51 protein-coding genes (1 of these 51 running past the window's edge) are annotated in these 57,671 nt (G+C 44.4%); 11 read left to right on the forward strand and 40 right to left on the reverse strand.

What is annotated here, in order from left to right; all coding sequences use genetic code 11:
• Nucleotides 1-773: 773 nt before the first annotated feature.
• The 15 genes from FFM70_RS06815 to FFM70_RS06885 form a co-directional block, all read right to left on the reverse strand.
• Entirely contained in the window at nucleotides 774-2,084 is a 1,311-nt protein-coding gene (locus tag FFM70_RS06815; RefSeq protein ID WP_137616101.1) for a Sapep family Mn(2+)-dependent dipeptidase, read from the reverse strand.
• Nucleotides 2,085-2,096: 12 nt separating this feature from the next.
• The gene (locus tag FFM70_RS06820) at nucleotides 2,097-3,410 is read right to left on the reverse strand and encodes a PTS sugar transporter subunit IIC (protein WP_137616102.1); all 1,314 of its coding nucleotides are present in this window, start codon (nucleotides 3,408-3,410) and stop codon (nucleotides 2,097-2,099) included.
• Between the two features lie 81 nt (nucleotides 3,411-3,491).
• Nucleotides 3,492-4,016 carry a GrdB-related putative oxidoreductase gene (locus FFM70_RS06825; RefSeq protein ID WP_137616103.1) on the reverse strand — a complete coding sequence of 175 codons (525 nt, stop codon included), beginning with the start codon at nucleotides 4,014-4,016 and terminating at the stop codon, nucleotides 3,492-3,494.
• A 15-nt stretch (nucleotides 4,017-4,031) separates the two neighbouring features.
• The gene (locus tag FFM70_RS06830) at nucleotides 4,032-4,748 is read right to left on the reverse strand and encodes a GntR family transcriptional regulator, LSA1692 subfamily (protein ID WP_137616104.1); all 717 of its coding nucleotides are present in this window, start codon (nucleotides 4,746-4,748) and stop codon (nucleotides 4,032-4,034) included.
• Nucleotides 4,749-4,776: 28 nt separating this feature from the next.
• A complete protein-coding gene (locus FFM70_RS06835; protein ID WP_137616105.1) occupies nucleotides 4,777-5,730 on the reverse strand; it encodes a glycosylasparaginase in 954 nt (317 codons plus the stop codon).
• A 160-nt stretch (nucleotides 5,731-5,890) separates the two neighbouring features.
• Nucleotides 5,891-6,325 carry a type II TA system antitoxin MqsA family protein gene (locus FFM70_RS06840; protein ID WP_137616106.1) on the reverse strand — a complete coding sequence of 145 codons (435 nt, stop codon included), beginning with the start codon at nucleotides 6,323-6,325 and terminating at the stop codon, nucleotides 5,891-5,893.
• 5 nt (nucleotides 6,326-6,330) lie between these two features.
• On the reverse strand, nucleotides 6,331-6,627 hold the full coding sequence (locus FFM70_RS06845; RefSeq protein ID WP_137616107.1) for a type II toxin-antitoxin system MqsR family toxin: 297 nt from the start codon (nucleotides 6,625-6,627) through the stop codon (nucleotides 6,331-6,333).
• Nucleotides 6,628-6,748: 121 nt separating this feature from the next.
• Nucleotides 6,749-7,114 (reverse strand): hypothetical protein, encoded by a 366-nt coding sequence (locus tag FFM70_RS06850; RefSeq protein WP_137616108.1) that lies wholly within the window; start codon nucleotides 7,112-7,114, stop codon nucleotides 6,749-6,751.
• Between the two features lie 141 nt (nucleotides 7,115-7,255).
• A complete protein-coding gene (locus tag FFM70_RS06855; RefSeq protein WP_171002329.1) occupies nucleotides 7,256-8,209 on the reverse strand; it encodes a zinc-binding alcohol dehydrogenase family protein in 954 nt (317 codons plus the stop codon).
• Nucleotides 8,210-8,360: 151 nt separating this feature from the next.
• On the reverse strand, nucleotides 8,361-9,689 hold the full coding sequence (locus FFM70_RS06860) for an MATE family efflux transporter (RefSeq protein WP_137616110.1): 1,329 nt from the start codon (nucleotides 9,687-9,689) through the stop codon (nucleotides 8,361-8,363).
• Nucleotides 9,690-9,942: 253 nt separating this feature from the next.
• A complete protein-coding gene (locus tag FFM70_RS06865; protein WP_137616111.1) occupies nucleotides 9,943-11,433 on the reverse strand; it encodes a hypothetical protein in 1,491 nt (496 codons plus the stop codon).
• A 131-nt stretch (nucleotides 11,434-11,564) separates the two neighbouring features.
• On the reverse strand, nucleotides 11,565-12,953 hold the full coding sequence (locus FFM70_RS06870) for a subtype B tannase (RefSeq protein WP_137616112.1): 1,389 nt from the start codon (nucleotides 12,951-12,953) through the stop codon (nucleotides 11,565-11,567).
• A gap of 117 nt (nucleotides 12,954-13,070) precedes the next feature.
• Nucleotides 13,071-14,036, reverse strand: coding sequence for an alpha/beta hydrolase (locus FFM70_RS06875; protein WP_137616113.1), 966 nt, complete (start codon nucleotides 14,034-14,036; stop codon nucleotides 13,071-13,073).
• A gap of 29 nt (nucleotides 14,037-14,065) precedes the next feature.
• The gene (locus tag FFM70_RS06880) at nucleotides 14,066-15,304 is read right to left on the reverse strand and encodes an MFS transporter (protein WP_137616114.1); all 1,239 of its coding nucleotides are present in this window, start codon (nucleotides 15,302-15,304) and stop codon (nucleotides 14,066-14,068) included.
• Nucleotides 15,305-15,463: 159 nt separating this feature from the next.
• A complete protein-coding gene (locus tag FFM70_RS06885; RefSeq protein ID WP_137616115.1) occupies nucleotides 15,464-17,869 on the reverse strand; it encodes a glycoside hydrolase family 2 TIM barrel-domain containing protein in 2,406 nt (801 codons plus the stop codon).
• Nucleotides 17,870-17,987: 118 nt separating this feature from the next.
• Here FFM70_RS06885 and FFM70_RS06890 point away from each other — a divergent pair, with 118 nt between their 5' ends.
• Nucleotides 17,988-18,977: a helix-turn-helix domain-containing protein gene (locus tag FFM70_RS06890; RefSeq protein ID WP_137616116.1), complete on the forward strand. Its 990-nt coding sequence runs from the start codon at nucleotides 17,988-17,990 to the stop codon at nucleotides 18,975-18,977.
• 60 nt (nucleotides 18,978-19,037) lie between these two features.
• Here FFM70_RS06890 and FFM70_RS06895 read toward each other — a convergent pair whose 3' ends face one another.
• Nucleotides 19,038-20,054 carry a helix-turn-helix domain-containing protein gene (locus FFM70_RS06895; RefSeq protein ID WP_137616117.1) on the reverse strand — a complete coding sequence of 339 codons (1,017 nt, stop codon included), beginning with the start codon at nucleotides 20,052-20,054 and terminating at the stop codon, nucleotides 19,038-19,040.
• Nucleotides 20,055-20,280: 226 nt separating this feature from the next.
• On the opposite strand from FFM70_RS06895, the gene FFM70_RS06900 reads away from it, so the two are divergent.
• From FFM70_RS06900 to FFM70_RS06915, 4 genes are read left to right on the forward strand one after another with little or no spacing between them, the layout of a single operon-like run.
• Complete coding sequence (locus FFM70_RS06900; RefSeq protein ID WP_137616118.1) at nucleotides 20,281-21,984, forward strand: glycoside hydrolase family 3 protein; 1,704 nt, start codon at nucleotides 20,281-20,283, stop codon at nucleotides 21,982-21,984.
• Between the two features lie 17 nt (nucleotides 21,985-22,001).
• On the forward strand, nucleotides 22,002-24,827 hold the full coding sequence (locus FFM70_RS06905) for an alpha-L-rhamnosidase (protein ID WP_137616119.1): 2,826 nt from the start codon (nucleotides 22,002-22,004) through the stop codon (nucleotides 24,825-24,827).
• A complete protein-coding gene (locus FFM70_RS06910; protein ID WP_137616120.1) occupies nucleotides 24,820-26,358 on the forward strand; it encodes a glycoside hydrolase family 43 protein in 1,539 nt (512 codons plus the stop codon). The genes FFM70_RS06905 and FFM70_RS06910 overlap by 8 nt, the downstream gene beginning before the upstream one ends.
• A 23-nt stretch (nucleotides 26,359-26,381) precedes the next feature.
• A complete protein-coding gene (locus FFM70_RS06915) occupies nucleotides 26,382-27,686 on the forward strand; it encodes a glycoside hydrolase family 140 protein (RefSeq protein ID WP_171002320.1) in 1,305 nt (434 codons plus the stop codon).
• A gap of 414 nt (nucleotides 27,687-28,100) precedes the next feature.
• Here FFM70_RS06915 and FFM70_RS06920 read toward each other — a convergent pair whose 3' ends face one another.
• The 4 genes from FFM70_RS06920 to FFM70_RS06935 are packed head-to-tail and all read right to left on the reverse strand — an operon-like array spanning nucleotide 28,101 to nucleotide 31,535.
• Entirely contained in the window at nucleotides 28,101-28,331 is a 231-nt protein-coding gene (locus tag FFM70_RS06920) for a hypothetical protein (protein WP_137616122.1), read from the reverse strand.
• A 12-nt stretch (nucleotides 28,332-28,343) separates the two neighbouring features.
• The gene (locus tag FFM70_RS06925) at nucleotides 28,344-28,670 is read right to left on the reverse strand and encodes a PTS sugar transporter subunit IIB (protein ID WP_137616123.1); all 327 of its coding nucleotides are present in this window, start codon (nucleotides 28,668-28,670) and stop codon (nucleotides 28,344-28,346) included.
• A gap of 25 nt (nucleotides 28,671-28,695) precedes the next feature.
• Nucleotides 28,696-30,153, reverse strand: a complete 1,458-nt coding sequence (locus tag FFM70_RS06930) for a PTS sugar transporter subunit IIC (RefSeq protein ID WP_137616124.1) — start codon at nucleotides 30,151-30,153, stop codon at nucleotides 28,696-28,698.
• On the reverse strand, nucleotides 30,153-31,535 hold the full coding sequence (locus tag FFM70_RS06935) for a glycoside hydrolase family 1 protein (protein ID WP_137616125.1): 1,383 nt from the start codon (nucleotides 31,533-31,535) through the stop codon (nucleotides 30,153-30,155). The genes FFM70_RS06930 and FFM70_RS06935 overlap by 1 nt, the downstream gene beginning before the upstream one ends.
• A gap of 229 nt (nucleotides 31,536-31,764) precedes the next feature.
• On the opposite strand from FFM70_RS06935, the gene FFM70_RS06940 reads away from it, so the two are divergent.
• Nucleotides 31,765-32,484 (forward strand): GntR family transcriptional regulator, encoded by a 720-nt coding sequence (locus tag FFM70_RS06940; RefSeq protein ID WP_137616126.1) that lies wholly within the window; start codon nucleotides 31,765-31,767, stop codon nucleotides 32,482-32,484.
• 194 nt (nucleotides 32,485-32,678) lie between these two features.
• Here the strand turns inward: FFM70_RS06940 and FFM70_RS06945 are convergent, their stop codons facing one another.
• The 9 genes from FFM70_RS06945 to yjeM all read right to left on the reverse strand — a co-directional run bounded on the left by FFM70_RS06945 (nucleotide 32,679) and on the right by yjeM (nucleotide 39,078).
• Entirely contained in the window at nucleotides 32,679-33,614 is a 936-nt protein-coding gene (locus FFM70_RS06945; RefSeq protein ID WP_137616127.1) for an NADP-dependent oxidoreductase, read from the reverse strand.
• Nucleotides 33,615-33,738: 124 nt separating this feature from the next.
• Entirely contained in the window at nucleotides 33,739-34,452 is a 714-nt protein-coding gene (locus FFM70_RS06950) for a zinc ribbon domain-containing protein (protein WP_137616128.1), read from the reverse strand.
• 39 nt (nucleotides 34,453-34,491) lie between these two features.
• Nucleotides 34,492-35,274, reverse strand: a complete 783-nt coding sequence (locus FFM70_RS06955) for a zinc-ribbon domain-containing protein (RefSeq protein WP_137616129.1) — start codon at nucleotides 35,272-35,274, stop codon at nucleotides 34,492-34,494.
• The gene (locus tag FFM70_RS06960; RefSeq protein ID WP_137616130.1) at nucleotides 35,271-35,543 is read right to left on the reverse strand and encodes a Mor transcription activator family protein; all 273 of its coding nucleotides are present in this window, start codon (nucleotides 35,541-35,543) and stop codon (nucleotides 35,271-35,273) included. The genes FFM70_RS06955 and FFM70_RS06960 overlap by 4 nt, the downstream gene beginning before the upstream one ends.
• Before the next feature lie 105 nt (nucleotides 35,544-35,648).
• Nucleotides 35,649-35,903, reverse strand: a complete 255-nt coding sequence (locus tag FFM70_RS06965) for a Mor transcription activator family protein (RefSeq protein WP_137616131.1) — start codon at nucleotides 35,901-35,903, stop codon at nucleotides 35,649-35,651.
• Nucleotides 35,904-36,045: 142 nt separating this feature from the next.
• Complete coding sequence (locus FFM70_RS06970) at nucleotides 36,046-36,504, reverse strand: GNAT family N-acetyltransferase (RefSeq protein ID WP_137616132.1); 459 nt, start codon at nucleotides 36,502-36,504, stop codon at nucleotides 36,046-36,048.
• Between the two features lie 68 nt (nucleotides 36,505-36,572).
• Entirely contained in the window at nucleotides 36,573-37,034 is a 462-nt protein-coding gene (locus FFM70_RS06975; RefSeq protein ID WP_171002321.1) for a PTS glucose transporter subunit IIA, read from the reverse strand.
• A 233-nt stretch (nucleotides 37,035-37,267) separates the two neighbouring features.
• Entirely contained in the window at nucleotides 37,268-37,519 is a 252-nt protein-coding gene (locus FFM70_RS06980; RefSeq protein ID WP_171002322.1) for a type II toxin-antitoxin system RelB/DinJ family antitoxin, read from the reverse strand.
• Between the two features lie 68 nt (nucleotides 37,520-37,587).
• Nucleotides 37,588-39,078 carry a glutamate/gamma-aminobutyrate family transporter YjeM gene (gene yjeM / locus FFM70_RS06985; protein ID WP_137616135.1) on the reverse strand — a complete coding sequence of 497 codons (1,491 nt, stop codon included), beginning with the start codon at nucleotides 39,076-39,078 and terminating at the stop codon, nucleotides 37,588-37,590.
• 228 nt (nucleotides 39,079-39,306) lie between these two features.
• Between yjeM and FFM70_RS06990 the strand changes: the two genes are divergently transcribed.
• Nucleotides 39,307-39,852 carry a hypothetical protein gene (locus FFM70_RS06990; protein ID WP_137616136.1) on the forward strand — a complete coding sequence of 182 codons (546 nt, stop codon included), beginning with the start codon at nucleotides 39,307-39,309 and terminating at the stop codon, nucleotides 39,850-39,852.
• Between the two features lie 74 nt (nucleotides 39,853-39,926).
• Here the strand turns inward: FFM70_RS06990 and FFM70_RS06995 are convergent, their stop codons facing one another.
• The 7 genes from FFM70_RS06995 to FFM70_RS07025 form a co-directional block, all read right to left on the reverse strand.
• A complete protein-coding gene (locus FFM70_RS06995; protein ID WP_137616137.1) occupies nucleotides 39,927-41,387 on the reverse strand; it encodes a glycoside hydrolase family 1 protein in 1,461 nt (486 codons plus the stop codon).
• Nucleotides 41,387-43,255, reverse strand: coding sequence for a beta-glucoside-specific PTS transporter subunit IIABC (locus tag FFM70_RS07000; protein WP_137616138.1), 1,869 nt, complete (start codon nucleotides 43,253-43,255; stop codon nucleotides 41,387-41,389). The genes FFM70_RS06995 and FFM70_RS07000 overlap by 1 nt, the downstream gene beginning before the upstream one ends.
• Nucleotides 43,256-43,364: 109 nt before the next feature.
• Nucleotides 43,365-44,210, reverse strand: a complete 846-nt coding sequence (licT, locus tag FFM70_RS07005) for a BglG family transcription antiterminator LicT (protein ID WP_137616139.1) — start codon at nucleotides 44,208-44,210, stop codon at nucleotides 43,365-43,367.
• A gap of 390 nt (nucleotides 44,211-44,600) precedes the next feature.
• Nucleotides 44,601-45,761, reverse strand: coding sequence for a DUF998 domain-containing protein (locus tag FFM70_RS07010; protein WP_137616140.1), 1,161 nt, complete (start codon nucleotides 45,759-45,761; stop codon nucleotides 44,601-44,603).
• A gap of 114 nt (nucleotides 45,762-45,875) precedes the next feature.
• A complete protein-coding gene (locus tag FFM70_RS07015; protein WP_137616141.1) occupies nucleotides 45,876-47,567 on the reverse strand; it encodes a BspA family leucine-rich repeat surface protein in 1,692 nt (563 codons plus the stop codon).
• 184 nt (nucleotides 47,568-47,751) lie between these two features.
• Nucleotides 47,752-48,612 carry an aldo/keto reductase gene (locus tag FFM70_RS07020; protein ID WP_137616142.1) on the reverse strand — a complete coding sequence of 287 codons (861 nt, stop codon included), beginning with the start codon at nucleotides 48,610-48,612 and terminating at the stop codon, nucleotides 47,752-47,754.
• A 5-nt stretch (nucleotides 48,613-48,617) separates the two neighbouring features.
• Nucleotides 48,618-49,487, reverse strand: a complete 870-nt coding sequence (locus FFM70_RS07025) for an aldo/keto reductase (RefSeq protein ID WP_137616143.1) — start codon at nucleotides 49,485-49,487, stop codon at nucleotides 48,618-48,620.
• Between the two features lie 115 nt (nucleotides 49,488-49,602).
• On the opposite strand from FFM70_RS07025, the gene FFM70_RS07030 reads away from it, so the two are divergent.
• Together FFM70_RS07030 and FFM70_RS07035 are read left to right on the forward strand one after the other, a co-directional pair.
• Nucleotides 49,603-50,475 (forward strand): LysR family transcriptional regulator, encoded by an 873-nt coding sequence (locus FFM70_RS07030; protein WP_137616144.1) that lies wholly within the window; start codon nucleotides 49,603-49,605, stop codon nucleotides 50,473-50,475.
• Between the two features lie 47 nt (nucleotides 50,476-50,522).
• Nucleotides 50,523-51,035 (forward strand): hypothetical protein, encoded by a 513-nt coding sequence (locus FFM70_RS07035; protein WP_137616145.1) that lies wholly within the window; start codon nucleotides 50,523-50,525, stop codon nucleotides 51,033-51,035.
• Between the two features lie 72 nt (nucleotides 51,036-51,107).
• On the opposite strand, the gene FFM70_RS07040 is transcribed toward FFM70_RS07035, so the two are convergent.
• The 4 genes from FFM70_RS07040 to FFM70_RS07055 all read right to left on the reverse strand — a co-directional run bounded on the left by FFM70_RS07040 (nucleotide 51,108) and on the right by FFM70_RS07055 (nucleotide 56,127).
• Nucleotides 51,108-52,565, reverse strand: coding sequence for an NCS2 family permease (locus FFM70_RS07040; protein WP_137616146.1), 1,458 nt, complete (start codon nucleotides 52,563-52,565; stop codon nucleotides 51,108-51,110).
• Nucleotides 52,566-53,548: 983 nt separating this feature from the next.
• Nucleotides 53,549-55,474 carry a copper-translocating P-type ATPase gene (locus FFM70_RS07045; RefSeq protein ID WP_137616147.1) on the reverse strand — a complete coding sequence of 642 codons (1,926 nt, stop codon included), beginning with the start codon at nucleotides 55,472-55,474 and terminating at the stop codon, nucleotides 53,549-53,551.
• Nucleotides 55,474-55,743 carry a cupredoxin domain-containing protein gene (locus FFM70_RS07050; protein ID WP_137616148.1) on the reverse strand — a complete coding sequence of 90 codons (270 nt, stop codon included), beginning with the start codon at nucleotides 55,741-55,743 and terminating at the stop codon, nucleotides 55,474-55,476. The genes FFM70_RS07045 and FFM70_RS07050 overlap by 1 nt, the downstream gene beginning before the upstream one ends.
• A 12-nt stretch (nucleotides 55,744-55,755) precedes the next feature.
• On the reverse strand, nucleotides 55,756-56,127 hold the full coding sequence (locus FFM70_RS07055) for a cupredoxin domain-containing protein (protein ID WP_137616149.1): 372 nt from the start codon (nucleotides 56,125-56,127) through the stop codon (nucleotides 55,756-55,758).
• Nucleotides 56,128-56,353: 226 nt separating this feature from the next.
• On the opposite strand from FFM70_RS07055, the gene FFM70_RS07060 reads away from it, so the two are divergent.
• Together FFM70_RS07060 and FFM70_RS07065 are read left to right on the forward strand one after the other, a co-directional pair.
• Entirely contained in the window at nucleotides 56,354-57,394 is a 1,041-nt protein-coding gene (locus FFM70_RS07060; RefSeq protein WP_137616150.1) for a zinc-binding dehydrogenase, read from the forward strand.
• A 114-nt stretch (nucleotides 57,395-57,508) separates the two neighbouring features.
• Nucleotides 57,509-57,671, forward strand: partial view of a hypothetical protein gene (locus tag FFM70_RS07065; protein ID WP_137616151.1) — the 5' portion only. The gene runs 143 nt beyond the window's last position; only the first 163 of its 306 coding nucleotides appear in the window; it begins with the start codon at nucleotides 57,509-57,511; its stop codon lies beyond the right edge, outside the window.

Raw genomic sequence — 57,671 nt, forward strand, 5'->3', positions numbered from 1 at the left:
ATACCGCAGTGAAGCCGCTTAAGCAACACTCGCAAAATTATATTATTTCATCTGTCAACTTGACAGGGACTAGTACAAATTAGCGTAAGCAAGTGCCTTTTTGGATTGGCTAACTAAAGGTTGCAAGTAACAATTACTCATAAGTCCAGCAATACCAGTGTTAACTATGCCTAAAATGATTTTATATGTTGCAGCGCTACGTCAGCCAGAATTGGTGTGCTATGAGGGACGGTGCCAGCCAAAGTGCGGTCTGGCGCCTCAATTCAAAGCCGACAAACCACGTCTTTGAATTGCCCGACAAGATTTGTCGGCCAAGACCACCGGCTAATCTTGCCGACACAGCACATCAACTCTGGCTGACTCCGCTATCTATAAACAACTAGCTAATTAAAATAGTTGACTAGCTGTAGGTTGTTGTGGATAGCATCGGGCGTGTATGTGGCGTTTGACCGGTGTTTTTCCGGTCTTACACCACGGACCGTCTGGGAGACTTGCGGTTTTGTGCAAGGCTTCCAGACGAGGGGCAAGACGTTTTTGAGGCTTGTCCCGGTCCCTCGCCCGCATGTTATCCACAACAACCGGAAGCGACAATTGATACAGCGGGACGAATCAGTAATTTTTTTGCTTTCAACCTTTATTGACTAACTAAAACTTTCATAATCAACTTTTAAAATTACTAACACAATTATTAAATGGTCAGCCCGCGCAGCCAGTTCAAGAACAACCGACTCAATTGGCTGAAACTACTATATAGCTGGAGGCGACAATGATAGTTAGGTTAATTCCGATAACAAGCAATCATAGTAAATGTTCATCATCAATTGCCAATCACTCAACTTTAGCCATTCGTCACCTTTGTGAGCGATTCCTTTTTGGCCTGGAAACGAGGGGCCAAATGCCACAATGTTTGGCATTGCCCGCGCATAAGTCGCCCCAGTTGTGGTCACCGGCGTCCCGTCCAAACCAGTATCCGCCGTATAAATTTGGGAGAAACGGTGAATGAACGGCTGATCTGGATCCGATAGCTTGGAAGGAAAACTACGATTGATTGTGACTGCCATTTTTGGTGCTAATTGCGACTGCAGTTGGGTCAAGAGTTGTGATTCGGTCACCGAAATCGGATAACGCATCGAAATCGACGCCGTTAATTGTCCCGCTTCAAGGCACACTTGATAAAAGGAAAGCTGTAACTTTCCAGAAGCCGCATCTTCAAAGTCTAGTCCTAACCGTTGACCATCCACCTGTTGCCCAATTTTACCGGCCAACCACTGAAAGAAGTCTCCAGTTTCACCGGCGAGCTGGCTCAGTTGCGCAACCACCTTAGGTAAGACGTTGTCAGCCATATCCGGCGCATTGCTGGGTGCCTTTTTGCCGACAAATTTGGTCACCGTCCCGTCAGCTAACCCGACAGTGGCTTGGTCTGGCAAATAGCTGCGATCAAATGGGCCGGTCAGCGATTTCAACTGCGCTAACGAGCCATCAGTAATTTTGGCCGTCAACGTTAAATCAACCAAACCACGCTCGCCATAGACGATTGGAAATTTACAATCCGGCGTAATCCCCGCGGCTGGTGCGGGTTGCGCCGCCAAGTATCGTGGGATGTCACGACTGCCCGACTCTTCATCCGTCCCAAACATGATTCGGACGCGGTGTTTGAGCGGCACCCCTTGTTCTTTGATCAAAAATAAAGCTAACAGCGTTGCGAGCAATGGCCCCTTGTTATCCAACGTGCCACGCCCGTACAGCATATCGTCCACGCGGGTTAACTTGAATGGTGGATAATGCCAATCGTTCTCAACGTCGACCACATCCAAATGGCCCAGCACGCCGAAAAATTCTGGGTCATCCACTGGTCCGGCTTCGGCCCAACCAACACAGTCGCCCGCACGTCCTGTTCGAAATCCCAATTTAGCCGACAGCCGCAATAAATAATCTAATGCCCGTTTGGGACCAATTCCGAATGGCGCTTCAAATGTGGCATGCCCATTCACACTTGGAATCTGGACTAACTGGTCAAAATACGTTAAAAAGGCTGTTTCATGCGCATTGAACAAACTTTGAAATTCAGGGTTAATTGGGGTCATTTTATCAACTTCCTATACGGTACTAAAATCAATGTCAACATCGGCCACCTCAGCAGCCTTTTCTTCACGTAAATACTGATTATCGAGCATTTTAATGAATGGATAATAGATCAGCACACCAATCACAATTTCGACCAGCTGTAGCACCGACCCCATAATGCTCCCCGTGGATAGCCAACCCGAAATAATTGGTGGTGTCGTCCACGTCAGCATGACGCCATTGGTGAGCGGCACCCAACCTAACGAGAAGACAATCCCGGACAACACCGTATTCACGACCGGCACCAAGATGAACGGAATCGCAATAATCGGATTTAAGACGACCGGTAGTCCAAAGATAATCGGTTCATTGATCCCGAAAATACCGGGGACGATGGCTAATTTACCCAATTCTCGGACTCGTTTGGAACGACAAATCGTCAACATGATAATTAACAATGAGAGCGTACTCCCACCGCCGCCATAGGTCGTAAACATATCAATAAATTGTTGGTTATAAATATGCGGAATTTCTTTACCCGCTTGCCAGGCCCGCAAGTTATCTTGCGACAAGACGAAGAAAATTGGCGACCAAACACTGTTGGTGATGGTTGGACCATTAATCCCGAAACACCATAACAAGGAAGCTAAGAAGTTGTAAAGAGCGGCAGACGGTAACGAATTTCCAACGTGCTTCAACGGTGCTTGGAGCATCGAATAAATAAAGTTATAAGCCGTGTCAAAGTCCGTCAAACTGAACATGATCCGGACAAAGAAGAAGAATAGTACGACCAAGGCACTTGGAATTAACGCATCAAAAGACTGACTTACGGCCGGTGGCACCCCGTCCGGCATCTTAATCGTCCAGTTCTTTTTCACTGCAAATCTGAAAATCTCAACACTAATAACGGCAGTTAAGATACCTAAGAAGATCCCGTTTGGTCCAAGAAAGACCGTTTCAACCGCACTAACAGACTTTTTCCCGGCTTGTACTGATGTCGGCGTCAAAATTAAGAAAGAAATAATGGCAACAGCGGCGGAATTGACCGCATGGAGGCCACGATTATGGCCGTACGCATAGGAAATCCCAAAACATGATAATAAGCCAGTAAAACTGAAAACAGAATTGGACACCGCACTGAACCAATCGGTCCACTGCTTGCCAAGAATCCCCGTCCAAAAATCAGCCCAACCGGGAATCGGAAAGTTACCAAACAATAGGAACATGGAAGTGACAATGATCAACGGCGTGATGATCAAAAAGCCATCCCGCAATGATCTTAACACCACGTTGTTACCGATCTTAGTCGCAACCGGCATCAAAACTTGTTCGAATTTTTTTTGCATAATCCTGCACCTTCTTGCAATATTTGTTTGAAATAGGTGGGCGGGCGGCGTTAAAAAACGGCGCTAACAAGTAAATCTAATTCAGTAACAATACTGACTCACAAATTCACTACGATCCGCGTGGGCCACTTTCAACTGGCAAAGGGCCAAGGCATGGTCAATCGCATCCGATAACCCAGCGCCACCCTTTTTAGGCATTTTTATAATATCTAATTGCGTCTTGAATTCTGAAAGCAACTCAGTATTCTTTTCGGACGCAACCATTGCCACCACTGGCAACTTAGAACCCGTTTGTACAGCTAGACCAACTTCACAAGCCATCCGAGAAAAATCCGGATAGTCATAAGTTGGCCCGACTAGCAGCACATCTGGCTGCATCTTTTCGCACATCCGGGTAATTTTTCCCTGAACTAAGTCGGTGTTGGCTTGGTAATAAGCCGTTCCACAATAAAACGTCGCCATGAGACTGCCGTCTTTTTTAGCCAAATCTTTGGCAAGGGTCTCGGCTGCCCCCATCGCGAGCTTCTTACCACCTAGCTCAGTATCAGCTTTTTCTTTGCCACCGAGCCCCGCTTGAATCTGATCTAACAAGACAATAACTTTCATGAAACTCCCCTCTTTCTAGTGATGCCGATAAAGAATGTTATGGAATGTATACTTATCTGAACGATAATTGGAATCATCGTACAAAATTGGAAAGCCATCAACCGAAAATGCAATCGTATGGGCTAAAAATGCCGCCGAACCAGGAGCAACTGTTAATAATTTCGCTGTCGGTTCATCTAACTGAATTGCTTCCAACTCTTGACTCGCATAGGCTATCGCCAGGTGAGTTTCAATCAGATCATATAGTGACCCTTGTGCCTTGGTTGCCGTTAATTCCGGTAATAACTTTCGGGGAATATAAATTTGTTCATGCGTCATGGGCTCACGATCAACCAGGCGCAATCGCTCGATTTGCCACACTGGTTCGGCCGTTTCTAGGCGCAAACCAGCTTTAATGGCCTTTGGGTAGGTCGTTAAAACGTGTAACTTTAAGACTTGCGTCGTTGGTTCTAAATGCAGGCTTTTCGCAACTTCGGTAAATCCTGCCAAGCCAGTCGCCCCACTCGATATTTTGGCCGTCGTCGCTAAAGCGTATGTCCCACGATTACGATCCTTGACGACAACTTGTCGTTTTTCTAAAACGTCAACGGCCTTCCGAATCGTTAAGCGGCTCGTTTGATAGCGTGCCGCCAAATCATTTTCAGAAGGTAGCTTTTGATGGACACCATAGACCCCCGCGTCAATGTCGCCCTGCAGCTGATCTGCAACTTCAAGATATAGATATGTTTTCATCCTAAACAGTCCTTGATTTAAGTGTTAACTAGTCGATTGGTGCCTTGATACGTTTCTCATAGGCCGCCAACCAGGCCGGTGTAATTGGCTCAATTTTGGTCGTCCCAGCTTCTCCGGGAGTCGCCATCATAATTTTAGCGCCGTGTTCCCCGTCACCAGCAGCAAAGGTAAACTCAACATTGGTGGCTACACCCCAGTTGCCAGCCTTGTCGAGGGCAATCAGTGAAAATTCACCCGCCTTGCCATACCGCTTTTTTAATTTTTCAACAAACGGATAAACCGCCTGATCACAAGCTTGTTGCGGTGTGAGCCCCGTACCCATTAACCGTACAATCTCATAACAAAGGCAACCCTTCATAATGTCTTCACCGAGGCCGGTCGCAGCCGCCCCGCCAATCTCACTGTCACAGTAGAAGCCATCGCCAACTAGCGCAGAATCGCCCGTCCGTCCCGGTTTCTTCATAAATAAGCCGGAAGTTGACGTCCCCACTGACATCGACCCCTGTGCATCCAAACTGACCATGCCCACGGTATCATGACCATCGTAGGGACTCAGATTCTTTGTTTGAATCTCGACTTTGCGCTTTTGCCAAATTTTTTTGGCCCGTTCAGTGAGCATCCCTTTGACTTCGAAGCCATTTAAGACGGCATATTCCGTCGCCCCCGCCCCCACTAAGAAGCTGTTAAAATGGTGGTTACTCAAATGACGCGCCACCGAGATCGGATTTTTAATATCCTTGATCCCAGCTACAGCGCCCACCGCAAAGGAATCCCCATCCATAAACGCTGAATCCATTTCCACTAACCCTTCGGCATTCGGTAAGCCGCCGTATCCGACCGACTTAAAGAACGGGTAATCCTCGACCATTTTAATGGCCGTCTCAATGGCATCACCACTATGCCCGCCAGCCTTTAGTTGGTTCAAGCCTTCCGTTAACCCTTCATACGCCATCCGCCAAGTGCCAATCATCGCTACCGTCATCATTACTTCCTCCCATCATTGTAATCGTTTCCATTTTAGTATAGTCAGGATTGTATATACAATCAATTCCAATATAGAATATTACTATGAGTTATATTTTGGCTGAATGTACAAAAAATGGCTCGTCATTATCCGTTTCGATAATGACAAGTCATTAGTTTTAATGCTTAACATGTAGATATTGACTAACCTTTTCATTGATTTCCATCGCATGCGACTCATCGTCTTGCACTGTAAATGCCATCAAAAACTGTGGCTGTGCAATCAAAGCTTTCAACAATTTATTATTCGCTTTCGATGGAAAGGCACCAGTTTCATATAAAGCAACCGTATTTGGACTCCATCCCAATAATTCTGCTAGCTCACGTTGACTTAGCCTAATTTTGGCACGATAAGCCTTAATTTCTCGAGGCGTAACAAGTTTAAATTGATCGCGATATTGCTGATTCGCCAGCTCAATTGCAACATCATCTAGTTCATTATCCGCTATAATCTGGTGAGTTTTACAATCAAAGCGGGCCGGTGCTGTCACCGTGTATTCATGGTCATGAATCATAAACGTGTTCGTATAATTTTTGACATAAGTTGATTCCATTTGGTTCACCTCGCATATTTGGAAATATGAAAACTAATAAATTTAACCTGATCATTCGATAAAAACTTGAACTTAATGTAATAAGTCTCCCCAAACTGAGTTTCAAATATCCAGAGATACTCGCCATGACAGCCCCAATCTTCGACATATCTTACAAAATCATCAATTGTCATTTGAGCAATAACAATTTTAGCGAGCGCCGTCGTCACAGTTCTTGCATGAGCAGCTCGTCGATTAACAAAACTGAATTGATTACGTTCGACTAATGTTTTTAAGCTCTTAAGTGCCTCAAGCGTCGTCACAAGTCATTCCTCAACTTCATTTAATAAGTGAATCTTAACACTATAGCAGCCGAAACGCTACTAATCAGTAGCATCCTTTGTTCAAAAAAGACTCTGGAAACTTGTCATTCCCAGAGTCACTTTAAGCGGCGGTCTTTTGAACCTGATACCCGTTGACGAGTAATTGATTACGGAACCATGTGTTGAACATCGCCCCATACCAGAAGGCGCCAAGTAAATTAATGACTGCTTGAACCAGCGTATTAAACAACACACCAGCCAACATATTAACCGTCATCAGGGCTAAAAATGGCACCAACGCCTTCACAATAAAAAATGGCGTTCGATAGCGATAAGTAAACAAGGCAAAGAACCAAGTGAATAAGAAAGCTAGTAAGTTAAATGAACCTGGAATTACTTTTGTATCTTCTTGACCATCAACTGTTTTAACCAACACTTGATCCTGTTTTACCCGTCCGCGAAAATTAAACCAATCTGCAAAAGTCATCCTAATCCTCCAATTTCAACTTAATTTAAGTCGCACCCTATAAAAGGCTTATGCTCAATCATAACAGTAAAATTAGCAGAATTGAACTCTGAGGCCGGCACCCTAGCAAAAAGACTCGCCACTTTTGACGAGTCTACCCGATTAAACCACGACAACTAATTTGCCAAAATTATGTTTGCCCTCAATCTCACGATGAGCTTCGGCCACCTCAGCGAGCTTAAAGACCTTAGCCGGTGCCAAATCGACCTGTTTATTTCGAATCAAATCCAACAAATCCTGTAAGACACCATCATCGACATCCCCTGAATAGAAGGACGTTAAGTAACAATTATTTGGAATGGCCGCAATTGGTTCAAAATCTTCTAAGTTCCACTGACCACCAAGTTCTCCAGTCGAACTGACAATGCCACCAGGATTTAAATGTTGTAACGAATCCTTCACTGTTTTAGGGCCAATCAAATCTAGCACTTTGTCGAAGCGTGACGCAGCAGGCAATGGGTCCTCGCCACCCAACAAGACTTGATCAACACCAGCCCCAGTTAATAAGTCCGTTTTGGCAGCGTTGCGGGTGGTACTCGTGACCTGAATGCTCGAATCCAATGCATGGGCTAATTTAGCAGCTGTCACACCGACCCCGCTCGTGCCGCCTCGAATCAACAAATGATCCTGAGACTGCAACCGCAACCCTAACAAAGCACCATATGCCGTGTAGCCGGTTTCTGGAATGGCTGCTAATTCTGCCCATGACAAATCCGTCGTAACCGGATAAATCTGGTCATTGGGTAACAGCACGTATTCCGCATAGCTACCATCAAAAGCCCGACCCATGTCGCCCATAAAAGACATGACCGTTTGTCCCACTGCTAAACTTGGTTGATTGGTTGATTCTGCAACCTCCCCGACCACTTCAATCCCTAAAATTCGTGGAAAACTGACACTTGGTGAAAGACCTTGGCGCGTAAACACTTCAGAATGGTTAATCCCAAACCCACGGACCTTGATCAAACTCCAACCCGGTTTAACGGTTGGTTTTTCAACTTTACAATACGTCAATACTTCTGGCCCACCTGGTTGGGTGACGACTACCGCGTGCATTTTGCTCATAAGTGACTCCCCTTTTTTGGTCGTTTCATTAGACTAATTGTAAGCCAACCATTAAGTTTTTAATGGTTTTTAGCCTTAAAAAAACGTCAATTGACGATTACTGCTAGTAATCATTAATTGACGCCTGATTTAATAAGCCTATTTATGCCTTGAGTAACGGCTTAAATTTCCAATAATAAAACCCGCAACCAATCAAAACCGTGATGATATCTGCCATCGGTTGCGCCCAAACGACACCCAAGTAGCCAAATAAGTGATCCGCAATGACAATGACCAAGAGAAAAACAAGCCCTTGCCGCGAGATCGACATGATAAAGGCCCCGAGTGCCTGACCAGTCGATTGAAAGAGTGTCGTAAAGACGAGGATAACTCCAATCAATGGGGTCGTGCTTAACAAGCTACGAAGTAACAGAATACCCGCTTTAACAATGACTGCTTGTGGCATAAACCAGCTGACAATGGTTGGTGCAAAAATCATTAAGATGGCTGCTAACACGAAGGCCAAACCTGCTTCGACAAAGATATCAAAATGGATAATCTGTTTGAGACGCTTAAACTCGCGAGCACCAAAGTTATATCCAATCATAGGTTGCACACCGAACGCAAACCCAACGATCAGTAACATCACGATCATGTAAATTTTACTAGCAATCCCGAACGCTGCCACTTGGCTAGCACCATAATGGGCCAAATAGTTATTCAATAAAGCTGTCCCGAAACTTTGCATCAAATTGGTAATCGAAGCTGGAATCCCAATCAAGAGAATCGATTTAATCAATGTTCCTGTTAAGTGGGTTTGACGCCAGTCGACACTGTTGACCTGACATTTTTTCAGAACAAAATAAATCAAGACGGCATCCGTTAACGCATAGCCAATCACCGTTGCCAAGGCCGCCCCGGCCGCACCCAGTCCTAATGGGAAAATGAAGATAGGGTCGAGCACAATTGTTAAAGCTGTCCCAGAAATCGTGGCGATCATCGACTGCGTGGCCAAACCTTCTGTACGGATCATGTTGCTTGGAATCAACGAAAAGATAATGAAACACGCGCCAAACGCCATGATACGATAAAACTGGGCTGCATACTGATACGTCTCACTTGTCGCGCCGAATAGGGTCAAAATTTGCCGTTCAAAAACTAACAATAAGACGGTGACAACTAGTACCGTTGCAATCCCAATATAGGCGCTAAAGCCGCTGACACGGCGACTCGTCTCGATATCCTGTTTACCAAGTAAGCGCGACATTAGGGCGCTCCCACCGAGGCCAAAGATGTCACCGACCGCCAGCATAAATGAAAATAATGGCGTGCAGAGTGCGACTCCCGCAACTAACGCGGTATTCTGGGTTTGTGACACAAAAAAGGTGTCAGCCAGATTGTAGATCATACTAGCTAACATCCCGAAAACGACTGGCAATGCCAGTTGAAAATAAGCCTGTGGAATCGGCTTTTTGACAAATAATTCTTCCATGAAGTACCCTCCAATAGTTAATCTGGATTGGCGTGATGGCATAACCTAGGTTCAATGACAAACCACTAGTGCGGTCGGCTGATATCAAACTTGGCTAGATCCATGGAAGCTAGGGTTTTCAACTGGATTGCTTTTGTTCTAATAACACTGTCTAGATTTGCGCAACGATCCTAATCATCAGCGTTGCGGTTCTGATAAAGCTGATACATTTAGTTTAACAAAATTTTTTATTGAATACACGGGGCGATTTTGGCTAACGTTTATTTTTCGCAGATAATCGATTCGTGCTAGCAACTAAATACCCAAGATAAGAGACTTCAAGTGCATACCCGCAGCTTTCCCAACTCCCTAAGGCCCCTTCATCATCCAAATGATTAAGATACAGTTCAAAGAACCTAAAAAAGGTTGGCTTCAAGTCTAAGTATCCATTCTCCTCGAAAAAGTGTTGTAAACATTCAGCTAAACTTGCCAGTGTCCATTGACGCAAACGACGATTGTACTTCTTCACCATGATTGCATGAATCTGTAAAACAACTTTGTGATAGAGCTGCTTGTCAGCGACATCAAAAGGCAGTTTAATCATATTCTCCAATTCAGCTAGGTACCTTTGTGCCCGATTTAACTCCAGGGCTAACTGATGATCATCTAACACACGCTTCAAAGCTAGATTGGGTTTCCGTTCCGGCACAAAATCAAACGTTTTTGGTTTTATCTGCCAGCCTTGCATTATTTGACGGGCTTTAGTGATATTCAGGGTCCCGTTCGGCTTCGAGAATATTGCATCTAATTCAGCCTTGGTGCCAATGGCCAGGCGACTACCCAGATAATTGACCACTAATTGCCGACTACCGACTCTTAAAAAAGCGGCATAAGTTTGTGCGTCCATCAGTTGCTGAGTTAAACAAAACTTCAAGAATTGATGGTAAACCTGCAAAGTGGCCAGGACAGTTGCCATAGTCCAAGCTGGTGCATAATACCAAAGCTCTTGAAAGAAGGGCACCAATCCGCTCTCTTCATTTTCACCATCAGCTACTAAGCTTAATAAACTGTCGGCAATATGTTTAAAAGGGTCAAAGAAGCCATAGGAAATTTGTAATCTTGCCGGACTATTTTGAGCAGCAACTTCAGTAATAAATTGGTTGAAATCGACAGCCGCGGGATTAAAATCTTTCTCGTATGGCACCACTTGAGTGAAAAAATCGGTCTGCTCGTCATCAACCAACTTCACTGGCGTATTTCTGAAAAAGTCACGATCAAATCTCAGCTCAGATGAAGCTGCTCGGCGTTGCTTCACAATTATCATGAGATCTGATCGCCGACGTGTAACCTCCCGACAAAAGCGACCAGCTAGATCCAGTCGATCTAACACTAGGTGATTAGCCATCAGGTATCGACATAACCAATCAGCCACATCCACGTGCATCGCTAACTCCCGGTCAGTTCGGCTAGTGGCTGCTAATCCTACCAGAATACCATCTACTAAAGAATTGGCGGTTATCTGCCAAACCGTACGATTAAATAAAACGCGTTGAATAAGAACCAAGTTCGTGGTTACTTTTCTTAACCAATTAGGATTGCCGCCAACACATCTGAGCGCATCCGTATCGGTCATAAACCCTGCTAGCTTAGCCATTTCTTGGTTGACATCCTGACCAGTCACTTTTTCCGGTAGTGGTCGGTGAACCGTTTTCAAATCTTTTGTCGCCTGCATCATAATATCAATATCTGCGTCATATCCTGCCATGGGAACCTCCATACTCGTTTTATTCCTATAATAGCATATGTTAACAGTCTTTCTTATCTGATGACTAACACAAATAAACCGCTACTTTCCGATAATTCACCTTGCCGGACTTCACCACCAAATTCGATGACTCATTTGTGGCAAATTTGATCAACCCAATCAAATAACGCTGCTAAATCATAGTCCCCGCTGTGTGGTGTATCCCAAGGCAATTGAAAATCAACCTCAGCACCTGAATTTTGTAGCATAACTGCTAAGATCGTTGGAATTGCAAATGACGTATCACGATCAGCGGCACCGTGCCGGATTCGCCAATGCTTTGCAACAATATTGTCTGACTGACCAATATAAGTAATCGGATTAACTGCAGCAATCAGCTCTGCTGGTGCCATCACGGAAGGCTTTTGTGAATGAGTTTGTCCAAATGCCGTAAAGTGTTTCGCACTAGTTTCATGGTCGCCAAACAAATGCGTTTCTGGGCTCTCCAAATTTAAGTCATCAAAGGCTGGGACAGCTTTCATCCGTGTCAAGGATTTCAAGTAGGCCGACCAATCAACTCCGACAACTCGCCCAGCTTCAACTTTAATTCCTTGATATTTATGAACATCAACCCCTGCATCCACTGCCCGTTGCGCCGAAGCCATCAATAATTTGATAATCAAATTTTTAAAGGACCCATTACCAGTCGTATCTAAGTCCAACTGATGACCCGCAGTATCCGTTAAGTGTAAGGAATTTAAGTACGTGATAAACTGCTGCTTTAGTTCATACGACCAGTGTTGTTCTGTTTCGCTGAGTGTTCCTTGCCATGGCGTAAAAACTGGGTGATCAAGCGGACCAGTGATTTTTTGCCGATACCAATCATTGACGCCACTAAATTCCCATTCATAAGCAGCATCTGAATGTTCCAAATTATGAATTGGGCAATAACTCGAAACAGCAAAAACATCATCAGTCGCTGGTGCCGCCCCTAATACCGAAAGTGCACTGTCAAAATAAGGGGCATTCCCAGCTGTTCCAGCTAATGCGGCTGTCGCACCGCCAGCACTAGTGCCGTTGGGTATAATCCGATCAGTATTTCCAAAAATTGTCTCCGCATTGAATTTGACAAAGCGAATCGCGGCTTTCATATCAACAATAAACGCTGGTGCCTTCCCAATAAAATTCCCGTTTGAGTCAGTTGTCGGCCAGCCACGTAGTCCCGCCGAAACCACAACATAACCATGTTTTAGAGCTGCAATGATCGTCTTCGAGTTTGTGGGCCATTCAGTCTTACCTGGATAATCGCTTGGACCAGGCATATAACCCCCAACAGTATTTGGCATCAAGATTGGTGCTGTTTCACGTGTATAGCCATTAATCGTTTGATTTTCAAAATACCCTTCTGGCACAAAAACGTTCAACTTTTGAATGGCGTCGACTGGCCGTTGAACATAGGTAACATCGCGAATTTCACGATACCTCAACGAATCCAAACCAGTTGCCTTAAACTGATCAATCGTTAATTTTAAACTAGTCATTATTTTCCTCACAGTCTTAAAAAGAAAACCCATCAGCATCAAAATATGCAGACGGGTTTATCCAATTATCTAATATTTAGTAGATCATTATTGCTATCTAAATCAGCGTCTCGCTAATTAGTGACTCTGTCCAGATTGTACCATCTTTTCAAAGTCAGATAACGCATTGAGTGGTAAACGGACGTGCTTCTTTAACCAAGTTGCACATAACGTCGTCCACGCCGCAACGTCTGGGAAGACTTGCGTTTTGGCTTCACTTGTTGCGGGTGTCGCCAAACTTAACCCATGTGGCCCATTTTCAAAAATATGCAATTCAAACGGAATCTTTTCGGTTGCGAGTGCCCCAGCCATTTTAATCGCGTGCTGGCATGAAACTAATGGATCATTGGCCGTTCCCCAAATGAACATTGGTGGGGTCGTCGCACTCACTTGATGAGCTGGGCTAACTGCTTCCAACTGTTCGGGGGTGGGGTCTTCAAGGCCTAAGAACGCGACGTTTGAAGCGCGCATAAAGCTGATATCCATTGGTGACTTGCTCTGAATATCTTGCTGCAAGAAGACATAATCAGTCAAGGCATACCCTAGAATGGCTGCACAAGGTTTTAATTGTTCAGCATCAACATTCAACGCCTTGGCCAACTCGGGATTATCCCAATTAGTCGCATACAGTGCCGCGTTATGACCGCCAGCCGAGAAGCCGCAAACAACAACTTGATCTGGGTTAACATGCCATGCTTCAGCATGTTGTTTCACATAAATCATTGCTCGGCCTAAATCATGTAACTGGTGAGGATAAAGCCGGTCCTGCTTAACTGGTAAAGGTTTTGACAAATCTGGCATGTCTAAGCCACCATCACCATAAGTCGTATAATTCAAAACGAAGGCATGATAACCTTGTGCCGCAAAAGCCATCGCTACCGGCTCAGCTTCACGATCTGAACAACTAAAGTAACCCCCACCTGGGCAAATAATCACTGCTGGGCGTGACTGACCTTTTAACACTTCTGGTGAATCCGCTAACAAATACGTGGTTAAGGTGACCTGTGGGTTCTGATTATTTAACTGAATTGTTTCAATTTTCATATGATTGACACTTTCCGATTTTTAGCTGACTAAGCATGTGCTTGCGTATGGTTAGAAACCACACATTTTTCAGTTGTTGTCGCCTTTTGCTGATGTGCCTTATCGACCCGTGACCCAAAGCGGAAGACGAACAAGATCAACGCCATACCAACACTTAAAATCATCCCGGTAATGAAGGAAACGGTCCCAGCACTAATATTCAAAGCAGCCAAAATCATCGGTGCTAAAACCCCGGCCATTGAGGACATCAGCGTATTCGCTGCAATGACAACTGGAAATTGTTGTTGATTAGCTAAAACGGACAATTCGTATGGAATCGTGGCGTTAACCATGACGATCCCCATCCCTGAGAACATGTTCCCGATCGTATGCATCACAATATTATTGAAGAAGATAATGAAGATGAATGATAACGCTAAGGCAATGAAGCCCCAAGCCATCGTATCTTTACGGGTCATCTTACGGATATATTTCAACCCAAACCCAGTTAAAATCCCACCGATAGTCCCAAGTGCTGTGACTAAAGCCGTATACGTGGTTCCTTGGCCTTTAGAAGCTAATAAGATCGATTGGTTAGCCATAAACGTCATCATTATCAGTGACATGATAAAACTAATAATTAAGATTGCATAAACATAACCGCTCAAGCCTTTAACACTACTCATAAAACTAGGCTTCTTTTCGCCTTTTTCAAGCTTTTTCACGGTCAATTTAGGTGTCTTAGGTACCATGATGTAAACAGCAATGAAAATAAAGACAGCAATTCCGTAAATCCAGAACAAGTTACGCCAGTTGGTGCCACCTAAAACACCACCGATGGCAGTTGAGGCCATCATCCCAATGTTATTAAAACCCATGGACCAGCCCATCACTGTAGCACGTTCTTCGCCTTCAAAGTATTCTTGTAATAAGACTGGGACGACATTACTAATTAGTCCTAGCCCAAATCCAAAGACGACCATGCAAGCCAAAATGATATTCAAACTACTGTTGTAAAAGGCCGGTAACAAGCCACTGATTGCAACAAATGCGACCGCTAGTAACCCAATCCCTTTACGTGTTAATTGATAAGTAATCCAAGTAAGTAGTAACGTTGCAATTAATTGACCTAATTGTGGAATCGAACTTAACATTTGAACCTTTGAGATCGGTTCAGTTGGAAATGACTTACTAATCGCCGCAATAGCTGCCCCCACAACGGAGCCTGACATGAGCAATAAATTCATACTTAAAATTCCGATTGCTAAAGCTATTTTTTTCTTTGTCATCAGCGAAACTTCCTTTCAAAATTAGCCTAAATTTAAAATCGATAATGATTGCGCTTTCATTCAACGATTAAAGTATATGGTGAAAATAGCGCTTTCACCATAGCCAAAAATCAGATGTGCTGTGTCCATTTCGCAGGTCGTTGAAATGCGTCTAGTTAACTAGACGCCAACTGCGACTGCCAACTTGGCCGTTACTGTAACGGTTGGTGCCGTTTTATGCACGATTACTACTGCATAACCATTGAATAAGTGAATCTGCTGCCGACCTTGGTTATCTTGATCAGCAGGATTGCCATTACCTAAACCAAGCACCTGTCCGCCAGTGACTGAAACTTGTAGTTGCCCATTAGCCATGGGTGCCAAGTGGTGCTTAACATCTAGTGCTTTTACGCGATAAATTTCAGTCGTTTTACCGTTGAACAAAGGCTCAACAACCGTTTCAGTAGCTACTTCACTAGTGACTCGCTGATCCGTTGCCACAACCTCATCATGATCCAACGCCACCACTTTTAAGGTGCCAGCTGCATAAGGAACTTGCCAATTAGCTTCACAATCAACGACCGTTTGGCGACCATAACTATGATCATTCACAAATAGTTCGACCGTTTCCGCATTACTGAAAGCGCGGACGGCAACGTCACCAGCGGCAGTCAAAGCTAAACCAGCCTGATTCCAGTGTGGCATGACGTGTACCATCGGTTTAGTCGTCCAATGGGCTTGATAGTAGTAGTAATAGTCTTTTGGCAACCCACCAGTATCGGTAATCCCAAATTGTGAGCTGATTGCTGGCCAGCCAAATGGTGAAGGTTCCCCAAAGTAGTCCATCGCAGTCCAGAGAAAGACGCCGCCCATATAAGGATGAGCTTTCAAATAGGCCATGACAGTTTCAGGGCGAGCAGTCCCACCAACACCGGGGTCACCAGGCTGACGTTTCCCAGGTAAAACCATTGAATACATCGAACCAAAGTTGTTGGCCTGGCAATGATCAGCATCATCCTGATACGCACCACGAGTTGAAAAGTATGATGCATTTTCAGTACTCATCATTGGTAAATGCGGATGTTGCTGCTTGATAATTTCTGCACCGGCACCCATGACACCAGCTTCAGGATAGTTGACGCCCAAGACATCTAAGTTTGCCAAATAGTCTTCATCGACCGTTCCGGCTGGACTCAATAACTCGGCAGAAATAATCAGGTGCTCGCGATCCAATCCTTTGATGGTTTGAACCAGTTTTTTGGCCATCCGACCACCTAGCGCAGTATTGCCAATAATTTCTTCATTGGCAATTGACCAGAAAGCAATCGCAGCGTGTAACCGACTCCGTTTAACCATTTTCTGTAAATCAGCTAATCGCCAAGGTGTCGTTTCCAAGAGTCGATTTTCATCAATTAAAATGATGCCATAGCGATCACAAGCACTTAATAGTTCTTCTGAGGCAAATTGATGACTGCTACGCCAAGCATTCACCCCCATTTTCTTCATCACACTGACTTTATAATCCATTAAATCTTGATTCAGTGCCGTCCCAACACCGGCCATATCTTGGTGTTCACAGACGCCGTGTAATTCATAATGCTGACCATTTAAAATAAACCCATTTTCATCGTACTTAAAAGTATGAATCCCAAATTGCCGTTGCAGTTGATCTTGATCAATCGCCACACCAATCGTCGTTAAATTAGGCGTTTCTGGTGTCCAACAACGGGGTTGGTCAACAGTCACTTCACCTTTAAAAGTTCGTTGACCTAAAGCCGAGACCGTTGTCGTTGCTAATTTGACAGTTTGATCGACGATGGTCACTTGTGGTTGGACTGTCACTGCTTGTTCATGCGCGTTCACAATTGAAAATTCATAAGCAATTTTGGCTTCATTTGCCGTTAACTCGGTAGTATAAGCATAAATACTATCATTATCAATGTAAGTTAGCGGCAAGAATTCTAACCAGACCGGCTTATAAATGCCGGCACCTTCATACCACCAACCCTCAGGCCCAGTTGTGGTATCAACACGTACCAGAATGACATTGTCGCCCTCAGCGCCATAATGCGCCATTTCAGTAATATCAATATCCATCGCAGTATAACCACTATTGTTATGACCCAGATAAGCCCCATTCAACCAAACATCAGCCATCCGCATGATGCCATCAAAGTGTAAGATGACCCGATTCCGATCAATAACTTCGTCTGACAACGTAAATGTGCGCCGATAATAACCGACTCCAGCCGGCTTTGACCCACTCATTAAGTTTTGCGGATCATTTTGATAAGGCCGTGACATCTGCCAATCATGTGGCAAGGTCACCTTTTCCCAACTCGCATCGAGTTGGCTTTCAAGGTCTGTTCCAGCCAAATTACGCAGTCCATTTTCAATGTTTCCTTGAGCAATCAATTTTAGAAAATTAACACCGCCAGCACTTGGCTGAACCCGCTCACCAGTTTCATTAGGCAATGGGGCGGTCAAGCCACCAAACGCCATCGATTTTTTGGCCGTTCGCTTTGGTTCAGTTAGCTCGCCAAAGTGGAATCGCCAATCATTATTTAAGTTTTTTTTCGTATGCATGTCTGTTCAACTCCTCAACTTGACTACATTCTACCGACTATTGGGCTGTGCTATAATGACAATAACCAACTTACAGAAAGCGCTTACTGTAATTTTCCAACTTGAGAGGTGCATCCAGATGTCTGATAAACAATTCACGCGCTTAGATAGTCCCAGCAAAACGCCGTATCCTAAAATTGCCACTAAGGCCCCATTATCCTTGTTTTATAAGCGTCGAACGGGTGATAAAGTGCTCTATACCATGATTCAAAACGGCCAGCTTAAGACTTTCGAAGCTGAGGATTATCGACAATTACACCAGGACTATGACTTTGAACTAATGATTGTTTTAAAAGGTCAGTTATCATGTGAGCTTGAAAGTCACGACTTCCGCTTTAAGACTGGTGAAGGTTGCTTACTAAATCCCCAAATCACCCATACTGAGGCGTTAGCTGACGGTTGTATGGTCATGTTCATTAACTTATCACCGACCTTATTAACTGAACTACTTCCAGCTAGTGACTCGACTGGACCTATTTTTAGTTTTCTTAAACATAATGTTCAGTTAGCCAACAATTGGCAACGGAGCTATTTAGAATTCACAAAAAGCCTACCTTATGATAATAATCAAATGTTTCACATCGTCCTTGATGCCCTACAACAAGAAGTTGCTACGCAAAAAGTCGGTGCCGTTTATTTTCAACATGGTTTAGTCTTACGCTTACTCACCGCATTAGAAGACGCCAACCGATTTACAACAACGACGACTGCCTTAGACCTTTCTAAAGAAGCTTACTTGGTCAACCGAGTCGTGCATTTAATCGAGGGACACTTTGGTGACATTTCCCGTAAGACGATTGAAGCTGAATTACATTACAACGCCGAGTATCTCAATCGCTTGTTGAAACAACAGACTGGCAAAACGATTACGGCCTATGCTAAAAGTGTGCGCATCAAAAAAGCCGAACAGCTCTTGATCAATACCGATCTAAAGATTCAAGAAATTGCTGACCGGTTGGGCTTTTCGAGTGAAACTTACTTCTATCATTACTTTAAAAAACAGACCCAGTTGGCGCCCAATCAGTATCGTTTGAAATTTGAACGGCTCAATCCGACTGAAAGTTATTAAATCGTCAAAAAAGTAACCCCCTTGAAACCAATTTGATTTCAAAGGGGTTACTTTTTTTAGCTACCGTTGTTGCGGATGAATTTGATTCTTTTCACGATATTCAGTTGGTGAAACTTGCAAATGCTTTCGAAAGACTTTGTAAAAATAAGACGGATTTTCATACCCCACTTTAATAGCAATCTGATCGACTGGCGCCTTCGTGTAAGTCAAGTATTCAGCTGCGGTATTAATCCGCTGCAAATGAACCAGCTTAATGAAAGTCAGACCAGTTTGCTTTTTCAAATACGCCGACAAGTAATTGGGATTAAAGCCAAAATGTTTAGCCATCTCCGCCAGCGTAATCGTCGCATAGTTCTTCTCAATATATAACAGCAGTGATAACAAATTAGTCGTTGGTTCACCAGCCACCGTTTTGACCTTCAGATCACTATGTGCAGCGACACGAATCAGACGTGTCAGCAATGTCAGAATCTCTAAGCGGATAATTTGATTGGATTGCGTGTCAGGCCGGTAATATTCGCGAATAATATCGTAGACTGTATCCACAATTTTGGCATTATGCTGCGTTTTAAATAAGTTATAACTCGCATTATCTCGCTGTTCATTTGACATCAGTGAAAACAACATCGTCGAAATCGCCGCATTATTATTTGTTGGTCGCATAAAATCAAAATCATTCAACGTAAAAGCTGATTGTTTTAGGGCTAAATTAACAACGATTGATCCAGTCTTAATCGACTCGACGCGATGAGCTGTTTGATTTCCCATCACGAGCATATCGTCTTGACCGACCGCAATCTTTTCACGGCGGGTCACAACCGTACAGTCCCCTAGCAACGGAATCATCACCTCAACGTAGTCATGCAGATGAAATGGAATGTATGAATTTACCGGCTGGACCGAGATTGCGATCGATTGCGGATTGACGGCCAACGAATCATCTAACGTATTATAAAATTCATAGACTGGTTGTCCATCAATCTGCGAAGCGACGTGTAAGTTCATCAGCGGTGCCAACTTTTGCCAATCGCGTGGATGACTATTTTGTCGTAATAATTCTAATATTTCAGTATTCATTATCTTGCCCTCCCTAACGATGAGTTGAAAATTGACAGGTCTGACTTTAGAATGTCGTTTTTTCTCATTGTAACCGTTATCAGTTTACCTTATTGTCAAACTAACGATAAGGGTTTTCAAACACTAACTGTGAAATGAACAGTCAGTTAGTTGGATTTGGCAATAGTTTCACTCAAACGTTCCAGCTAAAATGTAAGCGTAAACAAAAATTGGAGGTTCCAAAATTATGGTAGATTTATCTAAAAAACCCTATTATCTTAACCAGTCTCAAATTGAGGCTGTTCAAAAACAAGTTAACCACATGTCCACCGCAGCCAAGATTGGCCAACTCTTTTTTGTCATTGGCCAAGACGAAACTAGTGTCGATATCCCAGCATTCGTTAAAAAGTATCAACCAGGTGGGATGATGTATCGTCCAGATGCCGCCACTAAAATCAAACGTGAAATTGCAACCGTTCAAACCAACAGCGCAATTCCAATGTTCTTTGCCGCAAACCTCGAATCCGGTGGCAACGGCATTGTTAATGAAGGCACCTGGTTCGGTAATCCCCTGCAGATGGCCGCAACTGATGACCCTAAAAGTGCTTACGAATTAGGTCACGTCGCTGGTAACGAAGCGCAACAAGTTGGTGGCAACATGTCCTTCTCACCAATCGTCGACATTGATAACAATTTCCGTAATCCCATCATGAATACCCGAACCTTTGGGAGTAATGAACAACGCGTCATTAAGATGGCTGCCGCTCAGACAAAAGGTCTCGAAGACAGTCAGATCATTCCTGTCATCAAACATTTCCCTGGCGACGGTGTTGATGATCGCGACCAACATCTACTCAGTTCTATTAATTCATTGTCTGCTCAAGACTGGATGACATCCTATGGTCAAATCTATCATCACTTTATCGAAGCCGGCATTCCTAGTGTCATGATTGCACACATTATGCAACCGGCTTGGGAACGTCAATTGCAACCGGGCATCGAAGATCAAGACTTACGGCCAGCTTCAAGTTCTAAATTGCTCATTGATGGCTTACTCCGTGGGGTCTTACACTTTAATGGTTTAACAATCACGGATGCCACGCCAATGATTGGTTATAATGCCACCATGGCGCGTAAGGATCTCCTGCCAGCAACCATCAACGCCGGCATTGATATGATTCTCTTTAATAAGAATATTGATGAAGATTACCACTTTATTGAAGCCGCAATTGCCGATGGGACGCTATCGATGGCTCGCGTTGATGAAGCTGTGACCCGTATTCTTGGCACAAAATTAGCCCAAGGTATCATGACAATCGATGGTCAAGCTGTTGCAACCACCACGGCACCTTTAACTTTACCAAATGCTCAACATCAAGCCATTGCAGCTGAGGTTGCTGAAAAATCGGTGACGCTCGTTAAAGATCGTGATCACTTACTGCCAATGACCCCAGCCAAGTATCCACGCATTCGGTTAGTCGTTTTAGGTGATAGCGATGACGGCGGCTTTAAAGAAGGTGGCCACGTTACGGCAGCCTTCAAAGCAGGCCTTGAAGCACAGGGCTTCCAAGTGACGCTCTTTGACCAAAAACATCTTGATTTTCATGAAACTTTTGAAGAAGGCGTGGCTGACGTCAAGGCTAAATTTGATCTTGCCCTCTATGTAGCTAACGTTGAAACAGCCAGCAACCAAACAACCACACGACTTAACTGGGTCCATTTAATGGCGGCCGATTCACCTTGGTTTATGCAAAGTATCCCAACCATTTTCGTTTCGACAGCCAATCCCTATCATCTCTATGATATTCCAAGAGTTTCGACCTTTATCAATGCTTATACTGGCAATCAACCTAGTGTTGACGCGGTCTTACGAAAACTCAACGGTCAAGAAGCCTTCACTGGGACTAACCCAGTTGATCCATTCTGTGGCGATTTAACCGCAAAACTATAGTTTAGGAGGATGCTCTGATGCAACTCACACAAATTTTAATCAATCATATGGCGGAACCAATCGGCTTTCAATTTGATAACTTACGCGTTGAATTCAAAGTCGCTGCTGATCGCAGTCAAGCGACGACGAAACAACTTAAAATCTGGACAACTGATAAGACTAAGCCGGTCTATACGACCGCAGTCATGCCTTATCAAAATAACTTTTTCGACGTCGACCTAGCCCTTGAACCACGGACCCGCTATCACGTCCAAATCAGCTTAACCGCTGGTGACCAAACCGCCATGAAAACGAGCTTTTTTGAAACCGGTAAAATGACGGAAACTTACACAGCTCAGTGGATTGGCAATGCCAATGCGGCTTTACAAAATACCCTCTTCAAAAAGGCCATCACGACTGCACAACCAGTCACTAAGGCTCGCTTGTATGCCACTGGTTTGGGTCTTTATGAAACTTATATTGACGATCAAAAGGTCGGCGATGAGTATTTAGCTCCCGGCGTGACGGCTTACGATCGTTGGATTCAAGTCCAAACCTACGATGTCACCGCCCAACTTGCGACTCCTGGTGAACACCAGCTACTTATTTCGACCGGTGACGGCTGGTACAAGGGTAATTTTGGCTTTGATGGTGGTCAAAACAACATCTATGGCGATCAACAAATGACCTTAGCAGAACTCCATCTTACTTATGCCGATGGGACAACAGCTGTCATCAACACGGATCACAGTTGGCAGACGACAAGTGGTCGAATCACTAAATCAGCCATTTATTATGGTGAAGATTTCGATGCCACCATCACGCCTAGCAACTGGGAACCAGTGACGCTTTTAACCAAATCGACGGCGCTACTACAAGACCGTTTAAGCCTACCCATCAAAATTCAAACGACTTTGCCAGCTAAAGAACTGATTCAGACACCAGCTAAAGAACAAGTCCTAGATTTCAAACAAAATCAAGCTGGCTGGTTTGAATTCTATAACCGCGAGCCTAAAGGTACAAAACTGACTTTCCAAATGGGTGAAATTTTACAAAACGATAATTTCTACCGCGAGAACTTACGTGACGCTCGGGCAGCGTTTACCTATGTTTCTGATGGCAAGCAACGGTGGGTACGGCCCCACTTTACTTACTACGGTTATCGTTATGTCAAAGTGACCGGTAACACACAACCTTTGAACTTGTCTGATTTTCGGGCAGCCGTCATGTATTCCGACATGGCAATGACCGGGACAATTCAGACCGATAATGCCAAGGTCAACCGGTTATTCCAAAATATCCAATGGGGGCAAAAGAGCAATTTCTTCGATGTTCCAACCGATTGTCCACAACGCGACGAACGTTTAGGTTGGACTGGAGATGCAGATATTTTCTCAAATACAGCCGCCTTTAATATGAATGTTTATCAATTTTTCAAAAAGTACGCTAAAGATATGGCTGTAGAACAAGCCCAACATGATGGCATGCTGACGATGTATGCTCCCGCCATGGGTGTCGATGATGGCGGGGCGGCTGTTTGGGGCGATGCTGCCACCACGATTCCTTGGAATATGTATCAAACTTATGGTGACCCAGCTATTTTGAAACAAAACTATCAAAGTATGCGGGCTTGGGTCGACTGGATTACAGCCAACACTAAGACCCCTAATCTCTGGACTGGAATGTTTCAATTTGGTGACTGGATCGCCTTAGATGGTGAAAATCCTGCTTTACCAACTGGGAAGACAGACGAAGACTTTATCGCTTCCGTTTATTATGCCTACTCCAGCCAAATCGTCGCAGATACAGCTAAATTATTCAACGATACTGACGTTGCCAAGCATTACACTGACCAAGCCGAGGCGATCAAAGTCGCCATCCAACACGAATATATTACAGAAAATGGCCGGCTTGCTTTAGATACTCAAACGGCTTACGCCCTAGCATTAGCTTTCAAGTTAGTCCCTACTAATCAGATTCAACGCGTTGTAGCTGACTTAGTTACCCGCTTGCATAAAGATAATGATCATCTCCAAACAGGCTTTGTTGGGACACCGTTCATTTGCCAAGTTTTGTCCCAGTATGGTCAACATCAATTAGCCACAAAAATTTTCATGCAAGAAGACTTTCCGAGCTGGTTGTACGCCGTTAACATGGGCGCCACAACCGTTTGGGAACGTTGGAATTCTGTTCAACCAGATGGTTCAATGAACCCTGAAGGCATGAACTCACTCAATCATTACAGTATCGGGGCCATTATGGCTTGGGCTTACCGTTACTTAGTTGGTTTTCGTGATCATACTCCCGGTTATCAAGAAGTCACCATTGCCCCTAATTTTGATTATCGCCTTAAAAAGGTTGACGGGACTTTTGAGACACCATACGGTCGCTTGAGCTTGGCTTACCAACTTGAAACCACTGACGAGCATCAGATTACTGGCCAACTGACCGTGCCATTTGGCGTCACTGCTCACATTAACTTACCACGAGCAACCCAAGTCACCGTCAACGACGACACATTACCAGGATCATTCGACTTAACTGCTGGGACTTATCAATTCAGCTACTTACCAACACATGATTATATTGGTCGTTACACCGCTGAGACCCCGGCAGCAGCTATTATGGCTGACAACGAATTGGTTGCTAAAATTGATTCGATTGATCCCGTTCTCACCTTCTTCAAACAAGATCCAGATGCCGTTCAAGGTGGACTTGGTAGCATGTCCTTAACAAAACTAAACACATTATTACCATTCATCTCAATTCCGGCAGACCATTTAACTGCCATCAATCAATTACTGGCACAAACACCGCTATTGAGTGAACGCCAAACTAAATCGGAGGCTATAACTCATGATTAAAAATTATCAAAATCCAATTCGTCGTGGGATGTATCCTGATCCTAGCATCGTCCGAGTCGGTGACACCTACTACTTGGCAAATAGTACCTTCGAATATTATCCAGGGATTGCGATGGCTAAAAGTACTGACTTACTCAACTGGACGTCACTCACTGGGGTCATTCAACATCCGAGTCAGGCTGATCTTAGTCAAGCTAAATCAAATGAAGGCATCTTCACAGTTAGTTTACGTTATCATGATGGTCACTTTTATGTCATCACCACCAACTTTGCTGAGTTTAAAACTTTTCTTATCCGTGGCACCCTTACCGCTGATGGTCAGAACATTACTTGGGATCAAACTCGAGTTGAAATCGACATTGCTGGGATCGACCCCGATATTTACTTCGAAGCTGGACACAGCTATGTTCAATTTACCGGCTATTTAGATGATCAAGGTACCAAAGGCATCCAACAGGTTGAAATCAACCTCACAACGGGTAAAGTTCTTCGCGGACCAGAATTACTCAGCTATGGGGCTGGCGGCCGCGATGTGGAAGGCCCTCATATCATCAAAAAGACCGACTGGTACTATCTGCTACTCGCAGAAGGCGGCACCGGCGTTGGTCATATGATCACTATGTTACGTAGCCGTAATCTATGGGGACCTTTTACCACTGAGCCTGGCGTCAATCCCCTCTTTACGAACCGTGACCGCGCCAATGAACCATTACAAAACATCGGTCACGCTGACTTATTCCAAGATCCTCAACATAATTGGTGGCTCACCTGCTTAGGCACTCAGCCAGCTAATGTTGATTTCAAACAGATTACTAATATCGGCCGCGAAACCTTACTTTACCCCGTTACTTGGAATCAAGCTTGGCCGGTGATCTATCAAGGCGTGCCGACGAAAACAGTTGATTTAAGTCAATTTCCAAGGCATGCCGCGACCCTGACCAAACCGCAAGTCCTAACTGATTGGACAGACGACTTTGATAAAACAACTTTAAGCCCAGACTGGCTCACCCTGCGTGGCCCATTAGCTGACTTACAGCTCAACGCCGGTCAATTAGCGTTGCCTGGCAAGGATCGCCGCTTTAATGATCTTGGTACGCCTGCGTTTATCGGAATTCGCCAAGCTGAAGCCACAGAAACATTTACATTGACTGTAGATCCATCAACAACGTTAGGCACCGGACAACTGGGACTGGCTAGTTTAATCAATGCGGACCATTATGCCGCAATCTTGATCAACGCCACAGACGATCATCATTACCAAGTCTTTCGTCAGCAACAAATTGCGGATGTTCAAGTCCATGACTTGCTAGGCACTTTAACCGAATTACCAACCACATTCACATTGACTAATGAACCAGCCGACAAAATTTTCACGGTTAAAACCGCCACTCAAAGTTTGAGCTTTAAAACCAGTGCGCTGCATCTTTCAAATGAAGGCATTGCCGCACTCAATACTGGGGATATTCAAGGGGCTTACGTCCTTGGCAACGCCAAATTAGTCCTAACAAAGGCAACACGATCCGCACAATAATTTTTCAATAGGGGGAAATTATGATGGCTACTTTTACGACCAAAGACAACCAAATTTTCAAAGATGATCAACCTTGGTTTTACTTTGCCGACACTTGTTGGAGTGCCTTTACGAATATCAATTTATCCGACTGGTGCGCCTATCTTGATAAACGGCAACAACAAGGTTTTAATGCCGTACAAATCGACATTTTACGCCAGTGGGACGCCAGCAGTTCTGCACAGTCTTTCGAACCCTTTGCCGTCAGTTCCAGAACCGCTGATCGTTACAACTATAACTATGACCAACTCAATCTAGACTATTTTAAACATGCCGGTGAGCTCTTAGACGAGGTCATTAAACGGCACATGACACCAGTACTTGTGCTGCTATGGGGAAATTATGTTGCGGAGACTTGGATGCATCAAGCCGACTTCGTTACGGTTCCTAACAATACAATGACACTGGCTCAAATCAAAAACTATGTCCAATACGCGACGACTTATTTTAAAGCTTATGATCCCATTTACTTCGTTAGTGGTGACGTTGATTTTCCAACTGATCCACAACAAGTCAACTCAATTGTGACGGCCTATGATCAAGTCTTGAAGACTGCTAAATCAGTTGATTCAAAAAGTTTATACGGCTTTCACATCAATGGTGAAAATGATCATCTACCAAAAGTATTCTTAGATCAAGTTGACTTTTTCACCTATCAATCCGGTCACGGTGCTCCCGGGCAGGCAACTGCTTATCAAATTCCGCGTGCGATGCGGGCAAAAGGGTTCACTGGTCCGATGTTCAACGCAGAACCTTGTTATGAAGCTATGCCTGAAATGGGCGCAGCGACCCCGAGCCGTTTCAACGCAAAAGCCGTTCGTCAGGCTAGCTGGTCTTCCGTCTTAGCCGGTGCTAACGCTGGTATCACTTACGGTGCTCATGGTATTTGGAGTTGGCATGTTACTGGTGCTAACCATATCTATGGTAATGGCACGATGATGCCGCTAGATTGGCATCAGGCTTTAACGCTTCCCGGGGCACAAGATGTGAGCTTAATGGTTCAACTCGTGTCAAAAGTCTTCGCCAAACCATTGCAACCATTGGCAACCGTTTTCCCTGAGAATCCAGCAATCATTGCTGCCGAAACCCAATTGAACGGTGAATCACTCACAGTGCTTTACGTACCGGCCAACGTTTGTCTCGACCTCACGCCATTGAAATTAGCGGTAATTCATTCAGTAAGGGTCCTCGATCTCAGTACACGTACCATTTACCAACCAACGATGACTGGGAATCAATTAAATATTATGGCTAGTCAGGCCGATAGTTTGGTCCTGATTAAAGCCTAATGATCAAAAAGTTGCGGCATTCTAAATCATTAGAATCCTGCAACTTTTTTGATTGAGAAATAATTCTACAGTAACACCCATTCTCATCATATTAGCTAGATTAGACAAGTTCAACGTCTGAGACCACTAATTACCCGGAGGTTGCCACTAATAGCATCGGTCGTGATGATGGTGTAAGACCGGCGTTTCTGAGCCGGTCTTACACCATGGACGGTCCGGGACAATTGCGGGCTTCGCAACTGTTCCGGGCGAGGGAGAAGACGTTTTTCAGGCTTCACCCGGTCCCACGACCGCATGCTATTAGTGGCAACCGGAGGCGGCACTTGAATAAATCCACTTACTCATACTAAAAGAGACATCCGCAATCGAATGTCTCTTTCGTTAGACCATTTTCATCAAAAAGGTTAGACCAATCTAGTTGGCAGCTAGTGCCGCTTGCAACTCCGCATCACAAGCTAATGCTAAGCTCATCTTAAACTTACCATCGATCGTGATGCCCTTTGGAAACCGGACTTCACCACCAAGATAGTAACCTTTGCTGGCCTTAGCACCATCCACTGCAACGTGAACTTTGCTGTCCTCATCGATTTGAACATCAAAGTGATGGCCATTTTCATCATATTCAGCAACTGGTTTTAACGCCATGTTAATCCCTTCTTACTTATCTTTGAGTAACTTTTCCGCAGCGTTTAAAACGCTCGCGCCATTCATCATACCGTAATCTTGCATGTTGATAATGTCCATTGGAATCCCAGCACTATCGGCTTGCTTCTGCATATCATTTTTCATGTAGGCAATCTGTGGGCCGAGCATCAAGACATCGGGCTTTTCCGCTGAGGTCAGTTGGTTCGGCACATCGGAAGCCGCCGTAGCAAAGATTTTGTAATCCACACCCGCTGCTTTTGCGGCGGCTTGCATTTTTGACACTAAGAGTGACGTTGACATTCCTGCTGAGCAGGCTAACATAATTGTTTTTTGAGCCATAATAGAACCCTTCCTTTAATTAAAATTATTGTGCATCAACAGTTTCGCCGTCTGCAGCTTTAGCTGCTTCTTTGGCATTTTCTTGTTTCAGCAAGAGCGCATCGTACTTCTTAGCAAATGGGAAGTAGATTCCAGTTGAAATGAGTAACGTGCAAGCTTGCCAAATGGCCATCTTCCAACCACCGATTAAGAACCCGGAAACAACCGCTGGCGTCGTCCATGGTGCAGCAACCCCATTCAGTGGTGGCACAATCCCAAAGTAAATAACCAAGTATGTTGAAATCGCAATGACAACTGGTGTTAAGAAGAATGGAATCGCTAACAATGGGTTCATTACTAATGGCAACCCGAACAAGAATGGTTCGTTAATGTTGAAAATCGCTGGGACTAATTCAATCTTCCCAAGTGTTTTAACTTGAGCGGACTTCGCTGCGAACAAGGCGAAAATAACCAAGCCAATCGTAATCCCAGAACCCGTTAAGTTAATAAAGTTATTATAGAATTCATTAGTGACAATGTGAGCACCGTTAGCTAATGATAATTTACCTGCATGATACAAAGCCGCGTTGGCAGCCGTGTTTGGCATCAAGAAGACCCCGGCGATGGTCCCAACGATCAATCCACCATGGACCCCGAAGAACCAGAAGAATGAAACGGCAAACCCAATGACGATTGCGCCACCAAGTGAGTCTGACAACCCTTGCATTGGTAATTCCAATAAGTTATAAACGTATTGCAATAAATCAGTATTGAAATGACTAAAGATAGCGAAAATAAACATTGCGACCGTGATAATAATCCCGGCAGGAATCATGGCTGTAAATTGTTTAGCCACACTGGCAGGCACTTGTTCTGGTAGAGTGATCTTCCAGCCTTTGCGAATCATGGCAGAATATGACCAGCCAACCAATAAACCAACGATAATGGCACCGACCATCCCTTGACCACCAAGCCAAGTAATGTTGAAAACGCCAGTAACTGGTGCAGTCATCACACCTTGTAACGCATGTGGCAACTTATCGATATTAGCCGTAACGGCTTTCCCAGTGAGTACCATCTTACCGGCACTGTTAGTCACGCCTGAACTCATTAACCCTTTGATTGGGTTATCGATGTTCATCATTTGGATCAAGAAGAACGTTGCAAGTGAGGTCAACCCAGCTGGTAACGCTTCGTAACCTTCATTGCGAACATAGACATACGCCATCCCGACAACCGCCCAAATTGATAGGACCCCGAAGGTTGCAGTATAGGCTTGGGTAAAGAAAGCGGACCACCCAGTTGCAGTCAGCCAAGCAGCGACTGATGGAATTGGGATATTTGAGAGGATCAAGAACACTGACCCAATAATGATAAATGGTAGTGAATAAATCATCCCATCTTGTAAGGCTTTGATTGCTTTGGTGTTCACAAACTTCATAATTGGTGGCATTAATTTGTTATTAACAAATTCCCCGAAGCCACTTTTCTTCGTATTTTCCATTACAATTCATCTCCATTTTTCTCCAAAACAGACTTGAGCCAGTAGTATGATTTCTTTGGTACTCGCTGCAAATCCTTCAAATCATGATTACTCCGATTAACATAAATGACCCCGTAGCGCTTCTCGATGTCGGCATGTGAACTTGGAATATCGATTAATCCCCAGCCAAGATAACCCAACACTTTAGCACCATCGATAAACATGGCATCCTTCATCGCTTTGATATGTTCAGCGTGATAGGCAATCCGTTGATCATCCGTGATCGGGTTTTTGCCATCCCAGACTTCGCGACAACCGATCCCGTTTTCGATTGGAAAGACTGGTACTTGATAACGATTGTATAAATCTGTAATAAAGGTCCGAAAACCCGTTGGATCAATCCCCCAACCCCAATCAGTCGTTGAAAGGAATCGGTTAGCTGCGCCGCCAAAATTCAAATAATCATTTGGAACGGTCCCAGCTGGAATCAAGTCGGCATTGATCGTTAACGTTTGATAATAGCTAAAAGCTAAAAAGTCCGTGTGCATTTGACTCAAAATGGCCTCGTCACCAGTCTGATGATCATAATCAATCTGGTGTTCAGCGACATAGGTCATAACTTGGTGATCGTAGTGACCTTCAACGAACGCTTCATTCAAGTTTTGATACAAAAACTGATTGATCTGTTGTGCCGCCAAAACGTCGTTAGGTTTCGCCGTTGCTGGATAAACTGGCGTCGCAGCAACCATACCGCCAATTTGGACTGCTGGATAAGTCGCGTGCAAATAAGCACTGATCTGCGCATGGGCTAACATCGTATGATGAAAAATCGTATACATGTCAGCCGTTGTTTTATCCCCGGTTAAATAACCTGAAATATTAAAAACTTCATCCGTAAAATATAAATTGTGTTCGTTGAACGTGATCCAATACTTGACCCGATCCGCAAAGTGATCGATGACCAGCTTACTGAAGCGGACAAATGCGGCAACTGTGTGACGTGACATAAACCCATTTTCACTTTTAGCCAACGCCAGTGGCATATCGAAATGGTACAAGCAGATCATTGGTTGAATGCCACGTTTTAACATGGCATCCACAATGCGGTCATAAAATGCCAGTCCAGCTTGATTGACTTCCCCGTCCCCATCTGGAATGACTCGTGACCAAGAAACTTGAATCCGATACATATTCATGTGTAGTCGCTGCAACCAATCTAAATCTTCGTCGTAGCGATGATATTCATCGATAGCATCGTGCCAGTCGGACGTGGTCGCCGTCGCTGGCCGCACGTCGTAAACCGATAACCCCTTGCCATCAATGTTCCAGGCGCCTTCAGTTTGCATGCTAGAAACTGAATTACCCCAGAAGAAATCTTTTGGCATTTTTCGTGATCCTTCCATTGCATCCTCCAATAACAAGTTTTTAGAAAACGTTTTCTCAACTAGTAAGTTTAAGCTTTTTGTTTATAAAAACAAGCCCTTTTATTAAAAAACATATCTTTTATTTAAAAGATAGCTATTAGTGACTTGGCAATTGGCATCAAAGCGCGTATGTTATAATTTATAACGTGGTGGTCATGGTGATTACCTGTTAATACTAAAAACAACTCATGAATGTGAAGAAAAAACTATGCAGAAAAAATATGAATATGTGGCGGATGTGATTAAACAGCGCATCTTCGACCAAACTTACCCACCGAAAATGCTCTTGCCGAAACAAAGTGAATTTGCCAAAGAATTCGATGTCAGCAAAATCACTGTCAAAAAAGCCCTCGACGGAATCGCCCGCGAAGGCTTAATTTACAAGAAATCTGGGCTCGGCACCTACGTTTTAGGAAACACCCTGATCAACAAACGCAGTGATGCGCCGGCAAACGCGTTCAATGGTCTCTATAATCAGCAAGGCGCTGACCACGTTACCAGCCGCGCTATCAAATTCTCAATTGATTTTCCAACCGCCGATATCCAAGCCAAGCTTGGAATTGAAGCTAATGAACCGGTCTACAACATCTTGCGGTTACGACAATTGGACGGTAAACCATTTATTTTGGAACATACTTACATGCCAATCAAGCTAGTCCCTGACCTTTCCAATGAAATTTTGGAAAAATCGATTTATGATTATATTCATCATGTTTTAAAACTTCAGTTTGGTGGCGCCTATCGAAAAATTCATGCCAACCTGCCTGATGCAAATGACATTAAATACCTCAATGCCGACAAAACCACGCCAATTTTGGAAGTCGAACAGATTGTTTGGCTCACCAACGGCAAAAACATTGAATATTCAACCAGTCGCAACCTCTATGATGCCCGGTCATACACTGTCGTCGATCTCAACGATATTTAGCAGAGTGTGGGCAGAGGTGGTTAGTTTGTGAGCATTAACGTGGAAACAACGCTTATTCCCGGGTTTGGAATAAGTGTTGCTTCCGGGTTAAGCGGAGCAAACTGCCTCTGATCGCACGTTTCGACCATAAAAAAAAACTAACCGTTCAGAAATATTGAAATTTCTGAACGGTTAGTTTAGTTTGGCCCTAGATTTTAACTGACTCGAATAATAATTTTACCGGCACTGTGGCTGGCTTCACTATCTCGATGCGCTTGTTGTAGCCCCGCCGTTGAAAATGGCAAGACTTGGTCGATCACAACTTTAACCTGGCCTTGAACGACCAAGTCCCCAAGAATCGCTAATTCCCGACCATTTGGTTGTAACCACCAAGTGCTGACGGCTTGGGATTGCGCCTTTTGCGCGGCTGTTAACTGGCCGTCAATCGTCACCAAACGACCAGCTGGTTTTAAGATGGCTAAACCATCATCGACCGCATTGATCGTATCAAAGACAGCATCATAATCGTGTAGCACGTCTTGAATCGCAGTCGTATGATAATCGATGACCTCATCCGCACCCAATTGCTTTAACAGTGCCGCATGATTTGGACTGGCCGTCGTTGCGACGGTCGCGCCGAAGTATTTTGCCAGCTGAATGGCAATTAGGCCGACACCACCTGCACCGGCTTGAATCAGGACGCGTTCGCCAGCCTGAATTTTTAATTGATCGTGAATCACTTGATAAGCTGTCAAACCAGCTAAAGGCAAGGCTGCCGCTTGCTCAAAAGAGAGTTCTGCTGGTTTTAAAGCTAGTTTATCTTCCTTGACCGCTGCATACTCGGCATAAGTTCCCCGCCGCCCGTCAGTGTAAATATCGGGACGCGCAAAAACAGCGTCGCCGACCTTGAACTTTTTGACATCTGAGCCAACCGCTGTGATCACACCAGCAACATCCCAACCTAAAACCACTGGAAATTGCCAATCATACATGCCTTTCAACAGGCCTTGCCGCGCTTTCCAATCGATTGGATTAATACTCGTTGCTCGGACTGCGACTAAAACTTCATCCGTCGCAATTTTAGGCCGGTCAATTTCAGTTAATTGCAGCTCTTCTGGTCCACCATATTGTTTAATCGTTACTGCTTGCATCGTGCAAATTCCCCCTACGGAATTAAAGAATAGCCATATCCTAGCATATTGGCCTCACCAGCGGCAATTGATAAGCTCACTTAACCAACAAAACACGCCACCATCGTGACGTGTTTTGTTTGAACTATTCCTCATCTGTCTCATCATCATCAGCGTCAGTTGTTGCCGTCAAGCTACCTCCAATAGCTGGATGGTGGGCCTTAACCCGCTGATAAAAGCCTGCAATGTCTTCCCCGGCATTTTCAGATGCATGTGTATCCGCAACAATTTCTTTGTCCGGTACTTTCGCAACTTCTTTTGGCTCACAATCAAAATCGGTGATCAACGCCCCTCGCATTGAACGCGCCAGCGCCGCCACTGATTCACTTGAGGCAGACATCGAACTGGCCTTAGCCGTGATACTATCAGCAGTTGCTTCACTTTGAGCCGCTGCCAACGATGAACTGGCTGCCTTAGTACTGGCGACAGCTGATTCACGCTTTCTGCTAGCCTGTTCCGCTGCTTCACGCTGCTCATTTCTGGCAGTCGTTTGTGCTTGCTGATACTGGAACCAGCCATACCCACCACCTAAAATAATTAAGCTGGCAATAATGCCGACCAAGAGCTTCGGCCAAAGCGGTCGTTTCGACTTCGCTGGTATAACCATTTCAGATTGGACAGGTGGCTGTGGGCCAAAATGATACCCACAATTTTCACAAAACCGATTCTCCACTGGCACTGGCTGACCGCACTGCGGACAAGCTTGCACGACTGGTTGATTTTGCAATGTTGTTCCACAGGTCTCACAAAATTGAGCCGCCTGTAAATTGAACGTTCCACAATTCGGACACTGTCGCATTGATAACCCTCCCTACTCACAATTGACTATCATCGGTCCCTATTGTTGGCTTTGACTTGAATCAGCGGATTGATTGGTCATGGTTGCCGCTGAATTTGGCATCTGATTAACGTTAGGCTGATAGTTTTGCATCGGCTGCTGCGGTTGAAATGGTGTACGTGGCATGCCACTCGTTGATTGTGGCTTATCGATAACCAGAAGATACAGCACATAAAAATCCGCAATCGGAACTACGAGCAAAAGTATCAACCAAGGGCTCTTCCCAAGATACATGAACCGGCGACTAATGGCCGACAGCTCAATAACTATGATCAAAATACCCCAAACGAGCATCAAGAGGCTCGCAAGTCCTGAACTCAACATTGCCACGATATAATACGGAATCAATGCAACCATGTTAACAACCGTGAGGCCTAAAATTAGCCACCAAACAATTGATTTGCGACTTTCAGGCGTTTTGAAATCGTTCCAGTGCGCAATGCAATACTTACAGCTCTCGATAAAGTTCAGTGGTTGTTGCTGATTAGGATTTCCTTGAAACTGTTGCTGAAAGTTTTGAAAATGTTGTGCCATATTATTAACAACGTTTGACTGGCTAGCCGTTTGCTGCTGACCTTGGCCGGTTGGGCTTTGCTGAGTTGACTGGTTTGATTGTGCTTGCTGTTGATCAGCTTGTTGGCCAGTACTAGCCCGTTGTGACGTGACAGATTGTGACGCACTGGCTGAGTTATTGGCCATTACGACCACCTGTTGTGTCCCGCAAAATGGACAGAATTGCGCATTACTCTTAATTTGTTGACCACAGTTTGAACAATACTTCATGCTTGTTTCCCCCTAGATTGACGATCATTCTGAATAATTTGGCGAATCCAACGCTGCGAATAGTCATATTTTTGCGTTAATTGGGCTAAATTATGACCATCGTATTCTTCAATAATTTGTTGACTGACCTTTTTACGATCGTATAGTCGCATTGGAAATGAGATCTGACGACCACGATAAAGCTCAAAAATTTTGATCATTTGTTCAGTTCCAACAATTTCATTCAATTGCGCATATGATTCTTGTAATAATTCAATCTCAATTTCCACTCAACATTCCTCCCCGTAAACAAACTTTGCATTCACAGCTTAGCAAAATTCACCGACCGTTTAAAATGCAGCTGTCATTACAGTTGTAAGGTATTCTAGTGACAGTTATTCCTTATATTTAGCCAAAATCCGACGAATACTTTTTTCCGAATAATCGTGCTGGTGTGCCAATGTCGTGATGCTGACCCCTTGTTGCCGGCCGGTCAAAATCTGCCGTGCTTCGGCATCTTTAGCCAGTAACCGTTTCGGAAAAGTGAGCTGGGTACCACCGAATTGATCATGCAATTTCAACGCCGCTGCTTTACCCACCACACGACTGAGCTCTTGATACAACGGGTGCCAATCTTGAACTTCTGTCATCGTTCAACCTCCTGCTTCATTTGATACCCCTAGCTTACACAGCCAGGTAGAACAAAATTGTCTAGTTACTATTCGTTTGGTTTTTTTTAACTTTTTTACAAAAAAATTGACGCCATCAGTGTCATTACTGATAACGTCAATTTTAAATATTTTTTTGCATCAAATAATTAGTCAGTTTAATCCCAGCTCGCTCAACTTGTTGTGCTCGAATCACGTGATAGCCTTGTCGCTCAAAGAACGGCCGCGCTGTAATCGATGCAGCTGTTTCATAGCGCTTTACGAGGACTGCTCGTTCCAAAGCTGTCACTAAGGCGTGCGCAATACCTTGATGCTGCATGTCGGCATGAATGTATAGCCGGTCTAAGTAACCCGTGGCTGACATATCGGCAAACCCCACCAGTTGATCAGCTTGAACAGCAACTAGGGTCGTATGGGCAGCAAATGACGCTCGCCAACATTTCCGAGTGGCCATATCGTCTGATCCAATCCAAGCAGTCAATTGCGCTGGCGTGTAATCATGCGCATTGACCGTTTGAATCGTTTGTCGAAATAATTGGCGGATGGCCGCGAAATCTGCGGGCCGATAATTGCGAATAATCACTACTGCTCACCTGCTTTCATCAGCTCATTGTAGCAAAAAAGCCGACACTTTCGCCGACCTTTCATCCGTTAAGCTTTAATTTTCAAAGTCGCTAACTGATTTCCTTGAGAAATTAACCCAGTCTGGCTAATTTCGAAGTCAGCCGCCTGTTTGCCAATCAAACCACAAGTAACCAGTGCGGATTGGTTCGCAGCATGAATCGCATCGATCGATACGTTGGCGAGCATAACATCCGCCGAAACCGCATCGCCCACTGCAACTTGCCAGTTAACGACTTGGTCATCCAAGTTAGCCGTTAAATCACCGATTTGAACAAGATACTCACAGCCAAAATCAGCGGCAATCGTGACCGTTTGCGCCGTCACTTTTGTAATTTGACCATCAATTGGCGCGTGGATTTCGCCTTCCATCGGTTCGATCGCAAAACCAGCTGTAATCGCCGTTTCACCGGCTTTTCTCAGATCCACATACATCCCATTAACTGGTGCAGCTAAAGTAACCGTTTGTTTACGTTGGAATAATTTCATCATCATAAAGACCTCCATTAAGTCAGGGTTCAATCACCGGTGGCCACCAGTTTCATCAATTTGTTAAGCGCTTTCTTAATTCGTCTTTACTGTACCTTATCGAACGGGTTTCAAGTCAAGCGTAATTGTTAAAAAAATCAAAAAAATAGTCGACCGCTTAAAAGGGCCGACTAACTTTGAAACTTTCGTATATTTAATAACTACTGCATAATTTGCAATCAATTTCGTACGATAACTTATTCACTATCGTCATCTATGAGACCCATACTTTTGTTAAATGCCGCAATCTCTTTGGGGTCATCATTCCAAATATCTGGAAATTTTTCCTGACTCGTTGGCACAAATGGGACGTGCTTTGTTTTAATCATTTCAGCCAAAAACATTTCAACCGCCGTGCTTAACTCAATTCCTGCACTAGCAGCAACCTCTGTCGCTTGTACTTTAACTGCTTCATCAACCTGAATCGTTAACGTCGTCTCTTCAGCCAATATCATCACCTCTAGTGACACTGTACCACCTGATTGCGATATGGCCACTATATTAACAATCGCAATATTTAATCAATGCGATTTTTACGCGTCCGCACTTCATACCAAATCCAGCCGAGTAACCCGAAGACGACTGGCCCCACTAACATCCAAATCGTACTTTGGATTTTACCGTGTTCCAGAATTGGTTGAATCAACGTAAAGACATTTGCCCCAAGGACGACCATGAAAACGACCCAACTAATAATCGTAGTCCAAGTCTGTGATTTGTAGACCTCAAACGGCTTGTGAATTGCCTTATTCTGCTTAAATTTAGGGAACGCATACAGCAAGAACAGATATGGTAAAGTCATCGAAACGTTCGCCATCAGCGTCAAAATATTATAAAATGCTGAAGCGTTCGGCGTGACAAATGAGGCCAACAAGATAATGACAATGACGACAGCACATTGGATCATCATGGCATAACTGGGCATGCCATTCTTGTTCAAAACCGTAAACTTCTTTGGCCATAGCGATTTAGGCGTCCCCAGAATCAACGTTTTCAATGGGGAATATGTCAAGGTGAAGAAAGCACCGGAATAGGCCAAGAACATGCCTAGCCCAGTATACCGGGCGAACCACAACCCAATCGTGGTACTCGTCGCAGTTGTTAATCCGAGTGACTGACCAAGCACATAACCTAGGTTCTTCATCATGACATAACTAATATTTCCCATATTCGTCGATGGATCAGATAAAACGGCATCCCAATTCGTACTAAAGCCCCAGCAGAGAATCCCCAAGGCATAGCCTAACGTAATAATCACCGCTGAAATCATAATGCCACGTGGGAAAGTCTTTTCGGGATTCTTAGTCTTATCGACCATCCCACCTAAGACTTCCAGCCCACCATAAGCGAAAATGGCAAAGACCGCAAAACTCATCAAGCCAACTGGTGCTTGATAATCTGGATTTGGTGAATGTAGCGCATGGACAAATGGTTGTGCCAACTGGCCGTGATTTAAGGCTAAAACAACGCCTGAAACCACCAGTAAAATCGCATTGAGGCTAGTAACCGCCAAGCCACCTAAACTCGTGACTCGGACGATCCCCTTGACCCCCTTGATCGAAACGACTGTGACCAAAATCATCCATAAACAGGATAGAATCCCAATCACTTGCGTCGCATTTAGACCAAACATCGCAAACTTTTGCGTCTGATCACTCCCAAAGAAAGTGGTCGTAAACGGAATCCAAACTTTCGCTGATGTTGAAACCAACCAGATAATGTAGGACGCAAACCACATGAACGTGCCGACGAAGGCGAACTTCGCATTCACACTCACTTGTAGCCACTGATACATCCCACTACCATCATCCGATTTGACCGCAGCCCCGTATTCTGCCATCATCAAAGCAAACGGAATGAAAAACAATACCGCTGCTAATAAATAAAATAGGATTGACGCGTAACCCATCAGGTAAAAAGCGACCGTACTATTGGCAAAGCCAAACACCGTCGTAAATATCATCATGACTAACGCGGTTAACGTAATCTTATTATCTTTTTCCGTCATTATTTCGCCCCATCGTTTCTGAATTGTTGTAAATTCCCTAACACTTAGTAAATTTACAGTTAACTTTAAGTTTATCGAAAAGACAAAATAAGGACGTTGAAATTTGATAACAAGCCGCTAATTTCTCACTGTGATTATTTCGCCTAAATTTAATTAATTAATCCTAGTGAGCCCTAACTGACAGCGAGAATTAGGGTTAACCCACTATCTGAAAGAAGTTAAGCCTTTATGAAACGCCTCTTAAAACTCAGCCTACCCTTAGTTTTGCTAGTCATCTTAGGTGGCAGTTGGTGGTTAATTAGCCACCGAACAGCACCTGCCCAAACACCACAACCGATGGCCAAGCCTAAAGAACCGCATTATCGGCCACTAACTCTGAGTGAACTAAACCACGACCCCAAGTTGACTGCCTGTAGTCTCATTTACTACGCCGTCAAACACAGCAAGATTCAACGTTGGCAAGAAGTGGCTGATTTTAAACTCGGCTGGCAACTTGACCAATACCCCACCGAAAATGGGATCAAATCATTGGTTTGGCCGGATAAGCAGATCAAAGCTAATGCCAAACAACTCCAGCCAAACTGGTTTGCTTTATCTAAGACAGGCGCCGTGACTTACCACAGTTTTATCGTCCACTCCTTTCGCGACGACATGACACTCACCACCACGTTGCCTAAGATTATCCAGCAACTCAACCAAGATCATGCCGCCACTAAGGTTCGTCAGTTGCGGTCTAACCTAGTGATCATTGCGCACCAAAAAACTGCCAACTAGTTTTTAGCTGGCAGTTTTTTGATGTTGTTAACAAGTGGCCCACAGTTATGGCGGCAGATACCCGCGGGTAGGTTTTAAGCTAAATCATCTCCGTTTGTTTTAATGACTTTTTGATACCAGTAAAATGAGTCTTTTTTGAGTCGTTTCAAACTTCCTTTACCGGCGTCATCTTGATCAACATAAATAAAGCCATAGCGTTTCGACATTTCCGAAGTCGAGAAACTAATCAAATCAATCGGCCCCCACATGGTGTATCCCATGAGTTGGACACCATCCGCAACGGCTTCACGCATTTGCTGGATGTGTTTGCGTAAATAATCAATTCGATAGTCGTCGTGAACTTGATGATCAGCCGTTAGTTGATCAACAGCTCCCAAGCCATTTTCGACCACGAAAAGTGGCTTACGATAGCGATCCCACATTTCGTCTAGGGTGATCCGTAACCCCACGGGATCAATTTGCCAACCCCAGTCGGATTCCTCCAAATAAGGATTCCGGCCACCAGTAGCCATGTTCCCGTTGACCTGTTCACCGGCATCAGCTTTCGTGACCGTCGTCATGTAGTAACTGAAACTGATAAAGTCGACTGGGTATTTAGCCAAAATGGCTTGATCATCTGGGGCCATCTTGATCTCAATGTCATTGTCAGCGAAGAAACGGTTCATCACTTCTGGATATTCGCCACGTGCTTGCACATCCGTGAAGAACAAGTTCTTCTCATCCTCCAATTGGGCCGCTTGCACATCCACTGGGTTCGGCGTGCCAGGATACGTTTGCATCCGGGCTAACATCGACCCAATTTTGGCGTCCGGGTCAATTTCATGTAACTGCTTCGTAGCAATCGCACTCGCAACAAATTGATGGTGTAGCGCTTGATAGCGAATTTGCATCTGATCATGCTTAGACATCGTTGTATCGATTGCCCCAGTTTCGTGAAAGCCCCAAGTACCAGTGTTGATTTCGTTAAACGTCAACCAATAAGGGACTTTGCCCTTGTAGCGTTTGAAGACCGTTTCCGTAAAATGATTGAACGCCGCGATGGTCGCACGACTGGCCCAGCCATTTTGCGTCAATGTTAAATTAATCGGCATTTCATAATGGGATAACGTAACCAATGGTTTGATTCCGTACCGGTGTAATTCATCGATGACCCGGTCATAAAAGGCTAAACCAGCTTCATTTGGCTGTTGTTCATCACCCTTTGGAAAAATCCGGGACCACGCAATTGAAAACCGATAAACCTTAAAGCCCATTTCGGCAAAAAGTTTGATATCTTCCTTGTAATGATGGTAGAAGTCCACCCCACGCCGTTTCGGATAACGCGTGTCAGTTGGATCGGCGACGGCGGCCTTAATCGAATCCGTCGTTACGGCATCCATCGACATCTTCTTGCGATCCGTTGCCTTTTCGACAACTTCGGCAGTCGTGATACCCTTACCATCAACGTTCCAAGCCCCTTCGACTTGATTGGCAGCGGTCGCGCCGCCCCACAAGAAATCTTTCGGAAACCCTTTTGGATAAGTTGTTTTGTACATTAGGCTGTTGCCCCTTCCTTAGTAGTTGCTGCAGACTTTGGTTGTAATTTGAGTAACCAGTTGCCCTGTGCTTCAGTCGCTTCCGTTGGTTCAACGGCCGCATAACTATTGGTATTTGTGATGATGACCATCACTGTTGTATCGTAGCCAGCAGCTTTGATCTTCGCGGCATCAAACTTAGTGAGGACGTCACCTTGCTTAACGTGCGCATTTTGTTTCACTAAAGTTTCAAAATACTTCCCATTTAATTGCACCGTATCAATCCCTATGTGAATCAAGATTTCGGCACCATTATCAGCGGTGAGTCCAATGGCATGGCCAGTTGGATAAACCGCACTAACCGTCCCAGTAACTGGTGATTTAACTTCGCCATTAGTTGGGACAATTGCTAACCCTTTGCCCATTGCCTCGGAAGCAAACACTTCATCTTTAACACTAGTCAACGGAATAATTGTGCCTTCAACTGGTGCCATTACGGTATCGGCACCAGTTTCAGTTGTCGTTACCTTGGCTTCAGGGACTTCATTAGTGACACCGAAGAAATACGTTAAGACGGCAGCACCAACAAAGGCAACGGCTAATCCGATCAATTCACCAACAAAGCCTTGACCTAAATAAGTTGGCAAAGCTAATAAACTTGGCAAGGTAAATGAACTAGCATGAACTTCAAACGCCCCTGCAATCGCGCCACCAACGGCCCCACCGGCAACCGCACAATAGAATGGCCGTTTAAGCTTTAAAGTAACCCCATAAATCGTTGGTTCAGTAATCCCGAAGAAGGCAGTGATCACTGATGACCCAGCTAAAGCCTTCATCTTGGCATCTTTTGACTTCAAGAAGACACCAAGCGCCGCACCAGCTTGTGATAAGACAGCGGCACTTAAGATTGGCAGCAATGGATCATAACCCATCTTGGCAATGTTATTCATCATCAATGGGACAAAGGTCCAGTGAACCCCGAAGATGACGAAGACTTGCCAGAAAGCCCCCATAATTAGGCCGGCACCAATTGGTAAGAAGTTATAGACTGCCATCATGCCGTTCGCTAAGGCGTTACTGATTGCCCCACCGATTGGCCCAACGACCATCATCGTCAATGGCACCATCACAATTAATGACAGTAGTGGCGTAAAAATATTACGAACTGATTCTGGAAATAATTTATCAAATAATGGTTCCAAGTAAGACAAGACCCAGACCGCTAGCAAAATTGGAATCACAGTTGACGTATAGGTCGTTGGCACCACTGGAATCCCGAAAAAGTGGAGTGTCGCAGATTTCGCCATGACACTGACTAACGTTGGGTAGAGTAACGCAGCCCCTAACGAGACACTCACAAACTGATTAACGTGCAGCTGCTTGGCAGCCGTAAATGCTAAGAAAATCGGTAAGAAGTAGAAGATGGCATCCCCAGCGGCATACCAAATTTGATAGGCACCGCTGTTAGCAGATAACCAATTCAAAGCAACAACTAGCGCCAATAACCCTTTCAAAATCCCGGCACCTGCTAAGGCACCTAGGAATGGCGTAAAGATTCCGGAGATAAATCCAATAAACCGGTTCACAATACTCTGCTTTTCACCGGCTTCTTCAACTGGTGCCGCTTGAGCATCCTCGTTAGCTAAACCGGCTAAATCAGCCAAAGCGTCGTAGACCTTAGCAACAGAGTTACCGATCACGACTTGATATTGACCGGCACTTTGAACGACCGTAATGACGCCATCTAAATTATTAATTGCATCCGTATCGGCTTGGTCAACCGCTTTCAAGTTAAAGCGCAACCGCGTCGCACAGTGCCACGCTTTGACAATGTTTTCTTTGCCACCGATATTCGTTAAAATCTGTTGGGCAAGTGCTTTATAATCCATATTTTTCACTCCTTAAAAAACTAAAAACCCAAGTCACCCACTAGACGCCTGGACAGACGACTAGTGACTCACTTGGGTTTTGCCTAATCTAATAGTTACAATCCCGATATTATTCTGCTTCGTTCAACATCCGTTGAATGTGAATCGTTAAATAAATTTGTTCATTCATCGACACCGGTTGTGCCGTCGTTTTCTGAATGAACGTCACAATTTTAGCCACACAAGCAAAGGCGCGTGAATATTTTTGTGACACGTGTTCAAATAAGAATTCGTCTTCTGCTCCGGCCGACTTATCCGCTTGCTTCAACGTCAACCGCTCGGCAAAGAACCGTAAATGGACTAAGAACCGTTGCAACCTCAGGCTATCTTCGCTCATCGTCAACGATAATTGATATTTCACAATATTCAAAACATCATTGATCAACTTGGTCATTGCCAGCGTTTGGTCGCCCGTTGAATGTGCCATGCTATTTTCGACGAATTTCATCGCGATAAACCCAGCTTCATCTTCAGGTAACTGCACCGCGAACCGGTTCGCAATTAGCGTTAAAGCTTGCCGACCAACCTCGTATTCCTGGTGATAGATCCGTTTGATTTCCCACAAGATCTCATTTTTGATGTCCATCTGACGTTGATGCCGATAGACCGCAAAATGAATATGATCAGTCAAGGAAATCAACAAGTAGCCGTTAAATTTCGTTTTGAGCTGCTGCTCCGCTAAATCAATAATTTCAGACGTTAGTTCGAAGTATTCAGGCTCAATATCGCTCATCAACGACTGGAAGTTCGCCAGCCAATTGTCGGCAGTCGGTGTATAGGTTTTAGTCACTAGGCTTTCATCAACCGGATCCCCAGTTTTCTTTTGAAAACCGAGACCCTTGCCGATTAAAACCACTTCGTGATCCTGCTGTTCAGCAAGCAGCACATTGTTGTTAAAAACTTTCTTGATTCGCATGCCTCACGCCCCTCGACTCTTGGCCCAAAATTAAAAACCCAACAATTTTGTGACCAGTGATAGTTACTAGTATATCACCGGTATTCAAAATCATCAGGTTTTGCCCACTAACGTGTTAGCGGTAACAATCCTTATTTACAGTTATTTAGTATAACGGCGCGCGAAAACGATTGCAAGGATTTTATTTGCGCTTTCAAGTCTCACTCTAAAGTCACAAGCAACAAACATCGTCAGCACGCGGACTAGGCCAATTTAGAAGTTGGAAAATTAATTATTGTATGACAAATTGGCACAGTTAAAATCGTTGGTTTATGAAAAAGAAACTTTTCTTCCATGAATGACTAGTCACATAAAAAGCCGCGACCCCATAACTCAGATCGCGGCTAGTACTTATTTTTTAGTAATCGTACTTTCAATTCCAGTATCGATCAAGGCTTCAATGCGATCTAATAGCATCAATAACCAGCCAAACGCCATCAAGAAACCAATCACTTCGAAAGCTGTTAGCGAGAAATAGCCAATCCCTTGAAAGAGAATTTCAGCGACAACTAACGCCCCACCGACACCATAAGATAAATATAGAAAGTCCTTGGAGACATTTGGCAGTAGCCAGCGAATCCCGACAATTAGCGCAATAATCAAATAAACTAACGTAATCGCAAATTGGTCATGCACATCATGCGACCAAGCATTGTTAGGAAAAACGCCTACTAGGCCCAGATCAACCGCGGTCACCGTCAACAAAACTCGCAAAACAAACAACCGTCGTGATCGTGGAAATGAGCTATGCAGACTAACAAATAAGTAATCGACTAATGCAATCATCAATAGTGCCGCAAAAATCAAAGTGGCATTAAAGCCCCAGCCACTGGACGCATTTTTCGTGCCTAAAAAGCTTAAATTGTGTTGCCACCAATAGCGTTGGTTATTCACCGCCATCGAAATCGCGACCCCACTAATAATCACCAGTGTGAGCACCGTTGAAAGTAGACTGGCATCCACAATCAATGATAAATACACCATCGCAAAGTTCGTGACCAGTCCAAAGACAAATAAAATTATACTAGCGGTAAAGAAGTCAAAGGTCGCCCCGTTGAAAATCACGCCCAATAACCACATCGCCCCAATCAAGACCAATGCCAAAATTAAGGCAAAGGACAACACAATCACCGGAAAGTTTCGCCAATAAATATTTTTAATAAAATGGTTATGCGGGTTATTACGGTCATGAATAAAGAAGCCCGCAAATAAGATGATTCCCATGACGACCCCAATTAAAATAATTGCCGTTGCCAATGAATTGTCGCCACTCAATTGAACGTATTTAATATGCTGTGTTAAACAATAAACGTAATAACCAACACTGGCGAGAATGGCCATCATCACTGGCCAAACCCAGACGCGTTTTTGAAAAATGCTCAAGCGCGAGTCTTCAAACTGAACGACCAGCCGACCGCGTTTGACCACAAGCTTGGCCGAGTCCTGGTCTTTTAGTTGAAAATGTTCCCCAATTTCTGCCGGGATGGTAAGTTGATAATCCTGCTTTTTCATTAAATCCTCCGCGTGTTCTGTTCATTTCATAAAGCTAATTATAGCAAATTATGACGTTAACATTAGCTTAGTTGACACGATAAAAAAGAAACAGCACGATCGGCTGTTTCTTTTTTAATTATTAGCGACGGTTTTAGCTAACGTCCAAGTCAAGGTTGCTTGATAATTATCCTGACGAGCAGTGCCCGCTGGGACTTTAAGTTGTAATCCCGTTTCGGCATTAGTCCAACTATCAGAAAGATTGATGGGTTCATGACTAGTGGTCTGCTGAGTCTCAATAATTGCCGGTGTCCCCGGTTGCAAGGTGACTAACTGACCGTTACTCGATTGGTAACTCAAGGTTGCTGCCAAACTTGCACCTTTACCGTTACCAACAAAACCAGTCGCGGCTAATTTCGCCGATAGCTGCCAATAAGATTGCAGCTTGCCATTATTTTGAATCGTTAAGTCGCCAGTACGACTGGTCACCGGATAAGTCGCTGTTCCGGCAGTGATCATATGTTGACCGAAGTCGATACTAGTTGGAACCGATTTGAAAAATAGGTCACCGGTGTACACATAAGTCACCGTCGTTGTACCAGTCGTATAGGTGCCAGTCGCATTAGTTGGCTTATTTTGCAAAGTGTAACCACTAACAGTTGGGGCCGTGGTCGTATAGGTTGTCCCAATCGTGCCAGCCATCAACTGTGAATCTGCAAGTTGATGCCCATCTTCATCCACAAAATTGACCATCACTAATGGCGTCGTATCCCAATAATAATCGCCAGCCATGGTTGACCCGGCGTACTTCGCCATTAAGTCGGCAGAAGTGTATGTCTCCGTGGTCCCCGCTCTAACCCATTTAGTCGCAGGTGCCGTTGGTTCTGGTAACGATGTGCCACTAATTTTAGTTTGTTTGCCAAGTTTTAAATGACTCAACGTACGCGTGTAAGTAAACATGCTAGCGGTTTTGGCGTCAGCTAACATCTGCCAGCCTGACAAATCTAGTGAAGTTAACGCTGTCCCAGAAAACATATTACTGAACATTTCCACATGACTGACATTCCAATTTGAGACATCCAACGTTTTTAACTTACTACAAGTCATAAATAGGCCACCCATCTGAGTGACTTGGCTAAGATTCCACCGGCTAACATCAAGGCTTTCAAGCGAATAACAGCTGTAAAACATACTGTTCATTAGTTTCAAATGACTAAAATCTGCTTGAGCCAAATCTAACGTGGTCAATCTCCCATCCATATAAAACATTGCAGTCGTATCGACAACGTTAGAAAAATCCATTTTATCAAGATTTTCTATACTAGTTAAATTAGTTAAACTATAAAAAAGATATCTGTAACTAGCCCCAGGATCAGCTACGATTGGACCTTCAATCACAATTTTTTTAATCGACGTAGCAATTGCGTCCCATGGCGAAACCATGTCGTAAGCTGCCAATGACGTTCCAAAATTACCACCACTTAAATCCAATTCACTACCATTAAGTTTCCAAGTAACGGTGCCCAATACACCACTAGTCGCAGTTGCAGCTTTAGTTAAAGCTTGACGGTTCGGTCTAACTGAGCTAGCAGCGCTTTTAGTGGACGCGGTTGTCTCGGAACTCTTACTAGTTGTTACGGCAGAATTCGCTAAACTCATGCCGCTCGTACTACTTGCAGACAACTTAGCCGCGTCACTTTGAAGCTTGGTCTGTTCCGCCGTACTGATTTCAGTCGCAGCGGCTACTTTTAGTTGCGCTGGACCAACTAATACCCCAGCCAGCACTGTGACAACACTTAACTCAATTATCTTAGCTATTCGCCCCATGATAGTCGCCCCCCTACTGGCTAATTTGTAAAACTAACTAATCAATTAATATGTATTAATCAAAATTATTATTGACCCCATCAACTATTTTAACACGTTATGTTAGCATTGATAAACGCTTATGCATTTTCCGACAAAAAAGGCCAACCCAGTAGTCGAGTTGACCTAAATTTAATCGATTCACTTAATCATTGGCATGGACATCAAACGCGTCTAACAGCATTTCTTTCACACCGTCAGCGTCTGGATCATGTTGACCTTTACCCGTATCTAATTGTTCGATGGCACTCATTTCAGCTGGCTCAAGTTTGAAATCAAAAATATCCAAATTACTCTTAATCCGGGCCACATGAACGGACTTAGGAAAGACGATCACACCACTTTGATTTTCAAAGCGCAAAATAATCTGACCAACATCTTTGCCATACTTTTTAGCCAGTGCCGTAATCACTGGGTCGTTTAACAAGGCTTGATTGCCTTGACCTAAAGGTGCCCAGGCTTCTAGCTTCACATCATCCGCAGCTAATAACTCCCGCAATGGTTTTTGTTGAAAATACGGGTTAAATTCTACCTGGTTAACTGCTGGCTTGCTAGCAAACTCTGGCACAAACTTTTGCCAAATCTTCGGCGTCATATTCGACACCCCGATGGACTTGAGCTTACCGGCTTGCTTGGCCGCTTCCATTGCGCGCCAAGCACCTGGAACATCGCCATAAGGTTGATGGATCAAATAGAGATCCAGATAGTCTAAGCCTAATTTTGTTAAGGAACTATCAATCGCTTTAGTGGCAGCGTCAAAGCCAAAATCTTGTAACCATAATTTACTCGTCACCCAAACTTGGTCGCGTGGAATCCCACTGGCCTTAATCGCTTGGCCGACTTCCGCTTCATTAAAGTAAGCTACGGCAGTATCAATATGCCGATAGCCAAGTTTCAAGGCTTCGCTAACGGCAGCATAAGTTGACCCATCGTTCGGGATTTGGAACGTGCCAAATCCGATTGCTGGAATCTCATTGCCATCATTTAACCTAATTGTTGGTGTCATCTTGGTTACTCCCTTAACTTTTTAAGACTTGAGCCAAAAATTTGTTCAATCGTCACGGGATCACGATGATCAAAGAATTGACTTTCGTGACGATCCAGGTTACCCATCAGCGTCATTTCAGCGTCACTCAGTTCAAAATCAAAGACAGCCATATTTTCGGCCATTCGCGCTGGATGGACCGACTTAGGAATCACAGTAATGCCGCGTTGCAATAACCAACGCAAAATCACTTGACCAACACTTTTATCGTGAGCTTGAGCAATTTTAGTAATCGTTGGGTCAGTGAAAATGCCATGTTTGCCTTCTGCGAATGGCGCCCACGCTTCAACTCGAACGTCTTCACGCTGATTAAACGCCACTTCAGTTGATTGTTGATACCAAGGATTGACTTCGATTTGATTAATGACTGGTTTGACAGTCATCGTTAATTCCAAATTTTTTAATTGGTCCGCATAAAAATTGGAAACCCCAATCGCACGAATCTTGCCAGCATGATAAGCCTCTTCCAAAGCTCGCCAAGCGCCCATAACATCCCCGTATGGTTGGTGTAACAAATACAAGTCTAAATAATCTAAGCCTAGTCGTTCGAGCGAGGCATCGATGCCTTTTTTAGCACGGTCGTAGGTGAAATCAGAGACCCATAGTTTAGATGTAATGAATAAGTCTTCACGCTTGAGGCCGCTTTTCTTAATCGCACGACCCACGGCCGCTTCGTTTTGATAAGCGGTGGCAGTATCGATCAGGCGATAGCCAGCAGCTAAGGCTTCAGTCACAGCCGTCTCACAGGTTGCTAAGTCTGGGACTTGGAAAACACCGAAACCCAGTTGTGGCATTTCAATACCGTTAGTTAATTTTACAGTTGGAATAGTTGTCATTTAGTCATCCGGCTTCCTTTAAATTGTTGTCACTAGCATAGTCGCAATCATGATGTTTGAAAATTGCTTATTAAGCATGCTAGTATACAAGTAACGTATACTGAGGTGAAATCAAATGCTAGATAACTATTTATTACAAGAACTTGTGACCTTTGCTGATACTGGGACCTTGGCAAAAACTGCCGAGTCACTCAACGTCACTCAGCCAACCGTGACGCGTGGCTTACAAAAATTGGAAGCCGACTTCGGCGTGGCACTCTTCAATCGCCAACCCAACCGACTCACGTTAACGACAACTGGCCAACTCGCCGCCAAAAAAGCGGCCAAATTGCTTCAGCACAATCATGATTTAGTAACAGCGGTCCGTAATTTTGACAAAACCCAGCATGTTCTCAAACTGGGCACAACGATCCCGGGGCCGTTAGTCTTATTGGCCAAACAGCCTAAATCCGACCAGCTTCATATTGAACCACAGCTTTTAGCCACTGATGACATCGTCGCTGCCCTTGAAACTCACCGGGATACTATCATTTTTTCTGATCAAAACTTGAACAGCGACGTCATCAGCTCTCAATTAATTGGTACAGAACGCCTGTCCGTCCATCTCAATAAATTTATGTATCAGGCCAACCAAGCCAGCATTACTTTTGCCGAACTCAAGGACCTTAGTTTCATCGTCATGGGTGACATTGGCCCTTGGCGCCAAATTATTCAGCAAGCGATTCCGACGGCCCACTTTTTCTATCAGGAACAACGTGATGCTTTTTCTGAAATTACCCATTATTCTGATTTTCCTTTTTTCAGCACGAACATTGAGCCGCTAGATTCAGCTTACCAGCAGCCATTGGTTCATGACGACAGCCGTGTCACGCTGCCAATTACCGACGCAAGTGCTCAAATGGCTATTTATGCCACCTATTTGACCAAAGAAAGTCCCCAAGTCCGCCCACTGATCAAACAAATGATTGACACGTTTCCAGCTGTCTAACCAATTAGGACTATAATACTAATCAGCACCCGTTGGGAGGGATTTTTATGTTCATCATCTTAGCAATTTTAGGGATTTCCGCCTTAATTTTAGTTGTCATAACCTTTACTTACACCATCATGGCACATCGTTTTACTATGGGGAAAACAATTGGTCTGACCGCGCAAGCTCAGCGACTTATTCAGCTCGACCAATTTAATCAAAGTCACCCAGCTGCCAAACGGCAATTCGAACGTTACCAACACTGGTTCCTGATGCTCAAAATCACCTTTTCCATCGCCATCATCGTACCAAGTTTTTGGCTACTATTGCTACCAAACTTTGGCACAACCACTGGAATGTTGATTTTGCTGGCAGTTTTAGCGTTTGCCATGGCAATTGTCAGTTACTTCAGTCTTACTAGCCAGTACCAAGTGCGTCAAACTTATCGCCAGCACAAATTACTTTTACAAGCTAAATCGCATCTTATTCAATGGTTTGTCGCTTTTGAAATTGCAATTATTGTGTTCACTTACGTATCACTAGTCTTCGATGCTTATTGTGCTATTTATTACTTTTAAAACAATTAAGGTAGCAAAAAAGCGGGACCAGCAAGCCACTTTCGACTTGCTGGTCCCGTTTTCTATCACAATCTAAACTAACGCTAAGACTAAGAAGTTAATCACGAACAATGCCGAAACGCCCCAAATCAGTGGGTGAACAGTCCGAGCTTTGCCATTAACGGTTCTGATGATGCAATAGAAGATGAACCCGGCCGCAATCCCATAGGTGATGTTAAAGGCGAAGGCCATAATAAAGGCGGTCATGAAAGCTGGAATGGCTTCATTTAAATCAGACCATGGAATCTGACTGAATGAGCTCATCATCATGATCCCAACTAGAATCAAGGATGGCGCAATCGCTGCAGTCGGAATAATCGATAACAGTGGTGACGCTAATGAACTCAATAAGAACAAGATGGCCACAACCACACTCGTTAAACCAGTCCGGCCACCAGCACCAATCCCAGCAGAACTTTCAACGTAAGTCGTGATGTTAGAAGTCCCGAAGATTGACCCAACGCCAGTCGCAACCGAGTCAGCAAACAGTGCTTTATCCAATTTTGACTTAAACCCAGGCGCTTTTTCAAGTGCTAATTCCTTCTCGCCAGAGAAAATCCCCGTTTGACGACCAGTCCCAATGAAGGTTCCAAGTGAATCAAAGGTATCCGACAAACTGAACGATAAGATGGTCATCAATACTAAAATCAATCGATTTTGTGAGGAAAATAGCGATCCCATCCCTTTGGACGAAAAGGCCGCTAAGAAAGTCGTGCCTAATTGATGGAAAGAGGCGCCGATGGAATAGTCGCTAGCAACGTGTAAATTAGTGACCCCCATCGGAATCCCAATCACCGTAGTCGCTAAGATCCCAATTAATAGCGCACCAGGCACTTTTTTGACCTTTAAAATGACGGTTAAAATTAACCCAATTAAGGCTAAAACAAGCGCTGGTGAATTGAACATTTGCAGCGCCGGCGTCACACTCCCATTAGAAACAACGGTACTAACCCCGTGTTGGAATGTCGTTTGGGCCGCATTGTAAACTTTGCTATTGATCGACGTAATGCTCGATGCATCCGTCGTAAAATTGAGAAAGTTCGCGTTTTTCAAACCGGCATAAGCAATGAACGCGCCAATCCCACCACTAATCGCCAATTGTAAATTAATTGGAATGGCTGAGATCAACATTTTCCGAATTTTCGTGGCGGTGATGACAATGTTGATAATCCCGCAGAAGAAAACCAGTGCTAATCCTTCTTGCCACGAGAAGCCTAAACTCATGACAACGGTATAAGTGAAGAAAGCGTTCAAGCCCATCCCTGGCGCTAACGCATATGGCACATTTGCAAACAGCCCCATCACTAAAGTCCCAGCGACGGACGCAATAATTGTGGCTAAAAAGACCGCTTGCTGTGGCATTCCCGTTTGACCTAAAATCTGCGGATTCACAAATAAAATATACGACATGGCGAAGAAGGTCGTGACCCCTGCACCAATTTCAGTCCCAACAGTTGTGCCTGATTCCTTGAGCTTGAAAAACTTATCCAAAATCAATTCCTCCTCAAAATACGAACAATATAATTTCAAAACAAATAAATGTTAACTATTTCATGAATACTATAGCAGACCTCCACGATAAATAATAGGGATTTTTATGAAATTTGTGAACTTTGTTTTGCTTCCACTCTTAATTATTCGTGTTTAAAGGAATTTGAAGCAGTAATTAATAATTACAAACTAATTTGTTCGTAACTATCAGTGTTTAGGCTCAGCGCTTAATTTTTCACACAAATACCGACGCACAGCAATTGAGATTGCCTGAAAGCAAAAAAATCTTGCGGTTAACACGCCGCAAGATTTTGTACTACTTTAAATTTCATTCAACGGTTGAAAGTGTCAAAAAAGCCATGAACCCATTAAAACTGGCGTTTGTGATGCCTAAAATGAGTTCATATGGCACAACACTCCATCAGTCAGCATCGGTGAGCTATGGAGGTCTTGCACCTCAATTCTGACTGACTCCGCTAAATCTAAATAACTGACCAATCACTCAAAACAGTTGACTAGCTGTAGGTTGTTGCTGATAGCATCGGGCGTGTGGGTGGCGTTTGACCGGCGTTTTTACGGTCTTACACCACGGACTGGCCGGGAGATTTGCGATTTTGGCAAAGCTTCCAGCCGAGGGGGAAGACGTCTCTCAGGCTTGCCCCGGTCCCTCGCCCGCATGTTATCAGCAACAACCGGAAGCGACAATTATTAACTATTTTTCATAGTCTTGGGATGGACCAGTAAATTTCAACTTTCAACCTTTAGTTTACCCAACCAATAACACCCTAGTCTTTATGCCCAACTGACCGCATTTTAGCCAATAAGCCACTGGCGTATGCCGCAATAATGTCCCCAATCAAGCTAATAATTTCTCCCATTACAGTCCCCTCCAAATCATCACCACAAGTTAATTTAACCTGAGTATACCACCATCACAATCAAAAAAGGTCACCTAATTAAAGGTTAGCCTTCTTCACAAAAAACTATGCTGTTTGAACTTTTGAACTGATCTTGGCACGATTCAATAAAACCGAACTCGTCACAACTGACAATGAACTAAACGCCATCGCTAACCCCGCCAATTCTGGACTTAGGGTCAACCCAATCGCGAAGAAAATGCCGGCAGCAACTGGGATTCCCAAGATATTGTAGATGAATGCCCAGAATAAATTGAGTTTAATCCGATTAAATGTTTTCCGACTCAAAGCCAATGCCTTATCCACATCCCGCAAATCATTCTTAACAAGCACAATCCCACCAGCATCGATGGCAATATCAGTACCTGACCCCATCGCAATGCCAACGTCCGCGGTCGTTAAGGCCGGTGCATCATTGATACCATCACCGACAAAAGCTACTTTACCGGTTTGTTGAAAGGCTTGGACGTGGTCCGCTTTATCGCCTGGCAAGACATCCGCAATCACTTCATCGATGCCGACTTCTGCCGCCACCGCTTCAGCGACACGTTGGTTATCACCGGTCAACATCACCGTCTTCAACCCACGTGCTTTCAACTCAGCAATGGCCGTTTTCGATGTAGCTTTAGGCACATCTTGAATCGCAATCATGCCAATGATTCGATCCGCCAATCCAACGTAAACCACTGTTTTAGCTTCATTTTGTAATTGACTTGCGCGAGCAGTCAACGCTTGATCTAACTTGAAATCCGTCAATAGCTTATCGTTACCAACAAACCCAGTTTGACCGTTGATCACAGCGGCAACGCCTTTGCCTTCAATCGCTCGGAACTGTTCAACCGCCGTCGCCTTGATTTGGGCCGTTTTCGCGCGAGCGAGGATGGCAGCCGCTAATGGGTGTTCTGATGCGTCTTCCAAACTGGCAGCAACCTGCAAAACTTGTGCCTCGTCACCGACAACGTCTGTCACTTGTGGCTTGCCAACGGTGATCGTCCCCGTCTTATCAAAAATGACCGTTTTGACATCGTTGACCGCTTCTAAAACTTCACCATTTTTAATCAAGATACCCATCTTGGCGCCCCGACCAGTACCGACCATTAACGCAGTCGGCGTTGCGAGGCCAAGCGCACAAGGACAAGCAATCACGACAACCGACACCGCAAAAATCAGCGCCCGCGCCACACTTGCATCCAAGAAGACGTACCAAGTTAAGAACGTCAAAATGGCTAAAATCAGGACGACCGGCACAAAGATATCCGACACTTTATCCGTCAATTTTTGAATTGGTGCATGACTATTCTGCGCTTTTTTGACGAGGTCAACGATTTGAGACAGCATTGTCTGTTCGCCAACTTTGTCTGCTTTGAGCAAGAACGTCCCCGTGCTATTCATCGTGGCGCCAATCACATGATCATCGATTGTTTTCTCGACCGGCATACTTTCACCGGTCACCATCGATTCATCCACACTCGAACTACCCTCAACGATGACGCCGTCCACCGGTACTTTTTCGCCCGGCTTAACGCGCACGATATCGTTTAAAACAACCTCAGCTAACGGTAATTTGACGTAGTCACCATTGCGCAAGACTTCCGCATCCTTCGCTTGCAAGTTCGCTAACTTTTCCACCGCGTCAGACGCATTGTTGCGCATCCGCTCTTCGAAGACCTGCCCTAATAACACAAACGTTGTGACAAACGCCGCACTTTCGAAGAAAACGGCCTGATTAGTGAACATCGCGTAAATACTGTATAAGTATGCGGTCATCGTCCCAATTGCGACGAGCGTATCCATATTGGAATGGTGTTTCTTAAACGACGCCCACGCACTTTGCGCAAAAGGCCCCGCTGAAACTAGCATGATGACCGTGGTTAAAGCTAGCTGTGTCCAATTGCCACCTGGCAGCATCCAACCAAACGGCATCAAGATCATATTAGCTAACATTGGTAATGATAAAATTAACGAAATCCAGAACCGTTTTGTCACGCTCATTAGGAGATCACCACTTTTCCTCGAAACATGTCCATCCCACAACTAAACACAAATTCGCCTGCTTGGTCCGTGGGAACCGCAACCGTCTGAGGATCATTGAGTGGTAAATCCGTCTCAAAAGCCAACGTTTTAGATTGAACCACGTCTAAACACCCTTGCGCATTCGTCCGGGTAAAAGTTAATTCCGCTGGCACACCTTGTTTTAAATTGACCACTTGCGGTTGATAACCCCTGGCAACGGTAATGTTTACGTTTTGTTTTTCAGTCATCGTTAATTCCTCCTATTTAATGATCAATTTGCCATGGAACATATCCATCCCGCAAGCCCACTCATATTCGCCTGGCTTGCTGGTGTCAATTTCAATGGCTTTCGCTTGATTCTTCGGTAACTCTTGGTTGATGCCAAAATCACTGAATACAACGCGGTCCAAACAAGTTGAAGCGTCTTTTCGCGTGAAATTCAACACAGCTGGTACCCCTTGCTTTAAGACAACATTTTCTGGTGAGTAACCGCCACTCACCTCAATATCGACCGACTGGCGGTCATTGGTCACGGCTGCGGCGGTACTGGTCACCTGATGCTTGCCAAAGAACCACCATAAAATAAAGCCGATAATAGCTAGGCCAACGCCTAAAACGATTAATTTTGTCATCAGACAACTTCCTCTCTCAAAAGCTGATTGTTTACCGATTACATTTGTAAACCACAAAAATTATCTTACCCTCATTGTTTACAGTTGTCAACGATAAAATTCAGCTGGATGCCATACCCAATTTGTATCACTAACTATTCGAAATAAGCACTGGTTATTCTCACCCGTTATTTCTATAATTGAGTGGGTTAAATAATTCTGAATACTAAGGGAGTTTTTAATAATTATGAAAAGTGCGGTATTTATGCAACCAGGTAAAGTCACCATTGAAGACATCGCTAAACCAACCGTTCAAGCTGATGACGATGTGATCATTCACGTGGTCCGAACTTGTGTCTGTGGGTCAGATCTCTGGGCATATCGCGGCCTTGAAGACAAAGCTGCCCATTCCGAAAACTCCGGCCATGAAGCCATCGGGATCGTCGAAAGTGTTGGCTCAGCCATCACGACCGTGCAACCAGGTGACTTTGTCATCGCCCCATTCACTCATGGTTGTGGTCACTGCGCCGCCTGCTTAGCTGGCTTTGACGGTGATTGCCAAAATCATCAAGATAACTTTAGCAATGGCGTTCAAGCCGAATATATCCGTTTCCAACATGGTGACTGGGCTCTCGTTAAGGTTCCCGGTCAACCTGCCGATTACAGCGATGCCATGCTGAACTCTTTGCTCAGTTTGGCAGACGTTATGGCAACTGGTTATCATGCCGCTCGGGTTGCTAATGTGAAAACTGGCGATACGGTCGTCGTTGTCGGTGACGGTGCCGTTGGGCTTTGTGGGGTCATTGCTGCTAAACTCCGTGGTGCTAAACGCATTATCGCGATGAGTCGCCATGCAGACCGGCAAGCATTGGCCCGTGACTTTGGCGCGACCGATATTATCGCTGAACGTGGTGATGAGGCCATCGAAAAAGTCATGGCTTTAACGAACCAAGCTGGCGCCGATGCAGTTTTAGAATGTGTCGGGACTGAATTGTCCAACGAAACCGCAATGAAAGCCGCTCGTCCTGGGGCAATCGTTGGCCGGGTCGGTTTACCTCATGAACCAAAGATGGATATGACCGCTTCTTTCTACAACAACACGATTATCGCTGGTGGCCCAGCTTCCGTCACGACTTACGACAAACAATTACTCCTAAAGGCTGTTTTAGATGGTGATATTCAACCTGGGAAAGTCTTTACTAAACGCTTCACACTTGATGAAATTGATGACGCTTATCAAGCAATGACCAAGCGCGAAGCCATTAAAGCCCTCATCACGATCGACTAAAACGACTTAAAACCGCTACCCAATTTTTGAGTAACGGTTTTTATTGGTGGCGTTTTCACATCTTAGTTGTGTATATGTTATACTTTAAAAAAGTATACATAAGGAGTGTAATTCATGGCTAAACAAATTTTAAATGATGATAGTAAATACTATCGGCGGCATTCCACTGCCGACATTGTTTTCGTCGTTGTCTTTCTACTTTCAATTTTCATCATGAAAGTCTTATTCGCCCCAATTCTGGTCATCTTAATTTACGTGCTCTACACCGAATTCAATG

Origin of the sequence: Lactiplantibacillus nangangensis (assembly GCF_005405065.1) — a bacterium.
Classification (GTDB): Bacteria; Bacillota; Bacilli; order Lactobacillales; family Lactobacillaceae; genus Lactiplantibacillus; species Lactiplantibacillus nangangensis.

Bases quoted from the DNA above. Each gene is read 5' to 3' on its own strand.
- FFM70_RS07015 (WP_137616141.1), bottom strand. From the start codon at position 47,567: ATGGGGCGAATAGCTAAGATAATTGAGTTAAGTGTTGTCACAGTGCTG.
- FFM70_RS06855 (WP_171002329.1), bottom strand. From the start codon at position 8,209: ATGCACGCGGTAGTCGTCACCCAACCAGGTGGGCCAGAAGTATTGACG.
- FFM70_RS06995 (WP_137616137.1), bottom strand. From the start codon at position 41,387: ATGTACAAAACAACTTATCCAAAAGGGTTTCCGAAAGATTTCTTGTGG.
- FFM70_RS07035 (WP_137616145.1), top strand. From the start codon at position 50,523: ATGTTCATCATCTTAGCAATTTTAGGGATTTCCGCCTTAATTTTAGTT.
- FFM70_RS07045 (WP_137616147.1), bottom strand. From the start codon at position 55,474: ATGAGCGTGACAAAACGGTTCTGGATTTCGTTAATTTTATCATTACCA.
- FFM70_RS06900 (WP_137616118.1), top strand. From the start codon at position 20,281: ATGGTAGATTTATCTAAAAAACCCTATTATCTTAACCAGTCTCAAATT.
- FFM70_RS06895 (WP_137616117.1), bottom strand. From the start codon at position 20,054: ATGAATACTGAAATATTAGAATTATTACGACAAAATAGTCATCCACGC.
- FFM70_RS06870 (WP_137616112.1), bottom strand. From the start codon at position 12,953: ATGACTAGTTTAAAATTAACGATTGATCAGTTTAAGGCAACTGGTTTG.
- FFM70_RS06905 (WP_137616119.1), top strand. From the start codon at position 22,002: ATGCAACTCACACAAATTTTAATCAATCATATGGCGGAACCAATCGGC.
- FFM70_RS06930 (WP_137616124.1), bottom strand. From the start codon at position 30,153: ATGGAAAATACGAAGAAAAGTGGCTTCGGGGAATTTGTTAATAACAAA.
- FFM70_RS06925 (WP_137616123.1), bottom strand. From the start codon at position 28,670: ATGGCTCAAAAAACAATTATGTTAGCCTGCTCAGCAGGAATGTCAACG.
- FFM70_RS06890 (WP_137616116.1), top strand. From the start codon at position 17,988: ATGTCTGATAAACAATTCACGCGCTTAGATAGTCCCAGCAAAACGCCG.
- FFM70_RS06875 (WP_137616113.1), bottom strand. From the start codon at position 14,036: ATGAAAATTGAAACAATTCAGTTAAATAATCAGAACCCACAGGTCACC.
- FFM70_RS06920 (WP_137616122.1), bottom strand. From the start codon at position 28,331: ATGGCGTTAAAACCAGTTGCTGAATATGATGAAAATGGCCATCACTTT.
- FFM70_RS07055 (WP_137616149.1), bottom strand. From the start codon at position 56,127: ATGACAAAATTAATCGTTTTAGGCGTTGGCCTAGCTATTATCGGCTTT.
- FFM70_RS06935 (WP_137616125.1), bottom strand. From the start codon at position 31,535: ATGGAAGGATCACGAAAAATGCCAAAAGATTTCTTCTGGGGTAATTCA.
- FFM70_RS06965 (WP_137616131.1), bottom strand. From the start codon at position 35,903: ATGACAGAAGTTCAAGATTGGCACCCGTTGTATCAAGAGCTCAGTCGT.
- FFM70_RS06915 (WP_171002320.1), top strand. From the start codon at position 26,382: ATGGCTACTTTTACGACCAAAGACAACCAAATTTTCAAAGATGATCAA.
- licT (WP_137616139.1), bottom strand. From the start codon at position 44,210: ATGCGAATCAAGAAAGTTTTTAACAACAATGTGCTGCTTGCTGAACAG.
- FFM70_RS06830 (WP_137616104.1), bottom strand. From the start codon at position 4,748: ATGAAAACATATCTATATCTTGAAGTTGCAGATCAGCTGCAGGGCGAC.
- FFM70_RS07020 (WP_137616142.1), bottom strand. From the start codon at position 48,612: ATGACACCAACAATTAGGTTAAATGATGGCAATGAGATTCCAGCAATC.
- FFM70_RS06945 (WP_137616127.1), bottom strand. From the start codon at position 33,614: ATGCAAGCAGTAACGATTAAACAATATGGTGGACCAGAAGAGCTGCAA.
- FFM70_RS06910 (WP_137616120.1), top strand. From the start codon at position 24,820: ATGATTAAAAATTATCAAAATCCAATTCGTCGTGGGATGTATCCTGAT.
- FFM70_RS07030 (WP_137616144.1), top strand. From the start codon at position 49,603: ATGCTAGATAACTATTTATTACAAGAACTTGTGACCTTTGCTGATACT.
- FFM70_RS07000 (WP_137616138.1), bottom strand. From the start codon at position 43,255: ATGGATTATAAAGCACTTGCCCAACAGATTTTAACGAATATCGGTGGC.
- FFM70_RS06940 (WP_137616126.1), top strand. From the start codon at position 31,765: ATGCAGAAAAAATATGAATATGTGGCGGATGTGATTAAACAGCGCATC.
- FFM70_RS06850 (WP_137616108.1), bottom strand. From the start codon at position 7,114: ATGACTTTTGCAGATTGGTTTAATTTTCGCGGACGGGTAAAACAGGAT.
- FFM70_RS06825 (WP_137616103.1), bottom strand. From the start codon at position 4,016: ATGAAAGTTATTGTCTTGTTAGATCAGATTCAAGCGGGGCTCGGTGGC.
- FFM70_RS06815 (WP_137616101.1), bottom strand. From the start codon at position 2,084: ATGACCCCAATTAACCCTGAATTTCAAAGTTTGTTCAATGCGCATGAA.
- FFM70_RS06840 (WP_137616106.1), bottom strand. From the start codon at position 6,325: ATGGAATCAACTTATGTCAAAAATTATACGAACACGTTTATGATTCAT.
- FFM70_RS06975 (WP_171002321.1), bottom strand. From the start codon at position 37,034: ATGATGAAATTATTCCAACGTAAACAAACGGTTACTTTAGCTGCACCA.
- FFM70_RS07010 (WP_137616140.1), bottom strand. From the start codon at position 45,761: ATGAAAAAGCAGGATTATCAACTTACCATCCCGGCAGAAATTGGGGAA.
- yjeM (WP_137616135.1), bottom strand. From the start codon at position 39,078: ATGACGGAAAAAGATAATAAGATTACGTTAACCGCGTTAGTCATGATG.
- FFM70_RS06955 (WP_137616129.1), bottom strand. From the start codon at position 35,274: ATGAAGTATTGTTCAAACTGTGGTCAACAAATTAAGAGTAATGCGCAA.
- FFM70_RS06835 (WP_137616105.1), bottom strand. From the start codon at position 5,730: ATGACGGTAGCGATGATTGGCACTTGGCGGATGGCGTATGAAGGGTTA.
- FFM70_RS07060 (WP_137616150.1), top strand. From the start codon at position 56,354: ATGAAAAGTGCGGTATTTATGCAACCAGGTAAAGTCACCATTGAAGAC.
- FFM70_RS06990 (WP_137616136.1), top strand. From the start codon at position 39,307: ATGAAACGCCTCTTAAAACTCAGCCTACCCTTAGTTTTGCTAGTCATC.
- FFM70_RS06820 (WP_137616102.1), bottom strand. From the start codon at position 3,410: ATGCAAAAAAAATTCGAACAAGTTTTGATGCCGGTTGCGACTAAGATC.
- FFM70_RS06880 (WP_137616114.1), bottom strand. From the start codon at position 15,304: ATGACAAAGAAAAAAATAGCTTTAGCAATCGGAATTTTAAGTATGAAT.
- FFM70_RS07050 (WP_137616148.1), bottom strand. From the start codon at position 55,743: ATGACTGAAAAACAAAACGTAAACATTACCGTTGCCAGGGGTTATCAA.
- FFM70_RS07025 (WP_137616143.1), bottom strand. From the start codon at position 49,487: ATGACAACTATTCCAACTGTAAAATTAACTAACGGTATTGAAATGCCA.
- FFM70_RS06860 (WP_137616110.1), bottom strand. From the start codon at position 9,689: ATGGAAGAATTATTTGTCAAAAAGCCGATTCCACAGGCTTATTTTCAA.
- FFM70_RS06885 (WP_137616115.1), bottom strand. From the start codon at position 17,869: ATGCATACGAAAAAAAACTTAAATAATGATTGGCGATTCCACTTTGGC.
- FFM70_RS06865 (WP_137616111.1), bottom strand. From the start codon at position 11,433: ATGGCAGGATATGACGCAGATATTGATATTATGATGCAGGCGACAAAA.
- FFM70_RS06950 (WP_137616128.1), bottom strand. From the start codon at position 34,452: ATGCGACAGTGTCCGAATTGTGGAACGTTCAATTTACAGGCGGCTCAA.